Genomic DNA, 49968 nt, shown 5'->3' on the forward strand with positions numbered 1-49968 from the left:
ATATGGATGTGATTATGTCCCTGTGCGATCGCGTTTGGGTGATGGCAGAGGGGCGTAACTTAGCCCACGGTAGCCCAGAGGAAATGCAACAACATCCTCAAGTGCTAGAGGCATATTTAGGAAAATAATTCAACCCTGTTGTCAAAGATGTGTATCGCTTCAAACAATCTCTATCTTAGGGAGTATTCCCATGAAACGTTGAGATTTGTTAATGGTATCTGAGGTGGAAGGTTAATTTGAGCCACATTTGAGTCTCTGGCGCTCTAGCTGCAACTCGTAGCTTTTAGCGCCAGTTAACTTTTCTTATCAAGTTAAGAGTTGGTGTTTTTCGACACAAAAAAACGATCGAACAACGACATACAGTATGCACCCAGTAGTCACTAAATTTAGGTGCAAAAGGCAGCTTTCATGTCGTTAGAGTAACAAGCCTGACTGACGCTTGCTGGTAACTTCCTCAATATTGATAAGCAAAGATAACTTGGTGGAGACAGCCAAAGAATGAGCAGCGATACAGATCGATTAGAACTACAACAACCACCTACGCCACAGTATACGGGTTGGCAAGCCGCGATCGCTCGTTTTTTTCAATTTGACCTGTATAGAACTAACTTTCGGATCGAGACTCTGGCAGGATTGACAACTTTTATGACGATGGCATACATCCTCGTCGTCAATCCCTTAATTTTGTCGGATGCGATTTTTCTACAGCAGCCAAAAGATTTATTCGCCGAACAAGTCTTTGCTACCGCAGTCTCAGCCGCAATTGGAACGCTGGTAATGGCATTTGTTGCCAACTATCCCTTTGCCCTCGCCCCTGGCATGGGATTAAACGCCTTTTTTGCTTATTCTGTCGTTTTAACCCTAAAAATCGATTGGCGTTTGGCACTAGCGGCTGTATTTGCCGAAGGATTGATTTTTATTGCCCTCACCCTTACCAACGTTCGCAGTCAAATTGTCAATGCCATTCCCCTGTCGCTGAAAACAGCAACATCAGTAGGGATCGGTTTATTTATTGCCTATATTGGGATATCTGGCGATCCGAAAACTGGAGGTGCTGGGCTAATTATCGCTAGCGAAGTGACAAAAACAACCCTGGGTAGCTTCAGAGAACCTAATACTCTACTAGCTGTTGCCGGAATTATTATTACTACAGCTTTTTTAGTACGCCGCGTTAAGGGGGCATTACTCTGGGGGGTACTCGCCACCGCCTTACTCGGTTGGATTGTAGGTGTTACACCCCCGCCCAAAGGAATTTTTCAGGTTCCTACCCTACCGACAGATCTGATCGGACAAGGCATTTTCGGTTTATCGCGATTGACTGCTAACAACTTCCTCGACTTTATCGCCATACTTTTAGTATTCTTATTCGTCGATATTTTTGACACCGTTGGTACTCTGTCTGGAGTCGGCATGAAGGCAGGGTACATTAAAGAGGATGGAAAACTACCGCGAGTCAATCAAGCACTGTTTGCCGATGCAGTAGGAACAACTGCTGGGGCGCTGATCGGTACGTCTACAGTCACTACATATGCAGAATCAGCCGCAGGCGTATCGGAAGGGGGGCGCACGGGCTTCACAGCTGCGATCGTAGGCGTATTATTTATCCTGGCGATCTTCTTAGTTCCTTTATTCGAGGCAATTCCCGCCTACGCTACTACACCAGCCCTAGTCATTACAGGCGTGTTAATGATGACAGGTGTATCAGATATTCGTTGGGGTGATGTAGCTGAAGCTGTTCCGGCATTTTTGACGATTTTGTTTATGCCTCTTGCTTACTCAATTGCTACTGGGTTGTCAGTTGGTTTTATCACCTATCCAATTGCCAAAGCACTGCAAGGCAAAGCCCACGAAGTTACGATCGCAACTTGGATTTTAGCCGCAGTTTTCATAATTCGATTTGTCTTTATGACATTGCGCTTCGGTACATCTGAATAAATTTCATATTTATATGTAGAGACGTTACATGTAACGTCTCTACACGCAACTACTAACTCTCTAAAGATGAATTCATTCTTTTGCCAGATTCCTAAAGCTGAGTTACACATACATATTGAAGGTTCCCTCGAACCAGAAATGATGTTTGCATTAGCCGCTCGCAACAATATTCAACTACCCTACAAATCGGTAGAAGAAATTCGTGCTGCTTACAACTTTCAAAACCTACAATCATTTCTCGATCTCTATTATGCAGGAATGAGCGTGTTGCAGACAGAACAAGATTTTTACGATCTAACTTGGGCATACATGCAAAAAGCATCTGCTCAAAATGTGCGCCACGCTGAAATATTTTTCGATCCTCAAGGTCATACTTCTAGAGGGGTTTCGTTTGAAACAGTTCATCGAGGAATTTATCGTGCCTTACAGGAAGCACAACAACTCGGCATTTCTTCTTATTTGATTCTCTGTTTTCTGCGGCATTTAAGCGCTGAATCAGCAATGGAAGCTTTAGAGCAAGCTTTACCTTATAAAGATACAATTCCAGCAGTAGGTTTGGATTCTTCAGAAGTAGGAAATCCACCTTCAAAATTCCAAAAGGTCTTTGATAAAGCCCGAGAAGAAGGATTTCTTACCGTTGCTCATGCAGGCGAGGAAGGACCACCAGAATATATTTGGGAAGCCATAAATCTTTTAGGCGTATCGCGTATCGATCACGGTGTACGCTGCATCGATGACCCAAAGTTATTAGAATATTTAATTGAAAAACAAATTCCTCTGACTGTTTGTCCGCTATCTAATATCAAACTTTGTGTTTTCGATTCGATGGCAAAGCACAACATTAAACAATTATTAGACATGGGATTGTGCGTGACAGTAAATTCTGACGATCCGTCTTATTTTGGCGGTTACGTGGCTGAGAATTTACAAGAAATAGAATCGGCTTTAAGTTTGAGCCAACAAGATATTTACAAATTAGTGAAAAATTCCTTTCAAGCAACATTTTTAAGTGCGGCAGAGAAACAGGCTCGAATTGCTGAATTAGATGAGTTTATGATGAAGTAGAAAAACAATGAATAAACAGCTCGTTCCACTCATTTCTCAGTCAGAAATAGCAACAACAGTACAGCGATTAGCACGGGAGTTGGATCGAGATTATCAGAATAGCTTTCCAATTGTCATTGGTGTTTTGAAAGGATCGTTTATCTTTCTTGCCGATTTGATCCGGCAGATGCAAACTCCGATTTGTAATGTCGAACTGATCCGTTTATCTAGCTATGGTTGTTCTACCACTAGTTCGGGTGAAGTCAAGATGTTAATGGGTTTAACTGAAGGTGTTATTAACAACAAGGATGTCATTTTAGTTGAAGATATTGTCGATACTGGGTTGTCAACCTCAAAAGCAATAGAAATATTGAAAGCTCATAATCCATCCTCGCTCAAACTTTGTGCCTTACTCGATAAACCCTCACGCCGCAAAGTTCAAGTTGAGATCGATTATTTGGGAATTGAAATCCCCGATCGCTTTATTGTCGGTTACGGTATAGATATGGATGAAAAATATCGGCAATTACCAGCAATCTACGCGATCGAGGAATAAGCTTTGCTCACTTCATTAGAAAAATGTCTGTTATACGTGAATGATTTAGGATTGCTATAAATTAAGAAATTAGTTATTGATGTAAGTTACTATATTTTTAATGATGAATATGAAGGTTAATAGTTATGCTATCTATCGAAAGGCTTTTAGAAGAAGCATTATCCTTACCAGGTGAATCAAGGGCACTTTTAGCAGAAAAATTAGTAGAAAGCTTAGAGTTTGATGCAGATCCAACGGTTGAAGCAGCTTGGATTAACGAAGCGAAGCAGCGGCGAGACGAAATCCAAAAAGGTAATGTTCTATCCATTTCGGGAGATGAAGCTTTAGCGCATGTGAGGCGGCTGCTGGAGTAATGAGATATGTATTTCACCCTGAAGCACTTGCTGAATATGCCGCAGCCGTTCAATATTATGCAGAGAATCGTGCCGAAGTAGCGCAAGCATTTATTAATGCAGTCGAGGACGCAATTTATAGAATTAGAGAGTCTCCTACTCGCTGGCGCGTTATTGATGAAGATATTAGGAGATGTCTGACGCGAAAATTTCCCTATGGAATCCTTTACACAGTTGAGTCAGAATATATTCTTATCCTATCTTATCCTAGCCGTGATGCATTGCAGCCGAAAACCGGGCTACTGGAAAGAGCGCACGCAAACAAAACCTCTAGATGATTAAAATTAGGCTCGGATATAGCCTGGAAACTATGGTTATCAGTCACTGATAACTGATAACTATTCACTGATAACTGTGTGTAGCAATTGGCAGACAAATTGTAAAACAAGTCTTACCAGGCTGCGACGTAAATGTAATTGTTCCTTGGTGACGGTTCTCGACAATCCGCCGCACTGCATCTAAACCTAAACCCGAACCCGAACCTACAGGCTTTGTTGTATAGAAAGGCTCGAAAATTCGCGATTGAATTTCTACAGGAATCCCAGTACCAGAATCGGCAATTTGGACTTGAATGTAATCGCCATTTTGAGCGGTAGCTAATTCAATTACTCCTTTCCCCGTGTTAGCAAAGCTTATCGAAGATATCGCATCAACTGCATTATCAATTAAGTTCGTCCAAACTTGATTCAACTCGCTACCGAAAGCGAGAATTTTAGGCAAAGAGCGATCGTAATTCCGCTGAATTTCAATTCCTTGCTTGAATTTGTAAGCAAATAATTGCAATGTATCTTCAATTCCATCGTGAACGTCAACAATTTGTTGCGCGCCGCGATCCATGTAAGAATAAGATTTCATCGACTGGACGAGCTGAGAAATTCGCTGCGCTCCCCGCAAGCCACTCGAAACCGTACACATAACCTCAAAAGACAGCGCCAGCCAGCGCAACCCCATATCTTTTAATTCTGTCGGATCGTCCTTCCATCGCTCCATCAGCTCAGTTAAAGTCTCTATATCTACATTTCCAGCTGCTAATGGTTCGGCGAGTTTCCAAGCATCTTCTACGCCATAGTTTTCTAACCACTCAAGCAATTGTTCCTCGCGATCGCTAAATTCAATGGGGTTCATGCGACAGTTGACAACCGCATCCCAACCATCGTCACGCACTTTGAGCCATTTTTCTGTATGTTCTACCTCTACTTGGCGCTGTCCGTAAACAAAGTTCATCCGTTGGAGTTCGAGCAATGCTGGGGTGATATCTTGCAAAGCACGAATTACAGCCGCCGCCGGGTTGTTAAGTTCGTGTGCTAAGCCAGCCGCTAGCGTGCCTAGAGCCGCCATTTTCTCTCGATTTTGAATAAAAGACTCTAAACCGCGCAATCGTTTCTGTACGGCTCGAAATATTAAGCGCTCGAAGCCTCGACAACTATGTAGGAGGGTGCGAAAGTCATCGCCTGAGATTTCGTAGAGCCGACAATCAGAAAGAGCGCGTAATGTTACGGGGACTGGTTCATCGGTTAAGACTTGAATCTCGCCAAAAAAAGCAGGTGCTTGGTGCTGTCCGATCGGCATTTCGATCCCTTCGCTGATGCGGGTAATGCTCACCCGACCTGATAGCATGACATAAAATCCCCGTGGCGGATCTCCTTGTTTGACGAAGACTTCGCCGCTAGATAGCTCCATTTCTTGAGCGCGATCGCAAACCCAGTGAATCTGCTCTTGGGAAAGCTGTTGAAACAACTCCAGCGTTAACAGTTCGTCTACACATAGCATGGTTGAATCTTCTCCACGCGAGTCGTACTGTTACTGTATCTGAGGATTTATAAGCAAGGGAAGCATGGGAATAATGATTTATTTGCTGTATTGAAGGATACTTTCCGTGAAAATTTTTGTCGATGAGATGCGATCGGAGTGACACAGGCGATCGCGTTGGATAGATTCCTTGCATGAAAAATTATAGATATACTCTAGTTGTTTGCATCTGCTCGTGATGTCAACTCGATTGTTAGTCTAACCTTGCGGCTTGACTAACTAGATGGAGAAGAAAACAATGCCAGCAAGCGAGCCACAGCGACAGGAAGCGGAACGGGAAAGGCAAAACGCCGAACAACATCGGCGCGAGTCGGAAGTAAAGCGAGAGATAAGTGCTGAGCAGCAGCAGCAAGCTGCATTGCACCAATATGCTGCCGAACAACAGCGCATCCAGTCGGAGAAAGACCGTCAGGCTTCTGAGGAGAGCCGAGAATTCGCGGAGGAGATGCGGCAGACAAAAGAGGCTATAAGGCAGCAGGCGGAAGAGACGCGGCGTGTTGCGGAAGAGGCGCGACGTGCTGCGGAAGAGGCGCGACAGCAGGCTGCTGAAGCCCGTCGTATAGCGCAAGAGGCACAACGAGCAGCGGCAGAGGCACAAAGCATCGTGCAGGAGCAACGCGAAATATTAGCGGAGATGGCGCTGACTGCACAACAGTACCGAAAAGTAATGACACAATACGAAGAGTAGCTGAAGTTAACGCTAGTTTGGCAGCCTACATAAGTCGATATATCATGTATATCCCCAGCGCCTTTCGAGAGGACGATCCTGAGAAGTTAGTAGCTTTTATGCAAGCTCATAGTTTTGCCACGTTGGTATCTACAACTGATGGTTTACCTGTTGCCTCGCATATTCCGCTCGTTGTCACAGTGCAGGATAATGTTGTTAAACTAACTAGTCATCTTGCGAAGCAAAATCCTCAATGGCAAGCTTTTGGCAAGCATGAATCATTGGCTATTTTTACAGGAGCGCACGCTTATATTTCACCATCTCTATATGAGAAACGCGAGAACGTACCAACGTGGAATTATGTTGCCGTTCATGCTTATGGTATACCTCAAATTATTACTCGCGCTGGCTCGCCGGAACTAATGGACAAGATGATGGAGAAGACAATTGACACCTACGAGTCTGAATACAAAGCGCAATGGCACGATCTGTCTGACAGCTACCGTGAAGGAATGATGAGTGGAATAGTTGGCTTTGAAATGATTGTGACGCGGTTACAAGGGAAATACAAACTCAGTCAAAATCGTAGCCATACAGAGCGGCATAATGTTGCTCATGCATTATTAGAAAGTACCGATCCGGCTGCACGGGAAGTAGGTGAAATGATGCAACAACTTGAACCATGAGCTTATCCCTTCCATGCTGGAAACTGCTTGCCGCAATCTTTACACAAATAACGCTGCTTGCCGTGGCGATGCCCATTTTTAGATAGTTGTTCGGATTGGCAGTGAGGACATTTCATTACTTTCATTACCTTGTCCTGCAATACCTCATCACCGACATGAGGACTTAGGTAGGATACGAGTAAATCTTCAATCTGTTGGATGAGCTGCTGGCTGTGAGTTTCGCTGCTGCGGAGAGCAATCAAAATTAATGTGTTGCTGCAATGAACGCAGACTTCGGCTAATAAGCTACACCGCTCGTCACTCAAAGCAGGATGGCGCTGTTTCAACAAACTAGCCATAAATGCGATCGCCTCTTGAGTCAAACTCTCGTCAATTGTTTGAAATATTTCTGGTGCGGTGAAAAATTGCACGAAAACAACACGAGATGTCGGTTGCTCGAATAGTTTGGCAACAGCGGCTACTAGCTGTTGAATCATCTGTCTCAGAGGTAACTGAATAATGCTAGGCGTGTTTACCTTAGCCCACATTGCTTTTACTCGTTCGACATGACGAATTTCTAGGGCGCGAAAGATAGCTGCTTTATCGGGGAAAAATTGGTAAAGCGAACCAACAGCTGTATTTGCCCGTGTTGCGATCGCATGGGTTGTAGCGGCTTCATAACCTACCTCAGCAAATAGCTCAGCCGCAGCATCTAAAATTCTTTCTACCCTTTGCTTACCTCGTTGCTGTTTCGGTGAACGACGCATAGATTTTGTAGGTGACTCACTACCCTTGCTTGACAAACACGAACGATCCGTCATATTTTGAAAAAATACGAATAAACCGTCATATATTTTAGATCTTTAAGAGGTCAGTCTATGCATCCTATTCTCCCTGGTGCGCCTTGGTTGATTGCTCATCGCTCGATGCTAGGAGTTAATAAACCCCATAAAATTACTCTTAACGGTCGGGATTACGTACTGTGGCAAAATCAAAAAGGTGAAGTCTTTGGCTTAGATAACATTTGCCCTCACATGCAAGCTCCTCTCTCCGATGGCTGGATTTGTCGAGAGCGAGATACCATTACCTGTCCGTTTCACGCCTTAGAATTTGACACGCAAGGGCAGTTGTACCGAGAGGAAACAGCAACTCAACCTTTATTAGAAAAACTAGATTTGACTGCGATCGGCGATAATATCTGGACATATGGAGGATATGAGCCGAAAATTTCCATTCCCGAATTAATTGAAAAAATTACCCCTGGTTTTGAATTTGTTGGAATTGCTGGAAGTAAAAGCATTCAAGGTAATTTTTTAAGCAATCTTTTAATTAATTACGACTACAATCACCAAAATGGAACGCATCGAGAAATATTTAGAATCAAAGCGATTGAGGTCGATGAATACCAGGAAAATGGCTACAGTACAAAACTCCTCCAGAAAGTTACTAGAGACAGTAACACGCTAGGAGAGCTTGCTAGCAATCCAGTTTTACTCACTGTTCCCAAAACCTTCATCAATCAGTTTGAATATTCCTTTCCTTGTCTAACTTCATTTATTGCTACAATTCCATCTGGTCAATTCATTCAAATTCATTCTTTATATCCTGAAACAGAAAATCATACTAAGACATTTGTTTTAGTTTTTGCCAAGATTCAGAATTTAGTTTTAAAAACCTTGTTAAAGAATTCGCTACTCAAAGCAGTAGATGAAGTGATTCGGCAGGATACAGAAACAATCGAGAATTTATATCCCAGGCAAAAACCAAAAATTCGCTTGCCAAACGAAGAAATTATGTTTAACGCCCAAAAGCTATATCAAGAATGGTAAGCGATCGCCTTGTCAGTGCAGCCCGTGCAGCATCTAGGATAGTTTCAAAATTTGGGCGATCGCGTCATTGTGGCAAGAATAGAAAGAAGTGGTAAATTGTACTCGTTCCCTGCTGACATCTGAGACAAGCCAAACAGCTACAAAGTGGAACGTTAATTCACGACTCTATTGACACCTAGCCTTGAGTATTAAAACTTAGATGCATCGTTGGATTTTGACTGGGGATAATGCTAAGCATTGGAAATCTCAGCTGCATAGCCGAGCCGATTGGTTATGGATTGGGGGGCTGCTCTTGGCAGCACTACTTCTATATACTAAAAACTTGGGTGACTTACCGTTGCGAGACTGGGACGAAGGCACGGTAGCGCAAGTCGCAAGAGAAATATGGCGATCGCCTGCAAACTGGCTTCACCCAAAAATTATAAACGGCGAGCCTTATTTAAATAAACCACCCCTCATGCATTGGCTCATAGCTCTTTCCTATACAATTGGTGGGGTCAATGAGCAGACATCTCGTTTACCAGGGGCATTACTGACCGCGCTTGGCGTACCAATTTTATACAGTATTGGACGAGAAATCTTTCACTATCGCCAGCCAGCGATTTTCTCGGCTTTAGTTTACCTAGTCATGCTACCCGTACTGCGTCATGGCAGGCTAGCAATGCTAGATGGTGCGATCGTCAGTTTTTTTCTCTTTACAGTTTGGTGTTTGTTGCGATCGCGTCGCAATCTGCGCTACTGCTTGGGCGTAGGCATCGGTTTAGGATTGATTGGACTGACTAAAGGTATGGTAGGACTGTTACTCGGAGCGATCGCCCTCTTATTTCTCTTTTGGGATACACCCCGCTTGTTAGGTAGTTGGTATTTATGGGGTGGAATCGCGATCGGGAGCTTGCCTGTAGCGGCGTGGTATGCTGCCCAGTGGTGGCAATACGGACATCAGTTTACCGATCGCGCTGTCGTCGATCAGTCCCTCAGTCGGATTTGGCTAGCGGTAGAAAACCACCAACATCCCCCTTGGTTTTATGTACTTGAAATTCTGAAATACGGCTTTCCCTGGTTAATCTTTTTACCAAGCGGTCTGCTTTATACCTGGAATCATCGCAACTGGAGTTGGGCAAAACTGATCTTGGTTTGGGGTGGAGGTTACTTGCTAGCAATCTCCTTAATGGGGACTAAACTACCCTGGTATGTTTTACCAATTTACCCCGCGATCGCTTTGGCTGTAGGAGTGCAATTGGCTCAGTTTTGGCAGCAACCCTATCCAGCTAAATATCCCCGCTACGCGATCGCATTTTTAACTTTACTAGCGGTGGTGACGTGGGCAGCCAGTCTCTACTACAGTCCTTGGAATACCGAACCCGACTGGGAATTACAGTGGATTTTAGCAGCAGTAGCAGGCACGATGACTTTGAGTGCTTGGTTAGCTGTGAGGGGAGATAGACAATTTATCGCCGTACTTATTTGGGGCATGTACGTTGCCCTGTTACTCTTCGTCACCTCTCGCCACTGGGTTTGGGAACTAGCAGAAGCCTACCAAGTCAAACCCGTAGCTGCTCTCATTCAAGCTCGCACACCTCCAAACCGAGAAATCTACACTTCCTTCGCCTATAATCGTCCTTCCTTAGATTTTTACAGCGATCGCCGCGTCATTAGTAGTAACTTCAACCAACTGCAACAACAGTGGCAGCAACCACATCCATATTTACTTCTAGATCGCCCTACCCTAGAACGTTTAAAGCTACCAGCGATCGAATCCCTCGGTCAAGCCTCTGGCTGGATGTTAGTTACAAGGGAGTAGGGAGCGCACGAGCGATCGAGCAGGGAGCAGAGGAGCAGAGGGGCAATTACCAATTACCAATTACCAATTACCAATTACCCACACCCTGTTCGCCGATAACTGACTCAATTTGCTATTTCCTTCACATCTTCTACCAATCTGTCCCAAGGAGATTGTTGTTTGTTGAGACTATCTAGACTGAAAATACTAATCCCTAACAAAAAGATACTACCCGCCGTTAAGACTGCTACAGGACGTTTGAGCGAACCAAGGTCGCGGATGATTCTTGCCCAAGGTCGGCTTTGACGACGCAGCGCGTGCGCTACCATAACTTGTTTTAAGCATTGGGGATCGCGCACGTAATGACCGCTCCAACTGACAACTAATTTTTCTTGACAATTAGGACAGGTAAAAAGCCCACGATTGCCTTTGATTGGCTTGAGCTGTTCGGTACGTTGACAAATCGGGCAAGTGAGAGAGTGGTTTCCAGTGTGAGTGTTCATCAGCGATAACCTAATGCGTCGAACCTGGGGAGCGTGAGAAATTGTTGGCATAAGCAATTTAAAACTGCTAATTCCAACTAATAAAGCGATCGCGATCGAACCAAACTAAAAATTTAGCTTTTGTTCACAAGAGATAACGAGGACTGGCGGATGCAAACCACGGCAATAGGCAGCTCCTGCCAAATCTTTTTGACAAAACTGGTAGAAGTATATACCAGCCGCTCTGATATTAGCCCCTATCTTTGAGAGTATTCGGGGCTTTACGAGTTTCTTCACGCCTAGAGCGTTCGATTACGTGAATCCATGAATTTTTATTTTTTCTATCTTAAACGCTAATTCAATATATCGTCTGATTTTATATGCATACTGAAAATAGTTAAGCTACAAGCTAGATGGTGTTTGTTGTCATTTGTCATTTGTGAGTGGCTAGCCACCAGCTCTCGTTGCTACCAACTCATATTGCCACTACTCACTACTCACTTTACTCTAGTCATTTGTCATTTGCGGTTGCCTATGACGAACGCGAGCGGATTAGGGATTACTAATTAGCTCCCAACCTACATTTAAGCACTCTTATAACTCTTTTTCGAGCGCGATCGCACTTGCTTAGCAAAGCTTCTTAAACGATCGCAACTATCTACTTGTCTGGCTTCAGAAAAATCGCTGAGAATGAGTAATAGTAGATTGTGAAAAAAATTTAACTTTATTTTTCGTTTTTTATCTCTAAATGACCGATCGTTCCCTGTCTGAGGTGAGTCAGCCACAATCTGGCGGGCTTGCTGCTCCTTCTAACCCTATTGCCCACATTCTCAATCGCTTTCAGCCTTCTCCAGAAGCCGTTGTCTTACTTCTAGCGGTCTTGATTGGCGGCGGTACGGGTATGGGTGTGGTGACATTTCACTATTTAATCGAACTCGTTCACTACGTTGCTTTTGTTAATTTGATGGGGACGCTCTCTGCTTGGGGTGCGTGGACAATTGCTCTGGTTCCAACTCTGGGCGGATTCATTGTCGGATTGATGCTGACGCGCAGGCAAGATTTCGGTCCTGGGCTGTCTTCTTTAATTGCTGCGGCTTCTGGTAGTGCCACGCGACATGCTATTTTGCAGCGGCTTCAGCCTGTAACCAAGATGGTAGCTGCTTCTGTATCTTTGGGTAGTGGTGCTTCGCTCGGTCCTGAAGGTCCCAGCGTCGAAATTGGAGCTAATTTTGGCGTGTTACTCGCTCACGTTCTACAAGTCTCGCAAGAACGCCAGCGTCTACTTTTAGGTGCAGGGGCAGCAGCAGGTTTGGCAGCGGGTTTCAATGCTCCCATTGCGGGAGTATTTTTTGCTCTAGAAGTAGTGTTGGGAACGACATTTGCTAATTCGGCTGTCAGCGTCGTCTTGCTAGCAGCGGTTGTATCGGCGCTGGTTGCCCAAATTGGTTTGGGAGGACAGCCAGCTTTTGCTTTGCCTGTATACGAGGTGCGCAGCCCCTTAGAGCTACCGCTCTATGTCGGCTTGGGAGTCGCTGCTAGCGTTATTTCAATCGCCTATACTCAATTACTCCTTTGGGGACGAGCCTGTTTTTGCGGACAAGTCAAGGGTTTTGCTTGGCTGGGTCGCGTTCCCTTGCCAATGCATCCAGTGATTGGTGGTGCTTGTGTCGGCTTGGTGGCGTTGCTCTATCCGCAGATTTTAGGCATTGGATACGAAACCATAGAAGCTATGCTTCAGGATGTCGAGTTTTCTTTGCTACTATTGTTAATTCTGCTGGTGCTGAAGCTACTGACCACGGCAATTAGTATGGGCAGCGGTTTGGTTGGCGGGGTTTTTGCTCCAGCTATGTTTCTCGGTGCTTCGTTGGGGGCAGCTTATGGCAAAATTTTAGCGGCACTGCTACCACAAATTGGCATGTATATGGCTGGTCCGCCAGCTTACGCGATGGTGGGAATGGCAGCTGTACTAGCTGGAAGTGCTAAAGCTCCTTTAACAGCAATTCTATTATTATTTGAATTGACGCGCGACTATCGCATTGTTTTACCGTTGATGGCGGCGGTAGGCTTAAGTGTCTGGTTAGTAGAACGGCTGAAAAAAAGCGTAACTCCTGAATCTAGCGCCAATTTACAACAGTTGAATTTGAATTTAGTTGGGGACGAAGATCGAGAAATTGTGCAGCAAATATTGGTAAGAGAAGCAATTTACGAATCGCCTCTCATGTTGCCAGATTCTATGTCTGTCTCTCAAGCAGGTTTATCCATGACTAACGCTCATTGTCGTAGTGCTTTGGTAGTCAATCCCGAACTACAACTACTAGGAATTGTGACTTTAGAAGATATTAATCGGGCGATCGCAACTTGGGAAAATGCTGATGCTCAATTGGTCGATATTTGCACGACCGATTTACTTTATGCTTACACGGATGAACCTTTATCTGAGGCTCTATCTCGAATGGGAGCCAGGGGGTTACATCAGTTACCAATTGTCGATCGAGATCAGCCAGAACAAGTTTTAGGCTTGCTCGAACGGGAACAAATTGCTTTAACTTGTAAACTAGCAACAACTCGCAAAGCGCTTCATCCTTATCTCAAAGTTTCACTACCTGTAGAAGAATTAGCGTTGCCAAAAAGTGAGTAATGGCTAGTGGCTAGCGAGTAGTAGATTGAATCGTCAACGCCCTGTCAATCGCAAATTGAACTTGCGATCGAAAATATAGTGGCGGGCTTCATCAGTTCTAGTCAGGAAACCTTAACAATAAATTGCTTGCCTCTGGTGGCAAGTTTGTTAAGCTGCGTTTCTCCAATGGGAACTCGATAAGTACCCGCCTAAGTAACTCAATAAAGTTATCGCACTCTTACAAGTCGAACAGCTTAGTTTTTCACCCGCTAGCTTTACTTTCGGGTGAAAAACTAACTCTGCAACTCTCAAAAAGCGCTTTTCTAGCAAAACTTGAGGTACTGTTTGCTGCTGATAAAATTGAGCTTGAAGTCTGACGAAATAGCAGATCGATTTGGATGCGATCGCGTCCCCTAAATCTCAAGCTGTAGCCTCTACGTCTTCTTTTGCTCCATCTATTTGCTTGAGATGAATGTGTTTTTTCCCTAGAGTGATGACAAATTCATCTCCTTGTTGTAGACCCATTTGCTTCGTATATGCCGAACCAATTAGCAAATTACCGTTCGATTGAACGCTAATGCGGTAGCTGGCACTACGTCCGCCACGCCCATTTGAGTTGGAAGTACTATCTAATTCAATGCCTTCCGCATCTATTAGTGCGTTGAGAAACTTCATCATATTGACACGCTCTACACCATTTTTGGTAGTCGTGTAGTAGCCGCATTCCTTTGCCTTTTCTTCTTTACTCAGGCTATCTAGCTCTTTGACTTTCTTGAGCAGTGCTTCTCCGGCTAGAGGCTCGATCTTTTTCTTTTTATTCATCAACTTAGTTCTGTTTTAACTGGAGCAGGTGGTTTACAGTTTTGATTGTCAGCTAACTGAAGCTATGATTTAGTTTAATTTAGCTTTATATCAGCTTAGCTAACTATAATACACTGATTATAGTAATTCTTTCAGCTTTTCGATCTTAATTTTGAAATTTTTTTTGATTGAAAATAGTATGAATCATCCTAATAACTGTCCGAACTTTGTCAATCCCCGATCCAATCGAATCATCCCCAGGAAATAGCATCGGCAAAAACTGACTGAAGTACTGTTGGTTGTGTGGTAGCGATCGCGATCGTCATCTTCGGGAAAATTTATTCGTTCGGGAACGAGTGACTTCGTCTATTTATCTACCCTCAGTAGGTAATTAAACTGAAAAATTGCTCTCCCCCAAAAGACAACTACGTGATTTTTGCTGCACGCATCAATGTGTAAAGTAATTTTCTCTAAATATAAAAAGAGTGGGCGATAGAAGTCAAAAGTCAAAAGCCAAAAGTCAAAAGTCTCCAAGCCGCAAGTTGCAAGTCGCAATTAATGACTCATCACTCACTGATAACTGATAACTGAGAAATGATAACTGAGAAATGAAACTGACAACTAGGGGTCACTACAGCGTTAAAGCATTGCTCGATCTGAGCCTGCAACCAAATTACACTCCGGTAGCAGTTAAAGCAATTGCCGCTCGGCAAGAAATTCCTGCTCCTTATTTAGAGAAATTACTGATTGAAATGCGACGAGCAGGATTAGTAACATCGGTGCGGGGAGTTCAAGGAGGATACAAATTAGCGCGATCGCCTGCGGCAATTTCATTAGGTGAAATTCTCGCTGCTGTCGGAGAAACTATCGAACCTTTGCCCCACCATCAACCAGAACCAGGACAAGCAGAAGATTGGGTCACTTTTACGCTCTGGCAACGATTGCATCAAAAAATGAGAGAAGCATTGTATAGTATTACTCTTGCCGATCTCTACTACGATGCCCGTAGTTGGCAAGCCGCTCAAGGAGAAGAAACAAATTTTGTGGTTTAGGAGTGAGAAGCGAGGAATGAGTATGATGTGGGTAATTGGTAGTTGGTAGTTGGTAATTGGTAGTTGGTAGTTGCACCTGAAGCCCCTTGTCTCCCTTGTCTCCCTTGTCTTCCTTGTCCCAATTTTGAATTTTGAATTTTGAATTTTGTCCCCAGTTCCCCCAGCCCTCTTCTCATCGCCGCAGTTTTAGACTACTTAATTGGCGATCCTTGGGGTTTTCCACATCCGGTGCGGGTGATGGGATGGCTAATTGCTCAGTTTAATTATTTCGCATTCAAATATTTGAAATCCGAGCGATCGCTCTACTGGGCGGGTGTGGTTTTAGGATTAGGATTAATTCTTGGCAGTGGTGCTGTTAGCTGGTTATTGGTTTATGCTGCTAGCCAAGTACATCCATTATTGGGTCTAGTGACAGATAGCATTTTATTAGCCAGTTGTTTTGCACTTCGCAGTCTCAGAACAGCAGCAGAAGATGTCTTGCAACCTTTGGCAGCTGGCGATTTAGTACAAGCCAGAGCGAAATTAAGTCTTTATGTTGGTAGAGATACGCAAGAACTCTCAGCACTAGAAATTTTGAGAGCAGTCTTAGAAACAGTAGCGGAAAATGCCACTGACGGGGTGATGGCTCCCTTATTTTACGCGATCGCCTCTGCCTTCATACCATATACAAATGTGGCGTTTCTGCCCTTGGCATACAAAGCAGCAAGTACTCTTGATTCGATGGTAGGTTATCGAGAAGCACCATACACTCATTTAGGTAGATTTAGCGCTAAATTGGAAGACCGATTGACGTGGTTGCCTTGTCGTTTGACAGTTTTATCTCTCGCATTGCGATCGCTTAAGCCTTTGTATGTATGGCAAATGTGTCAGCGAGATGCAATTAAAGATCCCAGTCCTAATTCAGGTTGGAGTGAATGCGCTTATGCAGCTGTCTTAGGCGTACAACTAGGAGGAACGAATTGGTATCGAGGAGTAGCCAAGCAAAAGCCTTTACTGGGAGAACCGATTTATCCCATTACTAGAGAAAAAGTTCGGCAAGCCTTACAACTGACGCGGTATTGTTTTCTCTTGTGGCTGGGATTAGGAATTGGGGCGATCGCAATTTCTACTTATAGTTTTTAGTCAGAAATACTATTAACTCCGAAATAAGCGCGTATATTGAGTTTCGTGTGCCATACTAGCCAGCGATAAACCCCAGCTACAACTACTCAACTCGTCATCAGTTAAGACTGAAATCCGAGCAGCTGCATCAACTATATGAGCTTGTAAATTAATTAAAATCTGTTGTCCGGCAGTTTGTCCGAGGGGAATCAGTTTAATCCCAGCAGTAACTAAATTTGTCGCCCAACTATGTAAATAACCTAAAACAGCAGTTTCTTGGGAAATTTGCCAGCAATGCGCAGCCACTCCAAAGGCGATCGCATAATTCACTGAATGACCTACTGCATTAAATATAGATTCTAACTGTGGCTGGAGTTCCAACAACAACCGCACCAGCGATCGCCCCATTTGCCAACTAGAATTACGCAACTCTTCCGTTTCCCGCGCCGCCGATAGCCAACTATTCCAATAATTTAAATTTGTTAAATTGCTTGCCAAAACAGCATTATATGCTCTGAGCGTCATCGCCGCTTCAATCCGAATTGCGCCAAAATGCAATTCCCGTTCTAACCAATGTTGCAAACTTTGAGCATCTGCGATCGCCCCCCATTCTACCAGCGTTTCTATACCCTCAGAATAACTATAAGCCCCTACTGGTAAAGCTGGACTCGCCAATTGCAGCAAACTTAATAGTGCTAATTCCGAATTCCAAATTCCGCATTCCGAATTCCTAATGGTGTCCATACGCGCCAACTTCAGGCTGAAATGGAGCGTTTTCTTCTATTACGATGACTCCCAGATGTTCTAACATTGCTTGCAATACTGGATCGGGAGATAAGCGAAGATAGTTAGTACCAATTTCTAAGGGTACGTGACGATTACCCAAATGATATGCAGCCCTCAGTAAATCTAAAGATGTAGCTGCTGTGACCGTCAAGACTAGTTCTGATTTTGCCTTGACTAAAATCAAATATTCGCCATTATCCGATCGCAACATATCTCCATCCCGCAATACCGTTCCTCTGGGTAAACGTAGAAATACCGTTTCTCCTTCCTCAGTTTCAAAGCGATGGCGGCTTTTCGTACGTTCCTCCGCCGTCAGCACCAAGGTAAAAGCATTGACAGCACTGTTAATAGCTGGTAAGCGATCGGTTATAGTTAACATCAGTTATCAGTTATCAGGGAGTAGGGAGCAGGGAGCAGGGAGCAGGGAGCAGGGAGCAGTTAATTCTCTACTTACGAATTCCGAATTCCAAATTCCGAATTCCGAATTCGTTAAGGGCTACCTTGTAATCGCAGCATTTCATCTTGAATTCGCTGTCTTAAATCGGGATTATTTTGGACTGTTTTGGTAATTTGATTAAATTCTTCAAAAGAACTAAAGTATTTTTTCACAATTGATTCATACTGCGAGCAATAGCCTTTGGCAATACTGCGAGCGTTATCTGGTAGGTTAGAGATGCTATCTTCGCGATCGCACGCAATGCGGGGTAACTCTTCAGAACCCATACTTTGTTTGAGATCGGTTAAAGCCGTTTGGCGGACTGGTTCTGCCTCCAAAACAGCCCTAGCATAATTGTTAACTTCTGCTTCGCTGAAGTCTTGAGCAGATGCAGCAGTGCTGAAGTTGAGATTGCTGAAATTGTGCAGATCGGGTAGTCCAGCAACTACACTCAACGCGCTAATTGCCCCAATCAGCAGCGATCGCGATAACATCCGGTTGAAGTTGGTCAGTAAATAGAGATAGCAAAATTTAGTCATATTTTATGTTGGCAGAAAATGTCATACCGGAGGCATCAGTTCTTTTGAATCATTTTCAGAGTTAGAAGTTCCAGCCATTTCTCACTGCGCTTTATTCCAGCTTACAGCTAGCTGTTAGATGATGAAAAAATCTGGCAAAGGGCGATCGCTTTTGTTTGCAACGTCGTTATGTGTTCTGCACCTTGTTTCAAGCTCACTTCTAATTCCAGCAAGACGGGTAAAGCAGCGATCAGTTGCTGTGTAGAAATCTGCATCACTTCTCGCTTGAGAATAAATACTCGTTTAGGATTGCTAATTTCTGCTGCTTGAGCAATCTGTTGTTCCGAGTTTTCGCCTCGTTCTAACATTAGCTTTACCCATAGCCAAGTCCGAAACTGTCCGATCAACGTTGCCACGATTTTGAGTACGGGTTCGTTGCGACCGATCAACTGCCCGATGAGAATCAAAGTTTTGTTTGTATCTCCCTGACGAATTGCTTCTGCTAGCTTTAAGCTATTTTGAGTATTGACTTTAACCAAGTCTGCTACAATACTCTCGCCTATGGGTGGAGAATTCTCACCTGCATAGAGTTTGAGCTTTTCCAGTTCGTTATAAAGCAGTCGCGGATCATTTCCTACAGATTCAACGATCGCTTCTACTGCACTGGGAGTGAGCTTCACCCCCAAACTTTGAGCGGCTTGTCGTACCTGCTGAAGCAGTAAATCTGTTTTCCACGGTGGAATCAGCGCAAATTCCTGCACTTCGGCATGTTCTTGGAAAAGTTTAGTCGATTTCAGCCTGCCATCCGGTTTATTGCGACTTGTCAGTAACAAAATTGAAGTCTCGGGAATAGCTGGTAGGGTGCGTTTTAGTTCAGCCAATAAGTCATCCGAACAATTTTGACAAACAGTGGTATCCACCAGCCAAACAAGACGACTACCCATCCCAAATGGTGGTGTCATCGCTTGATTGAGTCCCTGAATTAGAGCATCTGATTGTGTAGGCGGAATTTGCGTGTAGTTAAAACTCATCCAATTTGGATCGAGGCAGCGATCGCGCAAGCCATTAACTGCTTGTTGCAACGAAAACTCATCTTCACCCCAGTAGAAGTAGATTGGCATAATTCGTCATTAGTCATTAGTCATTGGTCACTACAAATCGATGCACGATAATTGGCATACTCTAGCATCTCGATCGTCGCACATTGACCAAATCAAATTAGAAGTATGGTTTCAGTGGAGTAAACTTGTTTTATGGTGGAACTAGTTTTGTGCAGACGTTACTTTGTAGAGACGTTACATGTAACGTCTCTACAAAGTAACGTCTGTACGGGCGGGTTTTGACTCCCGATCTACTGTTTTAACTGTTAATCTATTGGCTAAACCCGCCCCTACGATAACTGATAACTGATAGCTGACAAGTGTGAACTTCCCTATCCATCCCATCATGACGCAGAGTTTTGCGGTTATCGATCGCGAAATTGGCACGTATAAAGATAAATTTAGTCCGGCTGAGTATGCGATCGTCAGACGGGTAATTCATAGTACGGCTGATTTTGAGTTTCAGCATTTGATTCGTTTTAGTCCCAACGCCATTGAAGCAGGAATTCAGGCAGTTCGCGATCGCGTGCCGATTATTACTGATGTAGGAATGGTGAAACAGGGTGTAGTGAATTTGCTCAGAAAAACTTTTGATAATCCACTCATTAGTGCTGTAGAAGGAGTTGAAGTAGCTCTTCCAGGCAAAACCCGCACGGAAACAGGATTAATCAAGTCTTATGAAAAGTTTCCTACAGCAATTTTTGCGATCGGTAATGCTCCCACAGCGCTTTTAGCTTTATGTCAAGAATTAGAAAGCGCCAGTACGCTACCAGCTTTGGTAATTGGTGCGCCAGTAGGTTTTATCTCAGTAGTTGAATCTAAGGCTGCATTAGCTCGCTCCCCAGTCAATCAAATTCGTGTAGAAGGACGCAAAGGAGGTTCCTCCATCGCTGCTGCGATCTTAAATGCTTTAATTATGTTGGCATTAGAACGGGAGTCGTAAGTCGTAAATCGTCAGTCGTAAGTCGTCAGTATTTCCCGCGCCACGCACCACTTTCTACCGATCGCCGATCGCTGTCAACTGATAATTAATAAATGACACCAATACACGTAATTGGCATTGGATTAGATGGAACTGAGGGACTAGTTGATTCACTACGTCAATTGGTTGTGAAGGCAAAATTACTTGTAGGGAGCGATCGCCATTTAAATTACTTCCCACACCACCCAGCACCACGCCTGATACTAGGAGATTTCATCGAAGCGATCGCTCAAATTCGCCGTTATTTAGCAGATGGGAAAGATGGTATTGTAATTTTAGTATCGGGCGATCCGTTATTTTTTGGTTTAGGGCGATTGCTACTCGCGGAACTCCCACTAGAACACCTAACTTTTCATCCCCACCTCAGCTCAATCCAGTTAGCATTTAATCGGCTCAAAGTTCCCTGGCAAGATGCTAGAGCGATCAGCGCTCACGGGCGATCGCTAGATGAATTAATTCAGGCGTTGCAGCAAGGGGTAGAGAAGATTGCCGTATTGACGGATAACACAAATAACCCTCATGCGATCGCTCGTCTATTAGTATCGCTAGATTTACTCGCTCGATACAAACTTTGGGTATGCGAAAATTTGGGTAGCGAGGACGAAGTATGTCGAGAGATTAACTGTAACGTTTCTACAGACAATCTGTCTTTTGCACCTTTAAATATTGTTGTCTTACTCCGCCAATCCGAGCCAGAACTGCAACTAAACTTAGCCAACTTACCGCAACTAGGGATACCAGATCGTTTATTTCTCAGTTTTAGCGATCGCCCAGGATTAATGACAAAGCGAGAAGTACGTCTCTTAATTTTAGGCGAACTGGCGCTGCAACCCGAACAAATTGTCTGGGATATTGGAGCGGGAACTGGTTCGGTTTCGATTGAAATTGCTCGTTTATTTCCTACTAGTAAAATTTACGCAATTGAAAAAACCGCAGCTGGTAGCACGTTAATTGCTCAAAACTGCCAACGATTCGGAGTCAAAAACGTTATGTCAATCCACGGTACTGCTCCAGAAATCTTACAGGATCTTCCTAGATGCGATCGCGTTTTTATCGGTGGTAGCAGTGGTAACTTAACCTCTATTCTAGAAACCTGTTCCTGCTTATCTTCTGGCGGAGTTTTAGTCATTGCTCTTGCTACCCTAGAACACCTCAGCACGGCTCTAGACTGGTTCAAGCATCAAAATAGCTGGGAATACCAACTATTGCAAGTCCAACTCTCCCGTTCCGTACCCATAGCGCAACTCACCCGCTTTGCTCCTCTGAATCCAGTTACAATTATCACAGCTAAACACCTTTAACGATCTTCTTCACGCCTACTCTACGAGAAGCCACTTTGCGCCTTTGCGCCTTTGCGTGACATAAAAATTTGAACGCTGGATACTACATGATGGTATTAACGATCGCTTTGCAGCATTTCCCGAGCTTCTGGATGTTTTAACATACTGGCGCGATCGCGCTTTTATTTAAGCGTAAAAAACTCAGTACAACCAAATAATCGTGCCTGTGGCAAGTAAAAATAGTAACCCTACAACACCAGCCAAAGGCTTGCCATATTTTCCCGTAACCCATGCTGCTGCATTACCCGTATAATCTGTGACTTGTAAGGTATCCAAACATGCGATCGCCCATACCCAACCCGCATGAAGTCCCCAAGCTAAGCCCAAACTTCCATGGTCTACCCAACGGGCAAGTACCAACACCATACCCATTAACCACAGTCCAGGTAATTGTGGCAATGTTTCTTTTTGCTCCCAAACTAGATGTAACAAAGCAAAAATTAGACTGGAAATTGCAGCTGCCCAGCCTAAATAAAAGTCGCGTTCTAATTGAGTGAAAACGAAGCCGCGAAAAATTAATTCTTCCGTGCCGCTAATCCACACTGCTAATAGTAAAGTTAGCAGCACAACTGATGCAATTTGTCTAGATTTTTTTGGTTCGGATTGCTGCCATTTCACCCAACCAAGAGCTATTTGTCCGGCAAATAAACTAGTAATACCGATCGCGCCAATTACAAAACCCTCACCACTAGAAATTAACAGATGCCAATTCCAGGTGAAGCCCCAATCGGTAAAAGGTACTGCCAAAATCTGGCTGGCTTGCCATAAAATCAAGGGCGCGATCGCGTAAAGTGAGGCAAGCAGTGGTAATTTTTGTCCACTTGTAATTGGTTGAGACGGTCGCCATTTAATTGCGATCGCGCAGCCAATTGCTAATGGTAGCCAGCAAGCAGTCCATACTAGAAAAAATTCTGTCACCTGTATCATCGATACAGGTGCAATTGTCTGGAATGACATTAAGATTTGGCAGTTACTACGATCCGCGATTAGCACGCCTCAGATAAAATTTGTCATCGGTCACTTGCCATTGATTGCTGGTGGCTAACCAATGATAATTGACCAACGACCATTTTTATTCGTCGTCTTCATCGTCTAAGTTATCGTCTCTACTTTTATCGCTATCGAGTTGAATTAGGTGAATGTGTTTGTAACCTAATTTAATCTCAAATTCGTCACCTGGCTTTAAGCCCATTGCTTCGGTGTAAGTAGCACCAATTACAATTTGACCGTTTTTGTGTACGCTGACGCGATAGGTTGGTTCCCGTCCGCGACCATCTTTTGGTCCTTCAGGACTCAGAGGAATGCCCCTTGCTGCGAGTAAGGCATCATAAAAATCGGTTAAATTGACGCGAGTTTGGCTGTTTTTTGTGACCGTATAATAGCCACAGGCTTTTGCTCTTTCTCGTCTAGGTAAGTTAGAAAGTTCTTTTACCTTTTGCAGCAATGCTTTTCCAGTTAATGGATGGGTTGCAGTTTCAGTACTCACGCTCCAAATATCCTTACGTTCTCCAAAGTGGGTAAAGTTTGCTTGACAGATATTGACTGAGCTGTTTGCTTTTTGTCTATCGTCAAGTTGCTCTTTGCTAGTCGCACATTGTTTGTGCGATTTTTTCAGCCATCAGTTACACTTTGTCAGTTGTAGGCTGTTTATTTGCCACTGACATGCGATCTTCGATCGCCGACTGCTCTGGCTAATTGCCAAGTAGCTAATCTCTTATTTTATAGAAGAAGTATGTCCAAATCTCTCCTGTTCTCCAAAAATTTTTTCCATAATTAGATACTACCCATTTTAAATTCAACTTTGCAAATTTAATCTTAATTTTTTAACCAACCTTACCAAATATACAATCTTCGATCGCTAACATCGAAGTTTTTTAGTCAAGCAGACACTCCTCGGACTCTAACTGGGAAATGCAACAAACATCAATAGTTTTTCCCATTTCTGTAGCAGACTGAACTAAACGCTAGCTCTAAGGGGACGATTTGGTTAGGCATAGCAGAATCTAACTCCCAAAAATGGTTGTAAGCGCTTAGCTTTCACAGCAAAGAACCAAAAAAAATTCGATCGAGACAGGTAAAATCGGAGGAAAGAGGTCATCCCTTTCTACTGATTTATGGCGAGAAAAGAGATCTGCCTAGCCCCCAAATCATCAAAGAGGTCAGGGAATCGGATCTGTTGTCAGAGCAGATAAAATTGGTATCAATCTAAAATCCCTGACCTTTACGAGTACGAAATTGCTCTAGCTTCATTTCTTTAGCACCAGCGACTCATGCGCCCACAAAGAGGGAAAATATATTTTTTTAAAAAAGGGGTTGACAAACCTGAAACTTGACCCTGGGGCTAGATAAATTCCACCAGATTTAGGTCGATCGTTCTAGACTAGAAGCAGTTCCAGCGCGATCGACTACAGAGCAGTAATTTAACTAACCAGACAGCAAAATCTCCTTTGAAAGGATGGATTAAATGTCAAGTAGCGTTAACAACGATTTATCAGCGCGATCGCTCCTATGTACAAAATTTAGTTGATGGCAATGCAAGTTCTATTTAAAATCATCCGACAATCAGAAAATTCCGCGCCTCGCGTTCAGTCTTATCAGCTAGAGGTAGAACCAGGAAATACAATCTTGGACTGCTTAAATCAGATTAAGTGGGAGCAAGATGGTAGCTTAGCATTTCGTAAAAATTGTCGCAATACTATTTGTGGTAGTTGTGGAATGCGAATTAATGGTCGCTCGGCTTTAGCCTGTAAAGAAAATATTGGTAGCGAAGTCAGCCGACTGCAATTAAGCACGGGTGAGAGCAGGAATAGAGATGTTAAGACACCAGAAATCATTATCTCTCCTTTGGGGAATATGCCAGTCATCAAAGATCTGGTAGTAGATATGAAGAGTTTTTGGAATCATCTAGAGGCAGTCGATCCCTATGTCAGCACGGGGGCAAGAAAAATCCCAGAACGGGAGTTTTTGCAATCACCAGCAGAGCGATCGCAATTAGATCGAACGGGTAACTGTATTATGTGTGGTGCTTGTTATTCTGAATGCAATGCTCGCGAAATCAATTCCGATTTTGTCGGTCCTCATGCTTTAGCCAAAGCATACCGCATGGTAGCAGATACTCGCGATGCTGAAACCGCAACTCGGTTAGAAAAGTATAACCAAGGAACCCAAGGCGTTTGGGGCTGTACTCGCTGTTATTACTGCAACACTGTTTGTCCAATGGATGTTGCACCGATGGATCGCATCAGTCAGATCAAGCAGGAAATCTTACCATTAAAAGATGCTGCCGATAGCCGTTCCATCCGCCACCGTAAAGTTTTAGTCGAGTTAGTCAAAGAAGGTGGCTGGATCGACGAGCGTAAGTTTGGGTTGCACGTTGTATCAAATTACCTGCGAGATCTTAGGGGCTTACTCAGTTTAGGACCTTTAGGATTGCGAATGCTCGGACGCGGCAAATTCCCGCTCAAATTCGAGCCTTCCGAAGGCGTGGCAGAAGTGCGATCGCTGATTGAAGCTGTTAAGGGAGCAGAGAGCGATCGAGCAGTGACCAGTGAACAGTGAACAGTGACCCGCGATCGCCGATCGGTAATTTCTCCTCTGCCCCTGAAGCCCTTCACTCCCCTTGTCTCTGCTCCCTGATAACTGACAACCGTTCACTGCGGGTTCATCGGCACGTTAATCAAGTTACCAGCGCGATCGCAAACTAAAATATCCCATTGACCGTTAGCGCTCGATTCAAAGGCAATCCTGTTGCCATCGTTGCTGATGGTAGGGTGGCGCACTTCTGCTGCTAAATTTGCCGTTAAATTCCTTAATTGGCGAGTTTCGCGATCGTAGAGAAAAATACCAACTTGACCTCGCCTACTACTAGTAAACACAATGTAGCGACCATCGGCTGATAAGTCGGGATCGGAGGCGATCGCATCAACAGAGTTTAATCCTGGTAAATTGACGAGGCTACTCGTTTTTAAATTGAATAAATAAACATCTTGTCGCCCGAAGCGATCGGATGTAAACACTACGTATTCACCTGCAACGCGCGGAGACAATTCTGCTGCGGGACTGTTGAGGCTGCGTCCCCCTAGATCGAAGGGATAGCTTAAAAGATGGGGAGAGCCGCTACAGCCACTCAGGAAACTAACTAGGAGCAATATCAATAGAGAGAGACAGATAGACAAGGGAGACAAGGGAGACAAGGAGCGAGGGAGACAAGGGAGACAAGGGGGACAAGGGGGACAAGGGGGACAAGGGAGCTGAGGAGATAAAATAACTAACTGGTCACTGGTCACTGGTCACTGGTCACTGGTCACTGGTCACTGGTCACTGATAACTGCTCCCTGCTCCTTAACAACTGTCATCGTACCATCTGGAATATCCAACTCAACGCGATCGCCTCGATCCAGGATTTCGATATCCCATTGCCCGTTTTTACTGCTTTCAAAGGCAATGTAACGCCCGTCAGGACTGATGCTGGGATTGCGCACCCATGCCTGATACCACTGGCTGACAATCTGCGTTTGTTGCGTAGCGCGATCGTACAGCGTCAAAACAATTTTACCGCGATCCCCAGTTAAATAAGTTAAATAGCGCCCCGTATAACTCAAGCTCGGATGTTCTGCGATCGCTGCGGCGGGAATGCGCGGTAGAGAAATGAGGCAGCGGTCTTGTAGATCGTATAACAGTAAACGGTGCTTGCCATCGCGATTTGAGACATACGCTAACCAACGCCCATCGCCGCTCAAAGCTGGTTGCTCGTCGCTATAGGGGCTATTCAGGAAGCCTGACAAACAAACTTGGCGATCGCTAGGACTACAGGCTGCGATCGCCAAACTCAAGATACTTATAGTGAGCGTCCAACACAGCCACTTCAGCCACCGTCTCAGCGTAGATTTTTTCATCTATGCTGTCGCCATCCGTGCGAAACTATGGCTCGTCAAAATTAGTCGAATTGTCGCGATCGTCGTCAAACCGCTCGATTGGCTTGTAATCGACATAATCGGAAGCTGGAACTTGGACATCATCCTGACCGTAAACTGAATTTTGAGGCGGACGACGTTTTCTGGGTCTAGATGACACTTCTGTATCCGCTGGTTCCACACGTCTGGAGCCGTTACTACCGGAGCGAGGCGGCTTGCTGGTACGAGTCACTTTTTCTTCCCAGTCATCTTCTCTAGTTGCCTGAGTTGAATCGTTCCAATCTTCATCCTGTGTGTCTGGTGGGAGGGGACGAGATTCTGGACGAGAACGACGCTTGCTGGTGCTGGTACGAGTCCGGTCGGCAGGTGCAATTCTTTCAGTTCCGCTACGGCTTGACGAGCGGCGAGGTGGTTCTTCCTCATCGCGGCGATAGCGTCGGGGGATTTCATCCTCGCGATCGTACTCGCGATCGTAATCGTCCGTGCGCGTGGAACGTCCATCTCTGCTCCCTCGAATCCGCCGTGGGATCGTGCGTTCTTCCTCTAAAGGATCGTATTCGTCTAACTCTGCTTCGTATTGATATGCAGAGCTGACGGGTCTTTCTTCGTCTACAATTCGAGTATTGCGTCGAGCTTGTTCTGTAGCTACGCTCCGTAGCCTCACGCTTTCTACAGCAAAAAATATTGTTCCTCCTGTCAGCAGCAGTTGACCGAATTGCATAATTGGGTCATACCGCCAACCTTGAAAAATCAGGACGAAACCACAGACTAAACCGATCGCAGCAAAAAAAATGTCGTGATCTCGCGCCAATCCAGGGCGAAAGTTGCGGAGGAAATATAGCGCTGCCCCAGCTACAGCTAAGACAATGCCCGAAATACTCGCAAAGTTAAAGTTGAAGTTGACCATTTTCGTTCTCTCAAGTATGTCTAGCCTAGCGAGTCAACTAGAAGATCGTCAAAATTTGCTGGGTAAACGAGGGATCGGGAGTTAGGAGTGAGGGGTAAGGGAATTCTCCATTAATTCCGAATTCCGAATTCCGAATTCCGAATTCTCCCTACTCCCTGCTCCCTGCTCCCTCTTATGAGCGTTCAATCTTGTCTTGTTGGCTAATAAAAACCAAACCAACGACGACTGGGATCACCACAATTGCCAAACCTGCTAGCAGACTGTAAAAGAAATTCATTAAAGAAGGTGTCATAGATTTTTAACCCGATAGTTTAACACTTCAACTTTAATTGTAATTTGTCGTTACACGCTTGAGAAGGCAAATTGGTAGTTGGTAGTTGGTCATTGGTCATTGGTCATTGGTCATTGCTAGTTGGTGGATACTCGCTTTTCACTTACGAATACCCGACTGACGACTTTTCCATTACCCATTACCCATTACCCATTACCCATTACCCATTACCCATTACCCATTACCCATTACCATGAATCCTAATGTTGCCGATCTTCGCATAGATTATCAACTTGAAGGTTTGCAGGAAACTGATGTCGATCCGAATCCTTTGCGTCAATTTCAAATTTGGTTCGATCGCGCCCTATCAGCTCAAATTCCCGAACCAAATGCTATGACCTTAGCCACTGCTACGACTGATGGTATACCTTCGGCTCGAATTGTCTTGCTCAAGGGTTTTGACGAACGCGGTTTCGTTTTTTATACCAATTATCAAAGTCATAAAGGGCAAGAACTGACAGCCAATCCCTACGCAGCGCTAGTTTTTTGGTGGGCGGAACTCGAACGCCAAGTGCGGATTGAAGGGCGGGTAGAGCAAGTTTCAGCCCAAGAGTCAGATGAATATTATCGCAGCCGTCCGTTAAATAGCCGCTTGGGAGCTTGGGCTTCCGAGCAAAGTCAAGTGGTGGAAAGTCGCGCAGCTTTAGAACAGCGCTTGCAAGAATTGCAAACCAAGTATGAAAATCGAGACATTCCCCGTCCGCCGCACTGGGGAGGTTTTCGCGTCATTCCTAACGCAATTGAATTTTGGCAAGGTAGACCGAGTAGATTGCACGATCGCCTCCGCTATCGCCTGCTAGAAAACGGTAGTTGGACAATCGAGCGGTTGTCTCCTTAGGGTATAGAGACGTTAAACGTAACGTCTCTATACTGCTCCCTGCTCCCTACTCCCTCCTGAAGTTGGCACAGTGCGATCGCGTAAATAAACCCCTAACGCAATGAATAAAATAATGAAAATTGTGCCAATTCCCAGGGGACTGGGGAGCCAGAAAATAGTTTCTATATGATTAATCTGTCCTGGTTGCAGCCGCCATATCAACCGATTACCCTGTTTGTTAGCGGGAATGGCGTTTTCTGCCTTCTCGATGCTGCGTCCTCCCCAAGGGGCGTTGAGGCTGAATTCAAAATCTAAGATCGAACTGGGGTTAATGGCGAGATTTGTGTTTGTAGAAATTAGGGAGAGCGATCGCAAGTCTAAGTCGAAAATCAACCGATTTCTCACTAATAATAAAAAATTATTTTGCTTCAAACTCAATTGAGAGTCTATTGGTGGCAAATCCGTTTCTGTTAAATTATTTGGATTTTCCTTGTCAATGTAGTGGAAAAATGCATTGAATTTTTCTGCTAAGTCCGCCCCATTTTTAAACGGAATTGTGACCGTGACTTCTCGATCCGATCGCCGCTTCGCTTTTCCATGCAGTTGCTTGGCGCGACGTTCGATGCTGTCTAGCCAAGTCTTTACCGAATCACCACTCAAACTCATCAGCCGTTCGTCTAGCTGGATGTGCTGCACGATTTCGCCATAGTTGGGACTGTCAAAATTTACCCCGACTTGATACTGGACGCAGCCGGAAAGAATCAAGGAAGACAACAACACAATTCCTAATAAGCGCAGCTGTCCGATAATTTTCCTAGCTGATGCCATCAAGATAGATAGTTTCACAGATCCCCCTCTGAATACTCTGGCGTGAAGGGCGCAACTTAATAAAGTTATCGCTCTTATTTACTATTGATATCATCATTGCTTGTCGCGTGATGACATAGTATTTTTACTCGATCCATAAGACACTCATCAGAAGTTAGAAGTCGTAGGGAAGGATCTATGCAAGAAATCACCATCCATACTGTCTCCGAATATGTAGAGCGTCTTTCGGATATTAACCGTGGAAGACGCGCTGTTTACCGTGGTCAGCGACGCGATCGGAGCCTATTACCTAAAATTGCTCGCCTCACAACTTACTTACCTATTCTTCAAGCAGAACGGGAAATGCTCGAAGTTTTTAAGCTCAGAAGTCTTCCTCTGCTTGAGCAGCACCCCGATAATGATTGGGACTGGCTGACAATCATGCAGCACCACGGGCTAGCAACGAGATTGCTAGATTGGAGTCTTAACCCCCTAGCGGCTCTTTGGTTTTGCGTCTGTAAACCACCTGCTGAGAACGAGTCCGGCGTAGTGTGGCTATTTTATCCTGATGCTAATGATTATGCTGTACCCTCAAAGCAAGCAGATCCAACCAGCATCAGTAGAGTTTATTTGTTAAGAGGCAAATTGGTTGCGTCTCGCATTCAGGCACAGTTTGGTTGGTTTACCGTTCATTATTTCAATTTAGAACAAGAGAAGTTTGTTGCTTTAGAAAATGATTCATCCTATGCGTCTCGTCTAGTAAAAATAATCATTCCCTCTAATGCGTTTGCCCACATTCGCTTTCAATTGGATCGTTTGGAGGTTAATTCAGCAACGCTATTTCCCGATCTTGATGGACTGTGCGCCAATATTGAATGGGCTTTTTCGAGCTTGGCAGACGAAGAACTTCAAGACATTCCGAAAAAGAGCTTTCCTACCCCAAATAATTAGCATTTTAACCCAGCATTCTATAGTCCCCACCAAATCAATGCACCAAGGGTTAGGGCGATCGCGAATAGAGCAACGACGATAAAGCGATTGTCTTTCGTGTTGATTTTGCTCAGGTCTTCGATTTCGCGGGGTGGTTCTGACTGTGGCGATCGCTTGCGATTATCGCTCTTGATGCTCAGTTTTATTTGCGACTCATTATCTGATATTGCCCCCAGATCGGGGATTTGAGTCATCCATTCGGCGGGGCGTTGCAATTGCGGTGCTTGCAGAATATACAGCAACCGCCGTCCTTGCTTGTTAATTTCATAGTGGGGATGACGTTTGAGCTGTTCGCATAGCGCGATCGCTTCTTGTCTTTGTCCAGCAGCTTCGTAAGCGTTGACTAGCCATAGCTGCACTTCACCACCCTGGCGACTGTTACGGTTAGCTAAGGCGCTAGCCTTTTCTAAGTGTTGTACGGCTTGGCGGTATTGTCCTCGCTCAAAAGTTGCTAACCCTGCTTTGTACTCAGTCTTGACAATTTCTTGGGATTGGGAACTCACGTTTGATTGCATGAATCTCTCTTTCTCGATTGTGTCACTCATGGGCAGCTTAACGACATCTGACTTAAGTAACAATTTTACGCAACATTAATCGCCATAATTATCTAAAATTTTAGATAGTGGGCTGAAATATCGGGAACATAGAGACAACAACGCAGCATCAGAGTGTTTAGACTGCCGATCGCGCTTGGGTATTAAGCGTTACTCAAAATTTTAGGTTCTGGATATGAGAAAAATCACCGAGGTTCCACACATACCACGCAAACAGATTTTACATATATATACAAGCTGGGTTAGATGGGGTAGAGTGGCTTGCTCAACTGCTGCGCTTTTACCATTGGGAATACTATTAGTCAATGCAACACCCGCATCTGCACAATCTACAATTATTATCAATGGTGGTGGGAACTATCCTGATGGCAACTATTATCGCAGGAACCAGCCACAGTCTGCCCCCTACATCTACGGTAGTCCTATTCCCTCACCTATTCCAGTTAATCCAGCAACGGGGATGACTCCTAAACCCGCCGATCGCTACTTCGATCGCTACCCCGATTCCGCTCCTAGCAGAGACCAAAATATCACGATTATCAATGTCGATCGCTCGTATGACCGATATCCGCACGATCGCTATCCAAATGAAGTGGGGTATCCAAGAATACGTACTATAGAAGTTCTACCTGCTCCCCCAATCCCAAATGGACTCGATCCTTACAGATAGGCTATTGGCGATCGCGCAGTGTGAAAACTTAAAGATCCCCCCTAGCCCCCCTTAAAAAGGGGGGAAGAAGAGAAAGTTACATGTGGGGCTAGTAGGTGTATTCAGAAGCAACGATCATCGAACCAATACCTACGTCGGTGAAGACTTCTAGTAAAAGGGCGTGGGGAATGCGACCGTCGATAATGTGAGCAGCACGCACTCCTTGGGCGAGCGATCGCACGCAGCATTTAACTTTGGGAATCATCCCGCCGCCGACAACACCAGCAGCGATTAAATCTCGCGCCTCTTGAATATCCAATCTAGGTAGTAGTGTTGAAGGATCTTTGTAGTCCTTGAGAATTCCGGCTGTATCTGTCAGTAAAATCAATTTTTCTGCTCCCAGGGCTGCGGCGAGTTCTCCTGCTACAGTATCGGCATTAATGTTGTATGCCTGTCCGTTTTCGTCTGCTGCTACGCTGGATACGACCGGGATATAACCTTCTTTGAGTAGGGAATTCAACAGCCGCACGTCCATACTCGTTACTTCTCCGACAAAGCCAATCCCCTCGCGACCTTCAGGACGGGCTTTGATTAAATTAGCATCTTTACCGCATAGCCCAATTGCAGAACCACCAGCACGGTTGATCAGAGAAACTAATTCCTTGTTCACCCTGCCAACTAACACCATTTCTACCACGTCCATTGTCGGCGCATCCGTTACCCGCAGTCCGTGCTTGAATTGCGGTTCAATGCCGAGTTTATCTAACCAACTATTAATTTCTGGACCCCCGCCGTGAACTACGACAAGGCGCACTCCCACAGAAGTTAAAAACACGATATCGCGAATCACTTTATCTTTCAGGGAGCTTTCTTTCATCGCTGCGCCGCCATACTTGACGACGACGATTCGTCCGGCAAATTTTTGGATGTAGGGTAGTGCTTCGCTGAGAATTCTTACCCGCGTGGCTTCAGGTTCTCTAATGTACTCGCTCTCGTTGCTCATGAATTGCTTCCAGAACGCAAATAAATACTCGATAAGAGTGCAGTTTAAAAGAGTTTGCGTTTTGCCACAATCTCAGAAATAACAGTTTGAACAGCCTAGTGTGTGGTAGTTGGTTATTATTGCATGAGCCGTGGAGCCACGCTGCACGCACAAACGCGAGTAGAATCGATCTCGATCGCGCCGTATTGTACCGAGCGCATGGTTGCGGTTTTTATCTCGTCCTACCCGTACTGGGAACTGAGATGAAAGTTGGCGAGCATCGTTTCACCCTCACTTGCTGATAAATGATAAATGATAACTGATAACTGAAATTAGTAAAGATTAGTTGCAGGAAATGTGTTTTTCCAGTTGTTAGTAGTATCTTACAAATAGAAGCTTTCCATAGCTTCTGTGGCAGATAAACAGCCAAAAGTCCGATAGATCAACTGAGTTAAGAGGTAAAAGAAGCTGTTTTACTATCTGTCCGACCGACCGACAGCAACACCCAACTCGAACGCTGATATTTCCTCCTAGTTGAAAACAGAGGGCAATGTAACCGACAATCTAACCTTTCTCGGAACAGGAATTGCGATCGGTGCAACCCCAGATAGGATTACAAACATGAGGAAATCGCTAAGCAAGTAGATGCTTGGGTGTTGTTGTTTTGAAATCCAAAAATAATTGAAAAACAGAAACTGGGATAGTCGAAGCGTCGAACTAGGTTAGGTTTCCCGCACTCCTAATATTGCAGATATCCGTACAAACTTTTACCTAACTTTCAACTGATATTTTCAGTTCGGTAATCATCATTTCAGCATTCATAAAAACCGAATTTCCTCGAACTTTCTACACCAGTAAGATAAGAAGCAAGAACACGGAAAACAAACTTAAAGCAATCAATTAAGGTGTAGTTATGGTATTTGTTCGCTGGAATCCTTGGCAAGAAATGAATACTCTGCAACGTCATATCGATCGCTTATTTGAAGATTCATTTGCATCTAATTCTGTCGTGAATGGTAACATTGCTAAAATGCCAGCCGCAGAAATTTCTGAAACTGAAGATGCCGTCTACCTCAAACTGGAAGTACCTGGGATGGAAGCTAAAGACTTAGACGTGCAAGTTACAGAAGCTGCTGTTTACGTTAGTGGCGATCGCAAGTCTGAAACTAAGCAGGAAGAAAACGGCAAGACTCGCAGCGAATTTTACTACGGTAAGTTTCAGCGTGTCCTTCCTTTGCCAGCACGGATTCAAAACACCAACGTTACCGCAGAATATAAAGATGGAATTTTGAATCTGACTCTCCCTAAGACTACGGCAGAAAAAAATAAAGTGGTCAAAGTTAATTTAGAGGGATAAGCAATAAGGGAGTAAGAAAATTTCTTCTTACTCCCTTATTGCACTTTTTTCTGTCTATAAAATCACAGAATTAACTTGCCTAGCTTCACGCAGTAGCTAGGTTTTTTTGCGCTCGAGAGTTACGCAATTGAAGCATCGAGATCTCGATTCCCCCTAATCATCCCCAAAAAGGGAAGAATTTGTCGTTTTGACTTTTGACTTTTGACTTTTGACTTTTGATTTTTGGCTTTTGACTTCCTGATGTCTCTACAGATAGAGGTAGCTACCTTGACAAAAATTAATAATTTTAGAACGGAAGTTATAGGAGTTCAGCGAAATGACGAGTGAAATTGCCGATCGCTTTATGCAGACGCTACAGCAAATCGAAGCTAGTGGCGATGTAGAACCATTAGTTGAAATGTTTGCCGAGGATGCAGAAGCGACTAACATAGCAATGGTAGAACCACTCAAGGGAAAGGATGGCGTGCGGCGATTTTGGCAAAAGTATCTCTCAGTGTTCGATCGCATCCACTCTGATTTCACCCATGTCACCGCAGATAGCAACACTGCGGTTATGGAGTGGCGATCGCAAGGGACTTTATCCAATGGTGAAGACGTACATTATCGAGGTGTCAGCATTATTGAAATTGACAATGGATTAGTACAAGCCTTCCGCACCTACTACGATTCAGTCGTATTTCTGCCTACAGGTGCAAAGCAAGCACAGAGATAATTGAAAAGCGATTAAGGCGATTAAAATGAAACAGCATCGATCTGCAAATAATCTAACTCATGCCATCTGAGATTCAGCTGTTACCTAGCATTCATGCCAAATCCGTGCGCGAGAATGGCAAGCAATATTACTTAAGTACAAATGGCGATCGCCTTCCTAGCGTCTCTACCATCCTCAACGCTACAAAACCTCAAGCAGATCGAGATAGATTATTCAACTGGAAACAGCGTGTTGGTGTAGAAACCGCAAATCAAATCTCCTCCACCGCCAGCCGTCGCGGTACGCAAACGCACAAATACATTCAGCGTTACTTGCAGGGTGAAGATATATCTTGTTCTGAAGCCAGCCGTCCTTACTGGGAGAGTATCGCACCAGTCTTGGAAGAAATTGATGTCGTCAGATTAATTGAAGGGGCAGTTTTTCACTCAGATTTGAAATATGCTGGAATTGTAGACTGCGTTGCCAGTTATCGAGGTGTACCTTGTGTCTGTGAATGGAAAACAGCAGATCGACCAAAAAGAACCCTCGAACGGCTATTTGATTATCCTTTGCAATTAGTAGCTTATTTAGGTGCAGTCAATCACTATTATCGCGACTATGGAATTCAGTTGAATCGCGCCTTAATTGTTGTCGCAATTCCTCAAGCGCCAGCAGAAATCTTTTGGTTTGAACCAGAAGCGATCGCATCTTATTGGCAACAATGGCAACAGCGTGTTACTTCCTATTGGCAATAAGGGTGTGGGGTGTGGGGTGTGGGGTGTAGAGAAGACTTAGAAATTACGTCTTTAGATAGAAGCATTTCCACTCATATCATCATTAGAACTGGCAGAAGAGAACCGCTCGTCACAATTTTGACTTTTAACTTTTGACTTTTGACTTTTCTATGAACTCAAGTACCAGTCAGCCCAATCGACGCAAAGAAATTTTTCGAGGCATTCTGGCTGTAGCGATTATTATTGTAGGAATGACTCATTTTCTCAAACCATTAGAATACGCTAAGATTGTTCCGCCTCAACTGCCCAATCCCGTCGAACTAGTTTATATCAGCGGTTTTTTTGAAATTTTGGGTGGCATTGGTTTGTTAATTCCCTTTATTAGCGTTGCTGCGGCTTGGGGGCTGATTATTTTATTTATTGCTGTCTTTCCCGCCAACATTTATTTAGCAACTCACAGCGATATTGTCATTGAAGGCATTCCACATAGCCCGATTATGTATTGGGTGAGGCTGCCGTTACAAGCAGTTTTAATTGCTTGGGCATGGTGGTATACTCGTAAACCAGAAGCGCAACCAGGGGCGAAAAGTTTTGTCTCTGGTACAGAAAAGTTAGTTAGTCGCGATTAAATTGGTAATGGATAGTTGTTGGTTAACGGTTAACGGTTGACAGTTAACTACTCTCTGACAACTTTGTACAGACGTTACATATAACGTCTGTACACTGATAACTGATAACTGATAACTGACAACCGTATGGGACGATCGATTGAAGCAAATCAAAATAATTTTGCCACTGAGGTTATCGAGCGATCGCAACAACAACTCGTTTTAGTCGATTTTTTTGCTCAATGGTGCGGTCCTTGTCAGGTTCTCAAACCAATTCTCGAAAAACTTGTAGAAGAATATAACTTTACCCTAGCTAAAGTCGATATCGACAAAAACCCGGAACTAGCGCAGGCGTATCGCGTGGAAGGGGTTCCCGATGTCAAAATTTTTAGCCAAGGACAAATGCAGCCAGGATTTGTCGGCGTGCTACCAGAGGCACAAATTCGGGAATTACTAGCTCAATACGGCTTAAAATCTACTTTAGATACCGAAATAGAAGCAATCCAACTCGATCGCGCTGCTGGTAATATTGAAACAGCCAAGCAACGCTTCCGCGAACTGATCGAACTCTATCCTCAAAATCCCAAATTAGCGATCGCTGCCGCAGAGTTTTTAATTGGAATTGGTAGTTTGGAATCGGCAGAAAAATTGCTGGCAGCAGTCCCTTCTGGTAGTCGAGAATACGATGCTAAAGTACGAACGCTGCGAGAGTTGATGCAATGGCAGCATCAAGCAGCACAGTTGGGACCAGAAACAGATTTAGACCAACAATATTTGCAAGCAGCTCAATTGACTCTTAAGGGGGATTACGAATCAGCACTATCTATTTTATTAGCAATGGTAGAGCGCGATCGCAAGTATCAAAATGATGCCGCTCGCAAAGCGATGATAACGATTTTTGGCTTACTAGGAGACGACCATCCCTTAACTAAGAGCTATCGCAAGCAATTAACTCTTGTTTTGTACTAAAAATTAGTTATCAGTTATCAGTTTATCAATAATCAGTGACTTCTTTTCACACACCGCGCCCCGCTCAGTTTAAACAAATCTCATCTTCTATTAAAAATCACTATAAAACATTACTAAAAAATAAAAAAATGCCAAATATGACTCAACGTAACACTATCATAAATAGTAGGGATTAATATTGCCGATAGTAAATTTAATGTCAGCTCAGGTTCATGTCAGTTCAGGCAGATACGACTGCTCCACAACTTATCTTGCACATCACGCAGCGATCGCAGTGGGAACAAGCACGTAGAGAAGGAATCTATCGAGGTGACACGCTCGATACTGAAGGGTTTATTCACTGCTCTACGCCAGCACAAATTGTTAAAGTAGCCAATAAGTTTTTCTTTCAGCATCAAGAATTAATCGTGCTTTGTATCGATTCTCGGCGCGTGCTAGTTGAGATTAAATATGAAGAATCGGAACCCAAGGAGCAATATCCTCATATTTACGGTTCGCTCAACATAGATGCTGTAATTAAGGTAATCGAGTTTGCACGAGGCGCAAATGGCAAATTTGAATTTCCGCCACAACTTGTGGGATTTACTTGAGGAATGCCGTCCGTGCATCTTGTAATTAATTGGTGTAAGATGCCGATGCTATGAAGTTAGGGGAGTGGAGATGAGTTTAGGTATACTAGATCGAGTCCGTGCAGCCGCGCAAGAAGTCGCTGCTAGGGCAAATTACGTCCGCATTGACGAGTCAAGTATTCCAGCCTATGTTGCTTCTTTGCCCATAGAACAGGCTAGTTCGCCCAAACTCGATCCCCGCTATCATTATCTTGGCGATCCGCGAGAAATAGTCGCTTATATTCTCACGCTCAATGCGATCAACTTTGGTTCTGGCTACTTTCCCCACCTACAAAAACGTCCTCGTCTTTCGGGATACTTTACCATTGCCACCTGTTTGAAAGAGCGGTTTGAAACTCGTGGAGCTTTTAGAGCGCGAGAACTTTGTCGCCTAACGCCGGAAGATTGTGCGAATATTTTCGAGCAAAATCTCACTAAACCACCAATTCGAGAGTTGATGGGGTTATTTGCCTCAGCCTGGAATGAATTAGGACGACATCTACTCGATCGCTATGAAGGAGATTTTGTCGGATTAGTCAATGCGGCTGACTCATCAGCCGAGCGTTTAGTAGAATTGTTGGCAAAAATGCCTCATTTTCAAGATATACAAACATATAACAATGTAGAAGTTCCATTTTACAAACGCGCTCAACTAACTGCTGCCGATTTATCAATTGCACTAGGAAATCAAAGTTTTGGTTTTTTCAACGACTTACCACGATTGACAATTTTTGCTGACAATCTCATTCCTCATGTTTTGCGTGTCGATAATGTTTTACAATACGAGCAAAGTTTGGCTGCAAAAATCGATGCCGAAGAATTAATTGGTGCGGGAACTGAGGAAGAAATTGAGATCCGTGCCTGTACTATTCACGCTGCGGAGTTGATAGTCGCACAGTTGCGCCGCTTAGAGCATAAAGTTTCTGCCTTGAAATTAGACTATTTCCTTTGGAATCGCGGACAGCAACCTGAATACAAATCACGTCCGCGCCACCGAACCCGTACGATATTTTATTAACTCCGTACGATATTTTATTAACTATTGATAGCAATCTCGATCGCGATCGCTAGAGGGTGGGCTGTGATTTGCAAGTTGCTAGCGATCGCCCCTAAGACTGGCTATTTTTCTACTGTCCCTTGCCTCTCGCCTCTTAGCAAAAACGAACAACCGAGCGCAAGATTTAATCTAAAATTCATAAACATGGTCAATTAATCGCTGTTATTTAAAGAACTTGTAAACAATGTTCGTTACTGCTCGAAATCGGGAACACTTATAGCGTATCTTAATGTATCTTGTTCTTAGTAGTGGTTTAACCTATAGTTCAAATTTATCTAAAAGAATAAAACTATGTCGCTAGACAGCTAGCAGAATAATTCTTCTGAACATGGCTAGTGATGTGAGGGACTGATGATGGGGTGTGTGTCTCTAACTAGATCGAGAATTGCCGTCTTTGGAATTCGCCTGTAGGTTAATAGTTATAAGTTCTTGAGTATAAACTCGGAATTGGAGCGCAGCAGCAACATGACACCAATTCAAATAGCCGCGTTAGAGCAGTTTTTGGCTAACAATGGTTTTCTATATGACGATTATGATGAAGAAACTGGTGCGGTTATCTATAGTGTCAGCAGAGGTGACTGGACGATGCAAATAGCTTATGGCGATGAATGTTACTACTGTTTGTATAACGATGTCACCGAGGATGCTGATTGTGCGGAAATTACTCAGCTAGCGGAATTAATGGTGAAGTATGACAGGCTAGCCAAAACTCATTGGCACGCCGCTTAGGAAGTGAAATAGGCGCGTCGCCATAAATCACTCGGTTTGACTGTCCTCAGAATATGTAGGTAGCTTGCGGATCATTGCCCGCAGCAAGTCAGTTTTTGTTCTCTGAGTTTGATGACAATATGTTTCGAGCGCTTGCATTTCTAGCTCCGAAACTTTGAAGGTGATCCACTGCTTTGAATCCTTAGCCACTTGTCCACAGTTGAAGTAACATTAAAACCCACAACGAGCTTCTGTATAGACTAGCACGATATCTTGTGCATTTAACAAATAGTGGTATTGCAAGAGACTGATTCTGTGCAGCAATTGTGAAAAATTAGATGGTAATTTGTACTAATATCAACCAACCTGCCTCGAACGAGAGTCAGGGGTTACGCTGGGCAATCTATGCTTTGGCAGCATACTTAGCATTTGTTGGTCAATTTTATTCGCAATCTAGATCTTATTAGGCTGGCTCCTCGCTCCTGGTGCGTCTGTAAGAATTTAAACGAAGTATTATTTAACACAGTGAAAAAAAGCTTTGATAACGATCGGAATTCGCTCTAAAGCTGTATGTAAATTTCTGTGGCTAGATAGATTAACTTGTCCGTCAGCGAACAAACAATAGTATTAGGTTTATGGTTTAGTAGTTTTAGCAAAGAGTATTAACAAGTTGAACGGACAAAATCTGGTCAAGTCATGGGGTGCGCTATGCCAGAAGATAGAGACTTAACAAAAATTAAGGCAATTGGAGAAGTCATTCAGAAGAATTTAGCGATCGTACAGCAAGTGTTGGGAATTGAGGAAATAAATGATAGTTATTTGAGTGAATTAGAAATTGAATCAGAAGTATTTGCCAAGGAAACTCTTAGTAACTTCCCCACCAGGAGAATAACTGTATCAGAACTGGCAGAAGAAAAATGCCACTTGTTAGCTATGAAAGAGGCAAATCGAGCTAGATTTTTGGAAAATCAAGCTATGTTTGCAGAAAGCGTGACCAAGTTTAATACCTCGAAAGATAGATTTGTTCAACGACAAAAAGTCAGACATCGGTAAAACCGATGTCTGACTTTTTCAAATTTTTGACTCTGGCAGCACTTTCAGATATTCTTTTACTGCTGTTGATAGTCCCATGTCTAATGCATCTGCTATCAGAGCATGACCGATTGAGACTTCAAGTATATTGGGAATTGAGCAGAATTTTGCCAAGTTTTGTAGGTTCAAATCGTGTCCGGCATTGACACCTAAACCGATCGCTTGAGCTTGTTTAGCGGCAGCAGCATATTGTTGAAAAACTGATTCTACATTACCATGACGAAAAGCTGTAGCATAAGGTTCTGTATATAATTCAATGCGATCGCTACCAATCTTTTTAGCAATTTGAATTTGATTTGGATCGATATCCATAAACAAACTGACGCGAATTCCTAAAGATTTTAATTCGTTGATAATTGGTATCAGCTTTTCCCCATCTCGAACCAAATCCCAACCGCAATCTGAAGTGAATGTATTTGGTGCATCTGGAACCAGAGTGCATTGAGTTGGGTTTACTTGACGCACTATCTCCATAAATGGAGGTTGAAAAGGATTCCCTTCAATGTTGAACTCAACTGATAACATCTCTGCTAACTCATAAACATCTGAAGGTTTGATATGTCGTTCGTCGGGACGAGGATGAACGGTAATTCCACTTGCGCCTGCGTCGATGCAAATTTGTGCAGCGCGAGTAACGCTTGGAATGCCAATATTTCGAGTATTTCTCAACAAAGCAACTTTATTAAGATTTACACTAAGGTTGGTCATAAAGTTAGACTTTTTTATTTTTAGGATCGTTTCATACAAGCAACTCGATCGTAAAAGTTAATTGTTTAAGTTCAACCAATAAAACGTTGTATCACCAGTCATCCTGGGAAAACCAGGAGGTAAAACTAATTGATGTATTCTGATAAACCCATTTTTTTCGTAAAATTTATGCGCCGCTTGAAATACATCAACTGTTCCTAAGTATATATCGCTAATATTTCTAGTTCGCGCCCAATTTAGGAGCGAATTTAATAGATGTTGACCTAAACCTATTTCCTTACCGCGATACTTAGAATCGACAAACATTTTTCTCAAAGCTAGCTGACTATTACCTATATCGATAGCGGCGATCGTACCGATAACTTTTTCTCGATCTAAAGCAATCCAAAAATTACCATTACCTTGTTGATAGAAACTCGTAATATCTAATAAGTCACGTTGATCTTTAAGAGTAATTGGTAAACCAAATTCTTGTTGTTGAATGTTTAAAATGAGCTTGATAATTGCTGCTTGATACTGAGACTGGTAGGTAATAATTTGAATATTCTGAATATTTGATAATTCGTCTGAGAAATTAGGTGAAGTAGATTCTAACATTGAGCTAATAATCTCATTCTAATTCTACAACAGCTTGATAGTACGTTTTATTTGTCCTGCTGACGATTTTTAGTAAGGTGGGGATTGCCCATCCTACATTTGATTTTGACTAAACGTACTTCTGCAAGATTTCTCCTAAAATGGCGATCCCTTGCTCGATTTGTTCTGGTAAAAGGGTAAAATTCAAACGCAAAGCAGGATAGCTTTGCTGTCCGCCTGGGAAAAATGGCGTTCCTTCGGCAACGAATACACCTCTAGCTAACGCTTTTTGACAAATTTCTGCTAGTGGTAAGTGGGCAGGCATTTGCACCCACAAGAAGGTTCCACCTTTGGGGATCGTCCAATAAGTAGCAGGAGGATAATGACGCTGCATGGCGCTTAGCATGGCGTTACGACTTTGGAGATGGACGGCTTGCAAATGTGCCAAATGGTGGCGATAATGTCCAGATGCTAAATACTCGCTGACGATAGCCTGTGAAACTGTAGATACGTGGATATCGTAGTGCAATTTACGCTCTACTAAGGGCTGATAATCTTCTCCAGTTACAACGAGATAGCCAACGCGAATACCTGGCATGATAGTTTTAGAAAATGTGCCAGCATAGATGACGCGATCGGTTGTATCTAGTGCTTTAATTGGCACTGGTACGGGTTCAAAATTCAATCCTTCATAAGCATTATCTTCAAGTACAATGCAGTCATATTTTTCTGCTAATGCCAACAATTGGCGACGATGATCTAAGGAAGTGGTAAGACCTGTAGGATTGTGTAAAGTGCTAACGGTAAAAATCAGCTTGGGACGGTAAGTATAAAGATTTTTTTCCAACAACTCCAAATTTATACCTTCGGGTGTCATTGGTATACCAATGACCCTTGCACCCATGTTGTACAGCAGGGATAGCATACCGTACCAGGTGGGGCTTTCAACCAACACCCAATCACCAGGTTTGACATAGTGATGTACGGCTAACAATATTCCTTGTTTGGAACCGTTAGTAATAATTAAATTGTCTGCCGTAACATTTAAACCGTGCTGCTGTACCAATAGCCGCGCAATTTGTTGCCGTAGTACGAACTGTCCTTGAGGTAAGTCGTAGTTAAATAAACTACCCGATATTTGCTTCACAGCGCGTCGGGCAACACGCGGTAAATCGTCCAATCCAGAAGCTAAAGAAAAACCGCTACTAAGATCGATCGTCCCTGGTTGCTGACGGGCTTGCACCGATTTCATGTAGAGATTGAAAGACGAACCGCCCTGGAATTCTTCAATTCGTGGTGGTAGGGGGGGTTGTTCTAGAACAATCGTGTCTTGGGGTGGCGCAAATTGGTGCTTTGACTCGACGCGATCGATTTTTGCCGGACAGACAAAGTAGCCAGATCCTTGACGGGCTTCTACCAGTCCTTCTGCTGCCAAGACATTGTAAGCCTCGATGACGGTAAGCTTATTTACCCGCGTACTAGCAGACAAGGTGCGAATGGAAGGAAGCTTATCCCCCGATCGCAATGCACCAGTTTCAATCAAATGACGGATGCGATCGCAGATCTGAAGATAAACAGCCGTAGATGAGTGTCTTTCAATAGGAATTCTCACAATGCAATCCTTTTTAAAGATGAGAATTCAGCCTGTTTGAATATGATAAATGATTCATCTGAATCTGTGATGGTACACTTTGACTTTATTTACCTAGAACAGTTTTAGATCGAGTCAACTGTTCTATTAAAAATATCTGAATCCGTACCTTATCGAATTTATGAGCTGAGTATAAAACTAGATATAAGCAAGTTAAAAGTTAAAAGGCAAAAGGCAAAAAATAGAAGATTGCCTGTGAAATTGGCTGCAAATAGATACAATTACAAGGTTTACTATGATGAAAACCCCGGCTTTACCTACGCGAAAAACTAAAATATCTTTGTTGCTCTCTGAAAGTTTTAAGGCAGTTATTGAAAAATTAATTCAGGCTTTAACTCGCAGTCATGAATTACAAGTTTGGCGCAAAAAAGACCGTAATGGTAACGCTTACTGGCAAGCATTCGATCCAAAAACCCGTAAATCTACTAGTCTCAGTTCCGAGGCAGAAATGCGAATTTGGATCGAGCAACGCTACTACCACTCTGACTAAACGAAACATGGAACTCATCATTACTTACTCAATTGTCCACATCTGTTTAGTAGCAGCATCATGGCTATCAACCAATGCAAAAAATCGCCCCATCTCTCCCCCAACCCGCTACCTTGGGAGTACGGATATTGAACCAGAAGTAACAATAGAAATGCAAAAAACACGACTTTGGTTTTAACAACCTTGCATCACAACCAAAATACCTTTTGCGCCCTGACTTTGCGTCTTTGCGTCTTGGCGTGACATTTCAACCAAGATCCACAACTGGCAACAACAACCTAGAAGCGCGATCGCCACCACACTCAACCCTCAAAGTCACAACTTGAGCATCCATCAACCGCGTGCTACCCAAAGGCGAACCCGTACCAGGATTCATCGGATAAGCCGGAAAACAAGCCGCACTCAAACTCAACCGCAAAGCATTCCCCTTTCTAATACACACACATGTCGCTTGCAGAGACATTTTTAAAGGTCGATCTTGCCCTGACGGAACGTGAATGTAACCCTGAGTCAGGTTATAGACACTCCCATTCGGGTGTACCTCAGAAACCACCGCACACAAGTCATGACTGGGCGTATCGGCACTGCACCAAATCTCTGCCATCACTTCCCCCGCCAAATGCAAATCTGTCACTAAGGGTGCAGTAGTATAAGTCAAAACGTCGGTACGACAGTCAATTTGCGATCGCTCAAACGATCCTGCGGGTACGACTGCATGACCTCCCAACGCTGGCACGGGTCGCCAAGGGTCGTGAACGAAGACATCTGAAGCATAGGATTCGGGACAAGATTCGCTTAGCATCCCTGAGTCTTCCCGAATACTTGCCAATCCAGTGCTTGACAAAAAATACGATTTCTGGTTTGATTTGCTTATTATGGGTAAAGTGTGCCACATATTAGCTCCCATCTCAAACCAACGAATTGGTGACTCTGCTTCTAAGCCTGTATCCAAACCCTTTAAAAACAGATCGAACCAACGAACTTGCATCTCATCTACGGGACTGACAGCTTCCAGCCCGTAATCAACTGCACCGACTTTGCGCGACCAAGGTAAATGCGCCCAAGGTCCCACGAGCAATTGCTGACGATATTGACTCCGTTCTGCCATATCTTTGTACAAACGCAGCGTCCCGCGCAGGTAAGTATCAAACCAGCCGCCAATATGAAACATCGGTAGATCGACATGTTGCAAGTAGCACTGAGGCGAAATTTCCTGCCAGTAGTCATCATCTTGAGAATGTTCCAACCACTCGTGATAAAAGGCATTAGGCGCGAATTTACGCAGGCACTCGTTTAAGCTAGGAACGCGATCGTAGACAGATATATCTTGAGCCGCAGCGTAGAGAGTGTAATGTGCCGCAACATCACCCTGTATCCTGGCGGATTCGGCAGCGAGTTGAATTGCCCAGCCCAAATTCGTTTGCAAGCAAAAAGCCCCACCCTCGTATACCCAGTCGCTGTAAAGGTTATAGGCAACCATCGCCGGGCAAATTGTTTTTAAAGCAGGAGGCTTGGCAGCAGCAGCATACAACTGCGTCATTCCCTGATAAGAAAAGCCGTACATCCCAACTTTGCCATTACTACCAGGTAAATTTGCTGCCCAATTTACCGTATCTTCACCATCTTCAATTTCATGGACAAATAACTTAAATTCTCCCTCTGATGTGCCTCGCCCTCGCACGTCTTGGATTACGACAATATATCCACGGGCAGCATACCAAGTTGGATGGGCATAGACTACAGTAGACGCGATCGCCCTACCATAGGGTTGACGCATTAATAATATGGGAAATTCACCCTCAGCATCAGGATAGTAGACATCTGCATCCAACCGCACGCGATTGCGCGTCAGCATCGAAACAGTTTTTTTCGGGCGCACTGCTAACATAAAACTGGTGCAGGTAAGCGACGCAACACGGAAATATCCTCCTCATCCAGCTCTACAGGCGTACCGCTACGGATTAGTTCGGCAAAGTCTTCGTTTGGAACCATGATACACAGGGCATACAACCGAGTCGAACCAGTATTTTCTATGATATGAGTTCCCGTAGCAGGGACTAAAATGCTATCTCCGGCTTGGATAGAAACCGTTTTCCCATCACACATTGCTCGTCCTTCGCCTTTGAGGATAAAAAACATTTCTACTGCCCGTCGGTGTCGATTAGGAGGAGTCTTACCATCCACATCAAAAATTTCTACACACATCGTCAGTGACTTGTTAGCAGTTGCCGTGTCAAAGACAAGCGCCAATCTGTTGGTATCTTGAGGGCTAATCCGAAAGGCTTGGTAGTCTTGGGGAGACTTAACAACGGGAATTACACAACGATTTGTATTCATACGTGGTAATTGGTAGTTGGTAATAGGCAAGAGGCGAGACGTAACTGATAACTGGTCACTGGTCACTAGTCACTGTATCTTCAATTGCTTCCACGATAGCTTGGGAATCGGTGACAAAACCAAAGCATTGCTTAACGTTGTATAAAGTTGCTAGCCAGCAATATTCTGGGGATGTGGTAGCGGTACAGTCTTCGACTAACACGCAGTCGTAGCCTAAAAAATTAGCATCTTGTAATGTTGCCATGACGCATTGATCGACATTTACGCCTGCAAAAAATAGCGTCGTTCTGCCCAAATTACGCAAAATACTATCTAAGGGAGTATCCCAAAAACCACTCATGCGGTACTTATCGACGCGGATATCTTGAGGAAGTTGTTCTAACTCATCTACTACCGCCGCCGCCCAACTTCCAGCCGTTAGTACCTTAGCACCGTTGGTAGGGAGAGGGTCGCCTAACCCGACTCCCGTACCTGTGGGGTTGTAAACGTGGCGCGAACCAGCACTAATATTAACTAAATCGGCACGATTGCCCCAGTTGATCCAGAGGACAGGGACATCAATTTGCCGCAAAACTGGCAGTAAAGATTTTAGCGGTGAAATCGGGCTGCGGGCGGGAGTCACATCCACGCCAATATGTGCCAGCCAGCCATCGGGATGACAGAAATCATTTTGCATATCTATAACTAGAATGGCAGACTTTGCCAAGTCGAGGCGTAGAGTTTTGGTTTGAGTTAGTAGGGTAATAATTTTTGTGTCTAGAGGCGGACGAGTGATATCTGCGATCGCTTCATTGACTGCCCAGGCGTTGGGTGGTATTCCTAGAGTTGTTAGGTGGTTCATATTAGAGGGGGAGTTGGGAGTCGGGAGTCGGCGTGCATAAATGTTTGTCCAGATGCGGTTCGATCGATGCATCGCACGCCTCTATATGCAAGATTATTATTCAGTGACTTTGTACTCTGAGTAGAAATCTTTTTTACAGAATTGGTGTCACACTAAATCACAAGATTTTATATTTGTTGATATTTAAGGATAAGTTTGTGAGTTATACGATTCAACAAGCCTTAATTCCGGTTGAAGACGGTTACACAACAGTAGACGTGCAGATAGAAAACGATCGCATTGCTGCTATTGCTCCCCAATTACCTATAAACGGCACGGCGATTGATGGTAAAAATAAGTTACTCCTACCTGGTTTTTTTAACGCTCACACGCATTCTTCTGAAATGTGGCAACGGGGGATGATTCCTCCCGTACCTTTAGAGTTGTGGCTTGCCGAACTGTACGATTTTGCCCCCCTCGATCCCGAACAAGTCTATCTCAGTGCTTTGGGTACGGCGGTAGAAACCCTGCTTTCAGGAGGGACTAGCGTTGTCGATCACTTAGTTTTGATCCCAGGAAAGGAAATTGAAACTGTAGCAGCGGCGGTGAGGGCGTATCGTGAAATTGGCATTCGGGCTTTCGTTGCGCCCCTAATTCAAGATGAAGCTTTGACTGCGGGAATACCAACTGGAGGGAAGGAAGTAGAAAAAGAAGCTTTCTTTCGTTCTACAAATGAGATATTGGCAATGATGAAGGACGTTGTGACTCAATTCCACCGCCCAGAGGAAGGAATTAATCTACTCGTCGCCCCTACAGGAATTCAACTATGTTCTGATGCTTTATTTACAGGGTGTATTGAATTGAGCGATCGCTACAATCTCTGTCGTCATTCTCACTTACTCGAAACCAAAGCCCAGCAAAAATTAGCACGAGAAAAGTACGATTGCAGTGCTGTAGAACACTTAAAACAAATTGGCTATTTGAGCGATCGCACTTCTTTAGCCCATTGTGTATGGTTGGATGACGACGACATTGCTATCCTTGCCGAAACGAAATCAACTGTAGTTCACAATCCCTTAAGTAACCTACGTTTAGGTAGCGGGATCGCCCCTATTTTAAAATACCGTCAAGCAGGAATAAACGTGAGTTTTGGTTGCGATGGTTCTGCAAGTAATGATTCGCAAGATTTGTTAGAAGCAATCAAAATTGGTTCAATTCTACACACCGTTACCGAGCCAGATTATCGTCACTGGATTACACCCCGTCAAGCAGTAGAAATGGCATCTTGCGGCGGGGCGAAAGGACTAAATGTTTCAGATACAATAGGAACCTTAACAGTAGGAAAAAAAGCCGATCTAGTAGTTTATAATTTGACTAATTTATCGCTCCTACCTCGTACCGATCCGATTGGTTTACTAATATTAGGTCGTCCAACTCAGGTTGTCGATCGTGTCTGGGTAAATGGCAAACAAATTGTGAGTGGTGGGAAGTTAACAACTATTGATATTGACGAACTACGACAAAAACTATTTCATCGCAGCCAATGGAGTAGCCAGCGCCAATCTAAAACTGTGACAGATATTGAGGTTCGCTATCGTGCGGTGATGAGATTATAAGTTAAAAACGAGAAAGAAAAAAATTCCATTAAATCATATTCTTCGATCGACCTGCGCGATCGCTCTCATTCTCTTCAACTCGAACAAATTTACCTAACTTTTCTGTCATTTCTCCATGTCACTGTGAGCGCAGTGCGTGTTTCTCTACTTCGGCAATGTGTGCTGACGATACCTTTTTCCTATTCTAGTATTTACGTCTATTCTGCCCTCTGTCTGCCCAATCGATGTCTGACAAAAGAATGAGTTTTTCTCCAACTCCTATGATTCCAATTAGCAATCGCATTCCTAGCGGTAGGCAACCAGTTGTTGTCTATTTAATAATAGGTATAAATATTGTTTTATTTATCTGGGAATGGAAACTCGATGTTACAGGAGAACTAAGCCATATCATTCATAGTTGGGGAGTGACTCCAACAAAAATATTTTATGTCACGACAGCAGCTTTTACTACCTTGAATCCTGCTGCTTGGATAGCTTGGCTTTTACTTCAGTTGTCCCTAGTTCAAGGACTATTCTTGCATAGTAGTTTCAGCCATTTAATCGGTAATTCACTATTTTTATTAGTATTTGGCAAAACTTTAGAGAACTTATTAGGACATCTCAAGTTTTTATATTTTTATTTACTATGTGGCGTTTTAACCTTTGGATTGCAGATTTTAGTTGAGCCTACACTCAACTTACCTTTAATTGGCTCGAATGGTGCGACCGTTGGAGTTTTAGGAGCTTATCTCTACAAGTTTCCTAAAACTAAAATTGATACTATATTACCCTTACTAATTATATTTATTCCCCTGGAAATACCAGCATCCTTTTATTTGTATTGGTGGTTTATTCAACAGCTATTTTATGGTTGTGGTAATTTAAGCATTCATAGCAGTATAAATCCTTCTAATCTTAGCTATTGGATGCATGGGATTGGATTGATTATTGGTATAGTTTTGATGCGCTCTCTAAAATATAAGTAGTTATAAAAAATATCTATAGATAAATAGCAAAAGCCCCTCTATTCCTAGAGAGGCTTTTCTCGAAAAATCGACCTGGCGCGGAGCTATTGTCCCGTGGGGCGACCCCCAGAGTATCGTCGCCGCAGTCGCGTTTCACACC

The 49968-nt window shown here is 43.8% G+C and carries 55 protein-coding genes and 4 pseudogenes; 33 read left to right on the forward strand and 26 right to left on the reverse strand.

The annotated features are described in order from the left end of the window. The 6 genes and pseudogenes from C7Y66_RS32900 to C7Y66_RS11285 form a co-directional block, all read left to right on the forward strand. Positions 1-128: pseudogene (locus C7Y66_RS32900) on the forward strand (ABC transporter ATP-binding protein); the annotation flags it as partial. Between the two features lie 370 nt (positions 129-498). Then, entirely contained in the window at positions 499-1935 is a 1437-nt protein-coding gene (locus tag C7Y66_RS11265) for an NCS2 family permease (RefSeq protein ID WP_106545653.1), read from the forward strand. A gap of 66 nt (positions 1936-2001) precedes the next feature. Continuing rightward, on the forward strand, positions 2002-3000 hold the full coding sequence (locus C7Y66_RS11270; RefSeq protein WP_106545654.1) for an adenosine deaminase: 999 nt from the start codon (positions 2002-2004) through the stop codon (positions 2998-3000). 7 nt (positions 3001-3007) lie between these two features. Then, positions 3008-3535: a hypoxanthine phosphoribosyltransferase gene (hpt, locus tag C7Y66_RS11275; RefSeq protein WP_106545655.1), complete on the forward strand. Its 528-nt coding sequence runs from the start codon at positions 3008-3010 to the stop codon at positions 3533-3535. A 125-nt stretch (positions 3536-3660) separates the two neighbouring features. Further along, positions 3661-3888, forward strand: a complete 228-nt coding sequence (locus C7Y66_RS11280; protein ID WP_106545656.1) for an addiction module protein — start codon at positions 3661-3663, stop codon at positions 3886-3888. Next, positions 3888-4209 (forward strand): annotated as a pseudogene (locus C7Y66_RS11285) (type II toxin-antitoxin system RelE/ParE family toxin). The gene C7Y66_RS11280 and the pseudogene C7Y66_RS11285 overlap by 1 nt, the downstream one beginning before the upstream one ends. Before the next feature lie 60 nt (positions 4210-4269). On the opposite strand, the gene C7Y66_RS11290 reads toward C7Y66_RS11285, so the two are convergent. Continuing rightward, complete coding sequence (locus C7Y66_RS11290; RefSeq protein WP_106545657.1) at positions 4270-5697, reverse strand: sensor histidine kinase; 1428 nt, start codon at positions 5695-5697, stop codon at positions 4270-4272. A gap of 277 nt (positions 5698-5974) precedes the next feature. Here C7Y66_RS11290 and C7Y66_RS11295 point away from each other — a divergent pair, with 277 nt between their 5' ends. After that, a complete protein-coding gene (locus C7Y66_RS11295) occupies positions 5975-6424 on the forward strand; it encodes a hypothetical protein (protein ID WP_199197373.1) in 450 nt (149 codons plus the stop codon). 17 nt (positions 6425-6441) lie between these two features. After that, positions 6442-7089, forward strand: coding sequence for an FMN-binding negative transcriptional regulator (locus tag C7Y66_RS11300; protein WP_233222633.1), 648 nt, complete (start codon positions 6442-6444; stop codon positions 7087-7089). Between the two features lie 20 nt (positions 7090-7109). Here the strand turns inward: C7Y66_RS11300 and C7Y66_RS32435 are convergent. Continuing rightward, positions 7110-7205 (reverse strand): annotated as a pseudogene (locus tag C7Y66_RS32435) (IS1 family transposase); the annotation flags it as partial. Between the two features lie 60 nt (positions 7206-7265). Next, positions 7266-7889, reverse strand: a pseudogene (locus tag C7Y66_RS11305) (TetR/AcrR family transcriptional regulator); the annotation flags it as partial. 57 nt (positions 7890-7946) lie between these two features. On the opposite strand from C7Y66_RS11305, the gene C7Y66_RS11310 reads away from it, so the two are divergent. After that, a complete protein-coding gene (locus tag C7Y66_RS11310; RefSeq protein WP_106545659.1) occupies positions 7947-8897 on the forward strand; it encodes a Rieske (2Fe-2S) protein in 951 nt (316 codons plus the stop codon). Between the two features lie 199 nt (positions 8898-9096). Continuing rightward, entirely contained in the window at positions 9097-10698 is a 1602-nt protein-coding gene (locus tag C7Y66_RS11315) for a glycosyltransferase family 39 protein (protein WP_106545660.1), read from the forward strand. Between the two features lie 104 nt (positions 10699-10802). On the opposite strand, the gene C7Y66_RS11320 is transcribed toward C7Y66_RS11315, so the two are convergent. Beyond that, positions 10803-11231 (reverse strand): hypothetical protein, encoded by a 429-nt coding sequence (locus tag C7Y66_RS11320; RefSeq protein WP_015156904.1) that lies wholly within the window; start codon positions 11229-11231, stop codon positions 10803-10805. Between the two features lie 676 nt (positions 11232-11907). Here C7Y66_RS11320 and C7Y66_RS11325 point away from each other — a divergent pair. Then, complete coding sequence (locus tag C7Y66_RS11325; RefSeq protein WP_106545661.1) at positions 11908-13797, forward strand: chloride channel protein; 1890 nt, start codon at positions 11908-11910, stop codon at positions 13795-13797. Positions 13798-14196: 399 nt separating this feature from the next. Here the strand turns inward: C7Y66_RS11325 and C7Y66_RS11330 are convergent, their stop codons facing one another. Further along, positions 14197-14598 carry an AbrB family transcriptional regulator gene (locus C7Y66_RS11330; RefSeq protein ID WP_015156902.1) on the reverse strand — a complete coding sequence of 134 codons (402 nt, stop codon included), beginning with the start codon at positions 14596-14598 and terminating at the stop codon, positions 14197-14199. A 587-nt stretch (positions 14599-15185) separates the two neighbouring features. On the opposite strand from C7Y66_RS11330, the gene C7Y66_RS11335 reads away from it, so the two are divergent. Then, positions 15186-15629, forward strand: a complete 444-nt coding sequence (locus C7Y66_RS11335; RefSeq protein ID WP_015156901.1) for an Rrf2 family transcriptional regulator — start codon at positions 15186-15188, stop codon at positions 15627-15629. Here the strand turns inward: C7Y66_RS11335 and C7Y66_RS32905 are convergent. After that, positions 15626-15751: a hypothetical protein gene (locus tag C7Y66_RS32905; protein WP_255409970.1), complete on the reverse strand. Its 126-nt coding sequence runs from the start codon at positions 15749-15751 to the stop codon at positions 15626-15628. The genes C7Y66_RS11335 and C7Y66_RS32905 overlap by 4 nt on opposite strands. A 16-nt stretch (positions 15752-15767) precedes the next feature. Here C7Y66_RS32905 and cbiB point away from each other — a divergent pair, with 16 nt between their 5' ends. Next, the gene (gene cbiB / locus C7Y66_RS11340) at positions 15768-16751 is read left to right on the forward strand and encodes an adenosylcobinamide-phosphate synthase CbiB (RefSeq protein WP_106545662.1); all 984 of its coding nucleotides are present in this window, start codon (positions 15768-15770) and stop codon (positions 16749-16751) included. Positions 16752-16763: 12 nt separating this feature from the next. On the opposite strand, the gene C7Y66_RS11345 is transcribed toward cbiB, so the two are convergent. The 4 genes from C7Y66_RS11345 to holA all read right to left on the reverse strand — a co-directional run bounded on the left by C7Y66_RS11345 (position 16764) and on the right by holA (position 19591). Further along, the gene (locus tag C7Y66_RS11345; protein WP_106545663.1) at positions 16764-17474 is read right to left on the reverse strand and encodes an urease accessory protein UreF; all 711 of its coding nucleotides are present in this window, start codon (positions 17472-17474) and stop codon (positions 16764-16766) included. Further along, positions 17461-17895, reverse strand: a complete 435-nt coding sequence (gene ureE / locus C7Y66_RS11350; RefSeq protein ID WP_015156897.1) for an urease accessory protein UreE — start codon at positions 17893-17895, stop codon at positions 17461-17463. Before ureE ends, C7Y66_RS11345 begins: the two co-directional genes overlap by 14 nt. A gap of 110 nt (positions 17896-18005) precedes the next feature. Further along, positions 18006-18491: a DUF4168 domain-containing protein gene (locus C7Y66_RS11355; protein ID WP_015156896.1), complete on the reverse strand. Its 486-nt coding sequence runs from the start codon at positions 18489-18491 to the stop codon at positions 18006-18008. Between the two features lie 107 nt (positions 18492-18598). Then, positions 18599-19591: a DNA polymerase III subunit delta gene (gene holA, locus C7Y66_RS11360; RefSeq protein WP_106545664.1), complete on the reverse strand. Its 993-nt coding sequence runs from the start codon at positions 19589-19591 to the stop codon at positions 18599-18601. Positions 19592-19892: 301 nt separating this feature from the next. Here holA and C7Y66_RS11365 point away from each other — a divergent pair, with 301 nt between their 5' ends. Next, positions 19893-20513: a precorrin-8X methylmutase gene (locus C7Y66_RS11365; protein WP_106545665.1), complete on the forward strand. Its 621-nt coding sequence runs from the start codon at positions 19893-19895 to the stop codon at positions 20511-20513. Between the two features lie 92 nt (positions 20514-20605). Next, positions 20606-21853 (forward strand): precorrin-6y C5,15-methyltransferase (decarboxylating) subunit CbiE, encoded by a 1248-nt coding sequence (gene cbiE / locus C7Y66_RS11370; protein WP_106545666.1) that lies wholly within the window; start codon positions 20606-20608, stop codon positions 21851-21853. Positions 21854-22033: 180 nt separating this feature from the next. Here cbiE and C7Y66_RS11375 read toward each other — a convergent pair whose 3' ends face one another. Both C7Y66_RS11375 and C7Y66_RS11380 read right to left on the reverse strand, forming a co-directional pair. Then, positions 22034-22849, reverse strand: a complete 816-nt coding sequence (locus C7Y66_RS11375; RefSeq protein ID WP_233222634.1) for a CPBP family intramembrane glutamic endopeptidase — start codon at positions 22847-22849, stop codon at positions 22034-22036. 115 nt (positions 22850-22964) lie between these two features. Further along, entirely contained in the window at positions 22965-23378 is a 414-nt protein-coding gene (locus C7Y66_RS11380; protein ID WP_015156891.1) for an AbrB family transcriptional regulator, read from the reverse strand. Between the two features lie 1046 nt (positions 23379-24424). Here C7Y66_RS11380 and C7Y66_RS11385 point away from each other — a divergent pair. Beyond that, on the forward strand, positions 24425-25450 hold the full coding sequence (locus C7Y66_RS11385; protein ID WP_233222635.1) for a succinate dehydrogenase/fumarate reductase iron-sulfur subunit: 1026 nt from the start codon (positions 24425-24427) through the stop codon (positions 25448-25450). A gap of 92 nt (positions 25451-25542) precedes the next feature. Here C7Y66_RS11385 and C7Y66_RS11390 read toward each other — a convergent pair whose 3' ends face one another. The 4 genes from C7Y66_RS11390 to psbX all read right to left on the reverse strand — a co-directional run bounded on the left by C7Y66_RS11390 (position 25543) and on the right by psbX (position 28004). Continuing rightward, positions 25543-26067 (reverse strand): TolB family protein, encoded by a 525-nt coding sequence (locus C7Y66_RS11390; protein ID WP_106545668.1) that lies wholly within the window; start codon positions 26065-26067, stop codon positions 25543-25545. 135 nt (positions 26068-26202) lie between these two features. Then, on the reverse strand, positions 26203-26787 hold the full coding sequence (locus C7Y66_RS11395) for a TolB family protein (protein WP_106545669.1): 585 nt from the start codon (positions 26785-26787) through the stop codon (positions 26203-26205). Between the two features lie 25 nt (positions 26788-26812). Then, positions 26813-27712, reverse strand: coding sequence for a Ycf66 family protein (locus C7Y66_RS11400; RefSeq protein WP_015156887.1), 900 nt, complete (start codon positions 27710-27712; stop codon positions 26813-26815). 172 nt (positions 27713-27884) lie between these two features. Then, positions 27885-28004 (reverse strand): photosystem II reaction center X protein, encoded by a 120-nt coding sequence (gene psbX / locus C7Y66_RS11405; protein ID WP_106545670.1) that lies wholly within the window; start codon positions 28002-28004, stop codon positions 27885-27887. A 71-nt stretch (positions 28005-28075) separates the two neighbouring features. Here psbX and C7Y66_RS31030 point away from each other — a divergent pair, with 71 nt between their 5' ends. Beyond that, complete coding sequence (locus C7Y66_RS31030) at positions 28076-28240, forward strand: hypothetical protein (protein WP_158265905.1); 165 nt, start codon at positions 28076-28078, stop codon at positions 28238-28240. Continuing rightward, positions 28237-28881 (forward strand): pyridoxamine 5'-phosphate oxidase, encoded by a 645-nt coding sequence (gene pdxH / locus C7Y66_RS11410; RefSeq protein WP_106545671.1) that lies wholly within the window; start codon positions 28237-28239, stop codon positions 28879-28881. The genes C7Y66_RS31030 and pdxH overlap by 4 nt, the downstream gene beginning before the upstream one ends. 27 nt (positions 28882-28908) lie before the next feature. On the opposite strand, the gene C7Y66_RS11415 is transcribed toward pdxH, so the two are convergent. Beyond that, positions 28909-29706: a DUF3153 domain-containing protein gene (locus C7Y66_RS11415; RefSeq protein ID WP_106545672.1), complete on the reverse strand. Its 798-nt coding sequence runs from the start codon at positions 29704-29706 to the stop codon at positions 28909-28911. A 159-nt stretch (positions 29707-29865) separates the two neighbouring features. Between C7Y66_RS11415 and C7Y66_RS11420 the strand changes: the two genes are divergently transcribed. After that, a complete protein-coding gene (locus tag C7Y66_RS11420; RefSeq protein WP_106545673.1) occupies positions 29866-30618 on the forward strand; it encodes an FRG domain-containing protein in 753 nt (250 codons plus the stop codon). Positions 30619-30635: 17 nt separating this feature from the next. Here the strand turns inward: C7Y66_RS11420 and C7Y66_RS11425 are convergent, their stop codons facing one another. After that, positions 30636-31172 carry a tetratricopeptide repeat protein gene (locus C7Y66_RS11425; protein WP_199197376.1) on the reverse strand — a complete coding sequence of 179 codons (537 nt, stop codon included), beginning with the start codon at positions 31170-31172 and terminating at the stop codon, positions 30636-30638. Between the two features lie 295 nt (positions 31173-31467). On the opposite strand from C7Y66_RS11425, the gene C7Y66_RS11430 reads away from it, so the two are divergent. Further along, positions 31468-31881: a hypothetical protein gene (locus C7Y66_RS11430; RefSeq protein ID WP_106545674.1), complete on the forward strand. Its 414-nt coding sequence runs from the start codon at positions 31468-31470 to the stop codon at positions 31879-31881. A gap of 88 nt (positions 31882-31969) precedes the next feature. On the opposite strand, the gene argB is transcribed toward C7Y66_RS11430, so the two are convergent. Further along, positions 31970-32863 (reverse strand): acetylglutamate kinase, encoded by an 894-nt coding sequence (gene argB, locus C7Y66_RS11435; protein WP_015156880.1) that lies wholly within the window; start codon positions 32861-32863, stop codon positions 31970-31972. 86 nt (positions 32864-32949) lie between these two features. On the opposite strand from argB, the gene C7Y66_RS30505 reads away from it, so the two are divergent. The 9 genes from C7Y66_RS30505 (at position 32950) to C7Y66_RS11475 (ending at position 39595) form a co-directional block, all read left to right on the forward strand. Beyond that, on the forward strand, positions 32950-33144 hold the full coding sequence (locus C7Y66_RS30505; protein WP_127023651.1) for a hypothetical protein: 195 nt from the start codon (positions 32950-32952) through the stop codon (positions 33142-33144). A 611-nt stretch (positions 33145-33755) separates the two neighbouring features. Further along, on the forward strand, positions 33756-34199 hold the full coding sequence (locus C7Y66_RS11440; protein WP_015156879.1) for an Hsp20/alpha crystallin family protein: 444 nt from the start codon (positions 33756-33758) through the stop codon (positions 34197-34199). Between the two features lie 316 nt (positions 34200-34515). Beyond that, positions 34516-34911, forward strand: a complete 396-nt coding sequence (locus C7Y66_RS11445) for a nuclear transport factor 2 family protein (RefSeq protein WP_106545675.1) — start codon at positions 34516-34518, stop codon at positions 34909-34911. A gap of 59 nt (positions 34912-34970) precedes the next feature. Continuing rightward, positions 34971-35645: a PD-(D/E)XK nuclease family protein gene (locus C7Y66_RS11450; RefSeq protein ID WP_106166373.1), complete on the forward strand. Its 675-nt coding sequence runs from the start codon at positions 34971-34973 to the stop codon at positions 35643-35645. 149 nt (positions 35646-35794) lie between these two features. After that, positions 35795-36253: a DoxX family protein gene (locus tag C7Y66_RS11455; RefSeq protein WP_015156876.1), complete on the forward strand. Its 459-nt coding sequence runs from the start codon at positions 35795-35797 to the stop codon at positions 36251-36253. A gap of 126 nt (positions 36254-36379) precedes the next feature. Continuing rightward, complete coding sequence (locus C7Y66_RS11460; protein ID WP_015156875.1) at positions 36380-37201, forward strand: tetratricopeptide repeat protein; 822 nt, start codon at positions 36380-36382, stop codon at positions 37199-37201. 212 nt (positions 37202-37413) lie between these two features. Next, on the forward strand, positions 37414-37791 hold the full coding sequence (locus tag C7Y66_RS11465; RefSeq protein WP_106545676.1) for a DUF952 domain-containing protein: 378 nt from the start codon (positions 37414-37416) through the stop codon (positions 37789-37791). A 70-nt stretch (positions 37792-37861) separates the two neighbouring features. Next, positions 37862-38827 (forward strand): queuosine salvage family protein, encoded by a 966-nt coding sequence (locus C7Y66_RS11470; RefSeq protein ID WP_106545677.1) that lies wholly within the window; start codon positions 37862-37864, stop codon positions 38825-38827. Between the two features lie 504 nt (positions 38828-39331). Beyond that, positions 39332-39595, forward strand: coding sequence for a hypothetical protein (locus tag C7Y66_RS11475; protein ID WP_015156872.1), 264 nt, complete (start codon positions 39332-39334; stop codon positions 39593-39595). A gap of 27 nt (positions 39596-39622) precedes the next feature. On the opposite strand, the gene C7Y66_RS11480 is transcribed toward C7Y66_RS11475, so the two are convergent. Continuing rightward, positions 39623-39784: a molybdenum-pterin-binding domain-containing protein gene (locus C7Y66_RS11480; protein WP_071925454.1), complete on the reverse strand. Its 162-nt coding sequence runs from the start codon at positions 39782-39784 to the stop codon at positions 39623-39625. Between the two features lie 498 nt (positions 39785-40282). On the opposite strand from C7Y66_RS11480, the gene C7Y66_RS11485 reads away from it, so the two are divergent. Beyond that, positions 40283-40627: a hypothetical protein gene (locus tag C7Y66_RS11485; RefSeq protein ID WP_106545678.1), complete on the forward strand. Its 345-nt coding sequence runs from the start codon at positions 40283-40285 to the stop codon at positions 40625-40627. An 18-nt stretch (positions 40628-40645) separates the two neighbouring features. Here C7Y66_RS11485 and C7Y66_RS11490 read toward each other — a convergent pair whose 3' ends face one another. The 3 genes from C7Y66_RS11490 to C7Y66_RS11500 form a co-directional block, all read right to left on the reverse strand. Next, positions 40646-41374, reverse strand: a complete 729-nt coding sequence (locus C7Y66_RS11490; RefSeq protein ID WP_106545679.1) for a pyridoxine 5'-phosphate synthase — start codon at positions 41372-41374, stop codon at positions 40646-40648. A 57-nt stretch (positions 41375-41431) separates the two neighbouring features. Continuing rightward, complete coding sequence (locus C7Y66_RS11495; RefSeq protein WP_106545680.1) at positions 41432-41971, reverse strand: GNAT family N-acetyltransferase; 540 nt, start codon at positions 41969-41971, stop codon at positions 41432-41434. Between the two features lie 109 nt (positions 41972-42080). Further along, on the reverse strand, positions 42081-43562 hold the full coding sequence (locus C7Y66_RS11500) for a PLP-dependent aminotransferase family protein (protein WP_106545681.1): 1482 nt from the start codon (positions 43560-43562) through the stop codon (positions 42081-42083). Between the two features lie 274 nt (positions 43563-43836). On the opposite strand from C7Y66_RS11500, the gene C7Y66_RS11505 reads away from it, so the two are divergent. Continuing rightward, positions 43837-44091 (forward strand): hypothetical protein, encoded by a 255-nt coding sequence (locus C7Y66_RS11505; protein WP_106545682.1) that lies wholly within the window; start codon positions 43837-43839, stop codon positions 44089-44091. A 247-nt stretch (positions 44092-44338) separates the two neighbouring features. Here C7Y66_RS11505 and C7Y66_RS11510 read toward each other — a convergent pair whose 3' ends face one another. From C7Y66_RS11510 to C7Y66_RS11520, 3 genes are read right to left on the reverse strand one after another with little or no spacing between them, the layout of a single operon-like run. After that, on the reverse strand, positions 44339-45979 hold the full coding sequence (locus C7Y66_RS11510; protein ID WP_106545683.1) for a CocE/NonD family hydrolase: 1641 nt from the start codon (positions 45977-45979) through the stop codon (positions 44339-44341). After that, entirely contained in the window at positions 45973-46428 is a 456-nt protein-coding gene (locus C7Y66_RS11515) for a cupin domain-containing protein (protein WP_039713097.1), read from the reverse strand. Before C7Y66_RS11515 ends, C7Y66_RS11510 begins: the two co-directional genes overlap by 7 nt. A 55-nt stretch (positions 46429-46483) precedes the next feature. Next, the gene (locus C7Y66_RS11520; RefSeq protein WP_106545684.1) at positions 46484-47269 is read right to left on the reverse strand and encodes a cysteine hydrolase family protein; all 786 of its coding nucleotides are present in this window, start codon (positions 47267-47269) and stop codon (positions 46484-46486) included. Between the two features lie 197 nt (positions 47270-47466). On the opposite strand from C7Y66_RS11520, the gene C7Y66_RS11525 reads away from it, so the two are divergent. Both C7Y66_RS11525 and C7Y66_RS11530 read left to right on the forward strand, forming a co-directional pair. Next, positions 47467-48864, forward strand: a complete 1398-nt coding sequence (locus C7Y66_RS11525; protein WP_106545685.1) for an amidohydrolase — start codon at positions 47467-47469, stop codon at positions 48862-48864. A gap of 260 nt (positions 48865-49124) precedes the next feature. Beyond that, complete coding sequence (locus C7Y66_RS11530; RefSeq protein WP_106545689.1) at positions 49125-49829, forward strand: rhomboid family intramembrane serine protease; 705 nt, start codon at positions 49125-49127, stop codon at positions 49827-49829. Positions 49830-49968: the final 139 nt, after the last annotated feature.

Origin of the sequence: Chroococcidiopsis sp. CCALA 051, from assembly GCF_003015105.1 — a bacterium.
Lineage (GTDB): Bacteria > Cyanobacteriota > Cyanobacteriia > Cyanobacteriales > Chroococcidiopsidaceae > Chroococcidiopsis > Chroococcidiopsis thermalis.

Bases quoted from the DNA above. Each gene is read 5' to 3' on its own strand.
- C7Y66_RS11265 (WP_106545653.1), top strand. From the start codon at position 499: ATGAGCAGCGATACAGATCGATTAGAACTACAACAACCACCTACGCCA.
- C7Y66_RS11270 (WP_106545654.1), top strand. From the start codon at position 2,002: ATGAATTCATTCTTTTGCCAGATTCCTAAAGCTGAGTTACACATACAT.
- hpt (WP_106545655.1), top strand. From the start codon at position 3,008: ATGAATAAACAGCTCGTTCCACTCATTTCTCAGTCAGAAATAGCAACA.
- C7Y66_RS11280 (WP_106545656.1), top strand. From the start codon at position 3,661: ATGCTATCTATCGAAAGGCTTTTAGAAGAAGCATTATCCTTACCAGGT.
- C7Y66_RS11290 (WP_106545657.1), bottom strand. From the start codon at position 5,697: ATGCTATGTGTAGACGAACTGTTAACGCTGGAGTTGTTTCAACAGCTT.
- C7Y66_RS11295 (WP_199197373.1), top strand. From the start codon at position 5,975: ATGCCAGCAAGCGAGCCACAGCGACAGGAAGCGGAACGGGAAAGGCAA.
- C7Y66_RS11310 (WP_106545659.1), top strand. From the start codon at position 7,947: ATGCATCCTATTCTCCCTGGTGCGCCTTGGTTGATTGCTCATCGCTCG.
- C7Y66_RS11315 (WP_106545660.1), top strand. From the start codon at position 9,097: ATGCATCGTTGGATTTTGACTGGGGATAATGCTAAGCATTGGAAATCT.
- C7Y66_RS11320 (WP_015156904.1), bottom strand. From the start codon at position 11,231: ATGCCAACAATTTCTCACGCTCCCCAGGTTCGACGCATTAGGTTATCG.
- C7Y66_RS11325 (WP_106545661.1), top strand. From the start codon at position 11,908: ATGACCGATCGTTCCCTGTCTGAGGTGAGTCAGCCACAATCTGGCGGG.
- C7Y66_RS11330 (WP_015156902.1), bottom strand. From the start codon at position 14,598: ATGAATAAAAAGAAAAAGATCGAGCCTCTAGCCGGAGAAGCACTGCTC.
- C7Y66_RS11335 (WP_015156901.1), top strand. From the start codon at position 15,186: ATGAAACTGACAACTAGGGGTCACTACAGCGTTAAAGCATTGCTCGAT.
- C7Y66_RS11345 (WP_106545663.1), bottom strand. From the start codon at position 17,474: ATGGACACCATTAGGAATTCGGAATGCGGAATTTGGAATTCGGAATTA.
- ureE (WP_015156897.1), bottom strand. From the start codon at position 17,895: ATGTTAACTATAACCGATCGCTTACCAGCTATTAACAGTGCTGTCAAT.
- C7Y66_RS11355 (WP_015156896.1), bottom strand. From the start codon at position 18,491: ATGACTAAATTTTGCTATCTCTATTTACTGACCAACTTCAACCGGATG.
- holA (WP_106545664.1), bottom strand. From the start codon at position 19,591: ATGCCAATCTACTTCTACTGGGGTGAAGATGAGTTTTCGTTGCAACAA.
- cbiE (WP_106545666.1), top strand. From the start codon at position 20,606: ATGACACCAATACACGTAATTGGCATTGGATTAGATGGAACTGAGGGA.
- C7Y66_RS11375 (WP_233222634.1), bottom strand. From the start codon at position 22,849: ATGTCATTCCAGACAATTGCACCTGTATCGATGATACAGGTGACAGAA.
- C7Y66_RS11385 (WP_233222635.1), top strand. From the start codon at position 24,425: ATGCAAGTTCTATTTAAAATCATCCGACAATCAGAAAATTCCGCGCCT.
- C7Y66_RS11395 (WP_106545669.1), bottom strand. From the start codon at position 26,787: ATGAAAAAATCTACGCTGAGACGGTGGCTGAAGTGGCTGTGTTGGACG.
- C7Y66_RS11400 (WP_015156887.1), bottom strand. From the start codon at position 27,712: ATGGTCAACTTCAACTTTAACTTTGCGAGTATTTCGGGCATTGTCTTA.
- psbX (WP_106545670.1), bottom strand. From the start codon at position 28,004: ATGACACCTTCTTTAATGAATTTCTTTTACAGTCTGCTAGCAGGTTTG.
- pdxH (WP_106545671.1), top strand. From the start codon at position 28,237: ATGAATCCTAATGTTGCCGATCTTCGCATAGATTATCAACTTGAAGGT.
- C7Y66_RS11420 (WP_106545673.1), top strand. From the start codon at position 29,866: ATGCAAGAAATCACCATCCATACTGTCTCCGAATATGTAGAGCGTCTT.
- C7Y66_RS11425 (WP_199197376.1), bottom strand. From the start codon at position 31,172: ATGCAATCAAACGTGAGTTCCCAATCCCAAGAAATTGTCAAGACTGAG.
- argB (WP_015156880.1), bottom strand. From the start codon at position 32,863: ATGAGCAACGAGAGCGAGTACATTAGAGAACCTGAAGCCACGCGGGTA.
- C7Y66_RS11440 (WP_015156879.1), top strand. From the start codon at position 33,756: ATGGTATTTGTTCGCTGGAATCCTTGGCAAGAAATGAATACTCTGCAA.
- C7Y66_RS11445 (WP_106545675.1), top strand. From the start codon at position 34,516: ATGACGAGTGAAATTGCCGATCGCTTTATGCAGACGCTACAGCAAATC.
- C7Y66_RS11450 (WP_106166373.1), top strand. From the start codon at position 34,971: ATGCCATCTGAGATTCAGCTGTTACCTAGCATTCATGCCAAATCCGTG.
- C7Y66_RS11455 (WP_015156876.1), top strand. From the start codon at position 35,795: ATGAACTCAAGTACCAGTCAGCCCAATCGACGCAAAGAAATTTTTCGA.
- C7Y66_RS11460 (WP_015156875.1), top strand. From the start codon at position 36,380: ATGGGACGATCGATTGAAGCAAATCAAAATAATTTTGCCACTGAGGTT.
- C7Y66_RS11465 (WP_106545676.1), top strand. From the start codon at position 37,414: ATGTCAGTTCAGGCAGATACGACTGCTCCACAACTTATCTTGCACATC.
- C7Y66_RS11470 (WP_106545677.1), top strand. From the start codon at position 37,862: ATGAGTTTAGGTATACTAGATCGAGTCCGTGCAGCCGCGCAAGAAGTC.
- C7Y66_RS11475 (WP_015156872.1), top strand. From the start codon at position 39,332: ATGACACCAATTCAAATAGCCGCGTTAGAGCAGTTTTTGGCTAACAAT.
- C7Y66_RS11485 (WP_106545678.1), top strand. From the start codon at position 40,283: ATGCCAGAAGATAGAGACTTAACAAAAATTAAGGCAATTGGAGAAGTC.
- C7Y66_RS11490 (WP_106545679.1), bottom strand. From the start codon at position 41,374: ATGACCAACCTTAGTGTAAATCTTAATAAAGTTGCTTTGTTGAGAAAT.
- C7Y66_RS11495 (WP_106545680.1), bottom strand. From the start codon at position 41,971: ATGTTAGAATCTACTTCACCTAATTTCTCAGACGAATTATCAAATATT.
- C7Y66_RS11505 (WP_106545682.1), top strand. From the start codon at position 43,837: ATGATGAAAACCCCGGCTTTACCTACGCGAAAAACTAAAATATCTTTG.
- C7Y66_RS11510 (WP_106545683.1), bottom strand. From the start codon at position 45,979: ATGTTAGCAGTGCGCCCGAAAAAAACTGTTTCGATGCTGACGCGCAAT.
- C7Y66_RS11515 (WP_039713097.1), bottom strand. From the start codon at position 46,428: ATGAATACAAATCGTTGTGTAATTCCCGTTGTTAAGTCTCCCCAAGAC.
- C7Y66_RS11520 (WP_106545684.1), bottom strand. From the start codon at position 47,269: ATGAACCACCTAACAACTCTAGGAATACCACCCAACGCCTGGGCAGTC.
- C7Y66_RS11530 (WP_106545689.1), top strand. From the start codon at position 49,125: ATGATTCCAATTAGCAATCGCATTCCTAGCGGTAGGCAACCAGTTGTT.